The 57,073-nt window shown below is 61.9% G+C and carries 50 protein-coding genes and 1 tRNA gene (1 of these 51 running past the window's edge); 31 read left to right on the plus strand and 20 right to left on the minus strand.

Annotation, left to right across the window (positions count from 1 at the left end; translation table 11 throughout):
- Nucleotides 1-46: 46 nt before the first annotated feature.
- The 6 genes from ACW9UO_RS06290 (at nt 47) to ACW9UO_RS06315 (ending at nt 6,142) form a co-directional block, all read left to right on the plus strand.
- Nucleotides 47-1,252, plus strand: coding sequence for a multidrug effflux MFS transporter (locus ACW9UO_RS06290; protein WP_457088116.1), 1,206 nt, complete (start codon nt 47-49; stop codon nt 1,250-1,252).
- A 215-nt stretch (nt 1,253-1,467) separates the two neighbouring features.
- The gene (locus tag ACW9UO_RS06295) at nt 1,468-2,253 is read left to right on the plus strand and encodes a division plane positioning ATPase MipZ (protein WP_457088117.1); all 786 of its coding nucleotides are present in this window, start codon (nt 1,468-1,470) and stop codon (nt 2,251-2,253) included.
- A gap of 170 nt (nt 2,254-2,423) precedes the next feature.
- On the plus strand, nt 2,424-3,050 hold the full coding sequence (locus ACW9UO_RS06300) for a paraquat-inducible protein A (RefSeq protein ID WP_457088118.1): 627 nt from the start codon (nt 2,424-2,426) through the stop codon (nt 3,048-3,050).
- Nucleotides 3,047-3,652, plus strand: a complete 606-nt coding sequence (locus ACW9UO_RS06305) for a paraquat-inducible protein A (protein ID WP_457088119.1) — start codon at nt 3,047-3,049, stop codon at nt 3,650-3,652. The genes ACW9UO_RS06300 and ACW9UO_RS06305 overlap by 4 nt, the downstream gene beginning before the upstream one ends.
- Entirely contained in the window at nt 3,649-5,526 is a 1,878-nt protein-coding gene (locus ACW9UO_RS06310; protein ID WP_457088120.1) for a PqiB family protein, read from the plus strand. Before ACW9UO_RS06305 ends, ACW9UO_RS06310 begins: the two co-directional genes overlap by 4 nt.
- A gap of 1 nt (nt 5,527) precedes the next feature.
- Complete coding sequence (locus ACW9UO_RS06315; RefSeq protein WP_457088121.1) at nt 5,528-6,142, plus strand: PqiC family protein; 615 nt, start codon at nt 5,528-5,530, stop codon at nt 6,140-6,142.
- A 94-nt stretch (nt 6,143-6,236) separates the two neighbouring features.
- Here the strand turns inward: ACW9UO_RS06315 and ACW9UO_RS06320 are convergent, their stop codons facing one another.
- The 5 genes from ACW9UO_RS06320 to ACW9UO_RS06340 all read right to left on the minus strand — a co-directional run bounded on the left by ACW9UO_RS06320 (nt 6,237) and on the right by ACW9UO_RS06340 (nt 11,774).
- Nucleotides 6,237-6,980: an SDR family NAD(P)-dependent oxidoreductase gene (locus ACW9UO_RS06320; RefSeq protein ID WP_457088122.1), complete on the minus strand. Its 744-nt coding sequence runs from the start codon at nt 6,978-6,980 to the stop codon at nt 6,237-6,239.
- Between the two features lie 144 nt (nt 6,981-7,124).
- Nucleotides 7,125-8,645, minus strand: coding sequence for a type 2 periplasmic-binding domain-containing protein (locus ACW9UO_RS06325; RefSeq protein WP_457088123.1), 1,521 nt, complete (start codon nt 8,643-8,645; stop codon nt 7,125-7,127).
- A gap of 139 nt (nt 8,646-8,784) precedes the next feature.
- Nucleotides 8,785-9,666 (minus strand): carbohydrate ABC transporter permease, encoded by an 882-nt coding sequence (locus ACW9UO_RS06330; protein WP_457085785.1) that lies wholly within the window; start codon nt 9,664-9,666, stop codon nt 8,785-8,787.
- Nucleotides 9,667-9,678: 12 nt separating this feature from the next.
- A complete protein-coding gene (locus ACW9UO_RS06335; RefSeq protein WP_457085786.1) occupies nt 9,679-10,674 on the minus strand; it encodes an ABC transporter permease in 996 nt (331 codons plus the stop codon).
- Nucleotides 10,671-11,774, minus strand: a complete 1,104-nt coding sequence (locus ACW9UO_RS06340; RefSeq protein ID WP_457085787.1) for an ABC transporter ATP-binding protein — start codon at nt 11,772-11,774, stop codon at nt 10,671-10,673. Before ACW9UO_RS06340 ends, ACW9UO_RS06335 begins: the two co-directional genes overlap by 4 nt.
- A gap of 492 nt (nt 11,775-12,266) precedes the next feature.
- On the opposite strand from ACW9UO_RS06340, the gene ACW9UO_RS06345 reads away from it, so the two are divergent.
- The 4 genes from ACW9UO_RS06345 (at nt 12,267) to ACW9UO_RS06360 (ending at nt 18,995) form a co-directional block, all read left to right on the plus strand.
- On the plus strand, nt 12,267-12,920 hold the full coding sequence (locus ACW9UO_RS06345) for a GntR family transcriptional regulator (RefSeq protein ID WP_457088124.1): 654 nt from the start codon (nt 12,267-12,269) through the stop codon (nt 12,918-12,920).
- Nucleotides 12,921-13,048: 128 nt separating this feature from the next.
- Nucleotides 13,049-14,416, plus strand: coding sequence for an MATE family efflux transporter (locus ACW9UO_RS06350; protein WP_457088125.1), 1,368 nt, complete (start codon nt 13,049-13,051; stop codon nt 14,414-14,416).
- A gap of 107 nt (nt 14,417-14,523) precedes the next feature.
- Nucleotides 14,524-15,867, plus strand: a complete 1,344-nt coding sequence (locus ACW9UO_RS06355) for an efflux RND transporter periplasmic adaptor subunit (RefSeq protein WP_457088126.1) — start codon at nt 14,524-14,526, stop codon at nt 15,865-15,867.
- A complete protein-coding gene (locus ACW9UO_RS06360; RefSeq protein WP_457088127.1) occupies nt 15,864-18,995 on the plus strand; it encodes an efflux RND transporter permease subunit in 3,132 nt (1,043 codons plus the stop codon). The genes ACW9UO_RS06355 and ACW9UO_RS06360 overlap by 4 nt, the downstream gene beginning before the upstream one ends.
- Before the next feature lies 1 nt (nt 18,996).
- Here the strand turns inward: ACW9UO_RS06360 and ychF are convergent, their stop codons facing one another.
- Nucleotides 18,997-20,094 carry a redox-regulated ATPase YchF gene (ychF, locus tag ACW9UO_RS06365; RefSeq protein ID WP_457088128.1) on the minus strand — a complete coding sequence of 366 codons (1,098 nt, stop codon included), beginning with the start codon at nt 20,092-20,094 and terminating at the stop codon, nt 18,997-18,999.
- 213 nt (nt 20,095-20,307) lie between these two features.
- Between ychF and trpA the strand changes: the two genes are divergently transcribed.
- The gene (gene trpA, locus ACW9UO_RS06370; protein ID WP_457088129.1) at nt 20,308-21,099 is read left to right on the plus strand and encodes a tryptophan synthase subunit alpha; all 792 of its coding nucleotides are present in this window, start codon (nt 20,308-20,310) and stop codon (nt 21,097-21,099) included.
- 4 nt (nt 21,100-21,103) lie between these two features.
- On the opposite strand, the gene ACW9UO_RS06375 is transcribed toward trpA, so the two are convergent.
- Nucleotides 21,104-22,474, minus strand: coding sequence for an ATP-binding protein (locus ACW9UO_RS06375; protein ID WP_457088130.1), 1,371 nt, complete (start codon nt 22,472-22,474; stop codon nt 21,104-21,106).
- Between the two features lie 4 nt (nt 22,475-22,478).
- The gene (locus ACW9UO_RS06380; RefSeq protein ID WP_457088131.1) at nt 22,479-23,024 is read right to left on the minus strand and encodes a heme NO-binding domain-containing protein; all 546 of its coding nucleotides are present in this window, start codon (nt 23,022-23,024) and stop codon (nt 22,479-22,481) included.
- Nucleotides 23,025-23,160: 136 nt separating this feature from the next.
- On the opposite strand from ACW9UO_RS06380, the gene ACW9UO_RS06385 reads away from it, so the two are divergent.
- Both ACW9UO_RS06385 and ACW9UO_RS06390 read left to right on the plus strand, forming a co-directional pair.
- Nucleotides 23,161-24,339, plus strand: a complete 1,179-nt coding sequence (locus tag ACW9UO_RS06385; RefSeq protein ID WP_457088132.1) for an alpha-hydroxy acid oxidase — start codon at nt 23,161-23,163, stop codon at nt 24,337-24,339.
- Nucleotides 24,340-24,494: 155 nt separating this feature from the next.
- The gene (locus ACW9UO_RS06390) at nt 24,495-26,258 is read left to right on the plus strand and encodes a di-heme-cytochrome C peroxidase (protein WP_457088133.1); all 1,764 of its coding nucleotides are present in this window, start codon (nt 24,495-24,497) and stop codon (nt 26,256-26,258) included.
- A 24-nt stretch (nt 26,259-26,282) separates the two neighbouring features.
- Here the strand turns inward: ACW9UO_RS06390 and ACW9UO_RS06395 are convergent, their stop codons facing one another.
- The gene (locus ACW9UO_RS06395; RefSeq protein WP_457088134.1) at nt 26,283-26,885 is read right to left on the minus strand and encodes a GNAT family N-acetyltransferase; all 603 of its coding nucleotides are present in this window, start codon (nt 26,883-26,885) and stop codon (nt 26,283-26,285) included.
- Nucleotides 26,886-27,219: 334 nt separating this feature from the next.
- Between ACW9UO_RS06395 and ACW9UO_RS06400 the strand changes: the two genes are divergently transcribed.
- The 3 genes from ACW9UO_RS06400 to ACW9UO_RS06410 all read left to right on the plus strand — a co-directional run bounded on the left by ACW9UO_RS06400 (nt 27,220) and on the right by ACW9UO_RS06410 (nt 29,157).
- A complete protein-coding gene (locus tag ACW9UO_RS06400; protein ID WP_457088135.1) occupies nt 27,220-27,864 on the plus strand; it encodes a 50S ribosomal protein L25/general stress protein Ctc in 645 nt (214 codons plus the stop codon).
- 111 nt (nt 27,865-27,975) lie between these two features.
- Nucleotides 27,976-28,737, plus strand: coding sequence for an aminoacyl-tRNA hydrolase (gene pth / locus ACW9UO_RS06405; protein ID WP_457088136.1), 762 nt, complete (start codon nt 27,976-27,978; stop codon nt 28,735-28,737).
- 45 nt (nt 28,738-28,782) lie between these two features.
- Entirely contained in the window at nt 28,783-29,157 is a 375-nt protein-coding gene (locus tag ACW9UO_RS06410; RefSeq protein WP_457088137.1) for a DUF2237 family protein, read from the plus strand.
- A gap of 63 nt (nt 29,158-29,220) precedes the next feature.
- On the opposite strand, the gene ACW9UO_RS06415 is transcribed toward ACW9UO_RS06410, so the two are convergent.
- Nucleotides 29,221-31,104, minus strand: coding sequence for an acyl-CoA synthetase (locus ACW9UO_RS06415; protein WP_457088138.1), 1,884 nt, complete (start codon nt 31,102-31,104; stop codon nt 29,221-29,223).
- Nucleotides 31,105-31,311: 207 nt separating this feature from the next.
- Here ACW9UO_RS06415 and ACW9UO_RS06420 point away from each other — a divergent pair, with 207 nt between their 5' ends.
- Complete coding sequence (locus ACW9UO_RS06420) at nt 31,312-31,632, plus strand: hypothetical protein (protein WP_457088139.1); 321 nt, start codon at nt 31,312-31,314, stop codon at nt 31,630-31,632.
- A 95-nt stretch (nt 31,633-31,727) separates the two neighbouring features.
- A complete protein-coding gene (locus ACW9UO_RS06425; protein ID WP_457088140.1) occupies nt 31,728-33,212 on the plus strand; it encodes a S8 family serine peptidase in 1,485 nt (494 codons plus the stop codon).
- 4 nt (nt 33,213-33,216) lie between these two features.
- Here the strand turns inward: ACW9UO_RS06425 and ACW9UO_RS06430 are convergent, their stop codons facing one another.
- Nucleotides 33,217-35,010, minus strand: coding sequence for an ABC transporter transmembrane domain-containing protein (locus ACW9UO_RS06430; RefSeq protein ID WP_457088141.1), 1,794 nt, complete (start codon nt 35,008-35,010; stop codon nt 33,217-33,219).
- 61 nt (nt 35,011-35,071) lie between these two features.
- A complete protein-coding gene (locus ACW9UO_RS06435; protein ID WP_457088142.1) occupies nt 35,072-37,024 on the minus strand; it encodes a caspase family protein in 1,953 nt (650 codons plus the stop codon).
- Between the two features lie 396 nt (nt 37,025-37,420).
- Between ACW9UO_RS06435 and ACW9UO_RS06440 the strand changes: the two genes are divergently transcribed.
- Nucleotides 37,421-38,992: an ABC transporter substrate-binding protein gene (locus ACW9UO_RS06440; protein ID WP_457088143.1), complete on the plus strand. Its 1,572-nt coding sequence runs from the start codon at nt 37,421-37,423 to the stop codon at nt 38,990-38,992.
- 153 nt (nt 38,993-39,145) lie between these two features.
- Here ACW9UO_RS06440 and ACW9UO_RS06445 read toward each other — a convergent pair.
- A tRNA-Gly gene (locus ACW9UO_RS06445) sits at nt 39,146-39,219 on the minus strand.
- 203 nt (nt 39,220-39,422) lie between these two features.
- Here ACW9UO_RS06445 and ACW9UO_RS06450 point away from each other — a divergent pair.
- Entirely contained in the window at nt 39,423-41,321 is a 1,899-nt protein-coding gene (locus ACW9UO_RS06450) for an alpha-amylase family protein (protein ID WP_457088144.1), read from the plus strand.
- On the opposite strand, the gene ACW9UO_RS06455 is transcribed toward ACW9UO_RS06450, so the two are convergent.
- The 4 genes from ACW9UO_RS06455 to ACW9UO_RS06470 all read right to left on the minus strand — a co-directional run bounded on the left by ACW9UO_RS06455 (nt 41,314) and on the right by ACW9UO_RS06470 (nt 45,273).
- Nucleotides 41,314-42,006: an SOS response-associated peptidase gene (locus ACW9UO_RS06455; RefSeq protein ID WP_457088145.1), complete on the minus strand. Its 693-nt coding sequence runs from the start codon at nt 42,004-42,006 to the stop codon at nt 41,314-41,316. The two genes, ACW9UO_RS06450 and ACW9UO_RS06455, sit on opposite strands and share 8 nt — an antisense overlap.
- 5 nt (nt 42,007-42,011) lie before the next feature.
- Nucleotides 42,012-43,205 carry a class I SAM-dependent methyltransferase gene (locus tag ACW9UO_RS06460; RefSeq protein ID WP_457088146.1) on the minus strand — a complete coding sequence of 398 codons (1,194 nt, stop codon included), beginning with the start codon at nt 43,203-43,205 and terminating at the stop codon, nt 42,012-42,014.
- Between the two features lie 123 nt (nt 43,206-43,328).
- Complete coding sequence (locus tag ACW9UO_RS06465) at nt 43,329-43,634, minus strand: DnaJ family domain-containing protein (protein ID WP_457088147.1); 306 nt, start codon at nt 43,632-43,634, stop codon at nt 43,329-43,331.
- Nucleotides 43,635-43,713: 79 nt separating this feature from the next.
- Nucleotides 43,714-45,273: a bifunctional metallophosphatase/5'-nucleotidase gene (locus tag ACW9UO_RS06470; RefSeq protein ID WP_457088148.1), complete on the minus strand. Its 1,560-nt coding sequence runs from the start codon at nt 45,271-45,273 to the stop codon at nt 43,714-43,716.
- Between the two features lie 184 nt (nt 45,274-45,457).
- Between ACW9UO_RS06470 and ACW9UO_RS06475 the strand changes: the two genes are divergently transcribed.
- The gene (locus ACW9UO_RS06475; protein ID WP_457088149.1) at nt 45,458-45,796 is read left to right on the plus strand and encodes a DUF952 domain-containing protein; all 339 of its coding nucleotides are present in this window, start codon (nt 45,458-45,460) and stop codon (nt 45,794-45,796) included.
- On the plus strand, nt 45,793-46,854 hold the full coding sequence (locus ACW9UO_RS06480; protein ID WP_457088150.1) for a quinone-dependent dihydroorotate dehydrogenase: 1,062 nt from the start codon (nt 45,793-45,795) through the stop codon (nt 46,852-46,854). The genes ACW9UO_RS06475 and ACW9UO_RS06480 overlap by 4 nt, the downstream gene beginning before the upstream one ends.
- 262 nt (nt 46,855-47,116) lie before the next feature.
- On the opposite strand, the gene ACW9UO_RS06485 is transcribed toward ACW9UO_RS06480, so the two are convergent.
- The gene (locus ACW9UO_RS06485; RefSeq protein ID WP_457088151.1) at nt 47,117-48,604 is read right to left on the minus strand and encodes a D-alanyl-D-alanine carboxypeptidase family protein; all 1,488 of its coding nucleotides are present in this window, start codon (nt 48,602-48,604) and stop codon (nt 47,117-47,119) included.
- Nucleotides 48,605-48,949: 345 nt separating this feature from the next.
- Between ACW9UO_RS06485 and clpS the strand changes: the two genes are divergently transcribed.
- The 5 genes from clpS (at nt 48,950) to ACW9UO_RS06510 (ending at nt 53,069) form a co-directional block, all read left to right on the plus strand.
- Complete coding sequence (gene clpS / locus ACW9UO_RS06490) at nt 48,950-49,303, plus strand: ATP-dependent Clp protease adapter ClpS (RefSeq protein ID WP_457088152.1); 354 nt, start codon at nt 48,950-48,952, stop codon at nt 49,301-49,303.
- Nucleotides 49,304-49,324: 21 nt separating this feature from the next.
- Nucleotides 49,325-50,299, plus strand: a complete 975-nt coding sequence (locus tag ACW9UO_RS06495; RefSeq protein WP_457088153.1) for a class I SAM-dependent methyltransferase — start codon at nt 49,325-49,327, stop codon at nt 50,297-50,299.
- A gap of 39 nt (nt 50,300-50,338) precedes the next feature.
- Entirely contained in the window at nt 50,339-51,139 is an 801-nt protein-coding gene (locus ACW9UO_RS06500; protein WP_457088154.1) for an SDR family NAD(P)-dependent oxidoreductase, read from the plus strand.
- Nucleotides 51,140-51,260: 121 nt separating this feature from the next.
- Nucleotides 51,261-52,154 carry an oxygen-dependent coproporphyrinogen oxidase gene (gene hemF, locus ACW9UO_RS06505; RefSeq protein WP_457088155.1) on the plus strand — a complete coding sequence of 298 codons (894 nt, stop codon included), beginning with the start codon at nt 51,261-51,263 and terminating at the stop codon, nt 52,152-52,154.
- A 6-nt stretch (nt 52,155-52,160) separates the two neighbouring features.
- Entirely contained in the window at nt 52,161-53,069 is a 909-nt protein-coding gene (locus ACW9UO_RS06510) for an AEC family transporter (RefSeq protein ID WP_457088156.1), read from the plus strand.
- A 57-nt stretch (nt 53,070-53,126) separates the two neighbouring features.
- On the opposite strand, the gene ACW9UO_RS06515 is transcribed toward ACW9UO_RS06510, so the two are convergent.
- Entirely contained in the window at nt 53,127-53,675 is a 549-nt protein-coding gene (locus ACW9UO_RS06515) for a pseudouridine synthase (protein WP_457088157.1), read from the minus strand.
- Nucleotides 53,672-54,121 carry a nucleoside deaminase gene (locus tag ACW9UO_RS06520; protein ID WP_457088158.1) on the minus strand — a complete coding sequence of 150 codons (450 nt, stop codon included), beginning with the start codon at nt 54,119-54,121 and terminating at the stop codon, nt 53,672-53,674. Before ACW9UO_RS06520 ends, ACW9UO_RS06515 begins: the two co-directional genes overlap by 4 nt.
- Before the next feature lie 226 nt (nt 54,122-54,347).
- On the opposite strand from ACW9UO_RS06520, the gene ACW9UO_RS06525 reads away from it, so the two are divergent.
- The 4 genes from ACW9UO_RS06525 to ACW9UO_RS06540 all read left to right on the plus strand — a co-directional run.
- A complete protein-coding gene (locus ACW9UO_RS06525; protein WP_457088159.1) occupies nt 54,348-55,133 on the plus strand; it encodes a pseudouridine synthase in 786 nt (261 codons plus the stop codon).
- Nucleotides 55,134-55,229: 96 nt separating this feature from the next.
- Nucleotides 55,230-56,048 carry a TerC family protein gene (locus tag ACW9UO_RS06530; protein ID WP_457088160.1) on the plus strand — a complete coding sequence of 273 codons (819 nt, stop codon included), beginning with the start codon at nt 55,230-55,232 and terminating at the stop codon, nt 56,046-56,048.
- Between the two features lie 52 nt (nt 56,049-56,100).
- On the plus strand, nt 56,101-56,289 hold the full coding sequence (locus tag ACW9UO_RS06535) for a hypothetical protein (protein WP_457088161.1): 189 nt from the start codon (nt 56,101-56,103) through the stop codon (nt 56,287-56,289).
- Nucleotides 56,289-57,073: the 5' portion of a 5-bromo-4-chloroindolyl phosphate hydrolysis family protein gene (locus tag ACW9UO_RS06540; RefSeq protein WP_457088162.1), read on the plus strand. Its footprint extends 109 nt past the window's final position; the window shows 785 of its 894 coding nt (coding positions 1-785); its start codon is at nt 56,289-56,291; its stop codon lies off the right edge, out of view. The genes ACW9UO_RS06535 and ACW9UO_RS06540 overlap by 1 nt, the downstream gene beginning before the upstream one ends.

The raw sequence follows: 57,073 nt of genomic DNA on the forward strand, positions 1-57,073 counted from the left end.
TTTTCGTTTTGGCCTCGCCCTGTTTTATTAAGATTGCGAGGACTTTATGTCTGATATTTCCCAAACCCGTTCCCCCTCCCTTTGGCGCGAGGCGCTGATCCTTGGTGCGCTGGTCATTCCCGGCCCCTTTGCGATTGATATGTTCCTGCCTGCGATGCCCGATATGACTCGGGATCTTGGCACCACCATCGCCGCCACCCAGACCACGCTGACCGCCTATTTCATTGCCTTCGGGCTGGCCCAGATGGCCTATGGTCCGTGGTCGGATGCCGCCGGGCGCAAGCCGCCGATGTACGTGGGGCTGGTGGTGTTTTTGCTCGGCACACTGGCCTGCGCCTTCGCCCCCTCAATTGGTGTGCTGATCGCCGCGCGGGTGTTTCAGGCGGTGGGCGCGGCCGTGCTCATGGTGGTGCCGCGTGCGATTATCCGCGACCGTCACACGGGCGAGGCCGCGACGCGGCTGATGGCGCTGTTGATGCTGGTGATTTCGATCTCGCCCATGCTGGCCCCTCTGGCGGGCAGCGTGCTGATGGGGATTGGCGGCTGGCGGTTGATCTTTGGCGTCTTGGCCGTGGCCGGTGCGGTCGCGCTGGTGCTGACCGCGCGCGCCCTGCCCGAGACGCTGGACCCCGCGACGCGGCAGCCGATGAACGGTGCAAATATGCTGCGCGGGATGCGGCAGCTTTCGCGCGACAAGGGCTTTATGGGCCTGACGCTGGTGGGGGGCTTCGGCATGGCGAGCTTTTTCGTCTATATCGCGATGGCGCCGTTTGTGTTTACCGGAGCCTATGGGCTGAGCCCGCAGGGGTTCAGTCTGGCGTTTGCCGTCAATGCGCTGGGCTTCTTCTCGGCGTCGCAACTGGCCGCATCTTTGGGCGCGCGCTACGGTGCGGGGCGGGTTGTGGTGCTGGCGACGGTGGGCTTTGCCGTCTGCGTGTCGATCCTGGCGGCGTATGCCCTGCTGGCGCCCGTGCCGATGCTGGTGCTGATCGGGGGACTTGCGCTGGCCAACGCTTGCCTTGGGCTGGTGGTGCCGACCTCGATGGTGTTGGCGCTGGAAGAGCACGGGCCGATTGCCGGGCTGGCCTCGTCTTATGGCGGCACGTTGCAGATGGTCGTGGGCGGGATGATGATTGGGCTGACGGGGCTGTTCTTTGACGGCTCGCCGGCGCGGTTGGTCTTTGCGATCCTGATCTGTGCGGTGCTGGCGGTTGCGACAGTCGTTGTGACGCGCGAGCGGGTGCAGGACTGAGGGATCAAGGGCTCTGCCTGTTGACATTGGACGCCGTCTAAGTATTCGGGGGCTTTGCCCCCGGACCCCCACGATATTTTTGAACAGAAGAAGCAGGGGGTGGCACTTCACAAGAATCTGGAGTGCGGGGGGCCGCGGGCTCTTGTTTGTTGCGGGGCTTGGTGAGAATAAGCGGGCCTCAAGAGCAGTCAGTGTCTGGGCAGAGAGGCAATCCCATGGCGCATAAGATCGTCGTCGGCAATGAAAAGGGCGGCGCGGGGAAATCCACCGTGTCAATGCATGTGGCCACCGCTTTGGCGCGGATCGGGCATCGCGTGGGCGTTGTCGATCTTGACTTGCGGCAGAAGACCTTTGGCCGCTATATGCACAATCGGCGCAGCCATATGGCCGAGGCCGGGCTGGACCTGCCGACGCCACTGTATCACGATGTTGACCCGAGTGAGGGCGACGACCGGGCCAAAATCGACGTCGCATTGGCGGCGCTTGAGCCACAGTGCGAGTTCATTTTGATCGATTGCCCCGGCTCGCACACCGAGCTGAGCCAGATCGCGCATTCGCTGGCGGATACGCTGGTGACACCGCTGAACGACAGCTTTGTCGATTTCGATCTGCTGGCCCATATCGACACCGAGGGCGACAAGATCACCGGGCCGTCGGTCTATTCCGAGATGGTTTGGAAGGCGCGCCAAGACCGTGCCGCCGCGGGTGCGCGCCCGATTGACTGGGTGGTGCTGCGCAACCGGGTCGGCGCGCAGCAGATGGTCAACAAGCAGAAGATGGAACAGGCGGTGCAAAAGCTGTCCAAACGGATCGGCTTTCGCGTGGCTCCCGGCTTTTCCGAGCGGGTGGTGTTTCGCGAATTGTTCCCGCGTGGGCTTACGCTTTTGGATCTGCGCGATGCCGGGGTGCGCCAGCTTAACATGTCGAATATCGCGGCACGTCAGGAGCTGCGCGATCTGATCAAGGCGCTGAACCTGCCCGGTGTGACGGTGAATTTCTAGCCCAGCCCCGCTTGCGGCCCTCACGCGACGGCATTGCGGCCGGCGCAATGTGGACAGTGCACAGTCAGCACTATATTATCCTTTGGTCCGATAGAGTGATACGAGCCGCACGTGCGACTCGGCGGTTTCGGCAAGGTGTGGGGCAACAGTTTATGGGTGGCAATGTTGTTATGCCCGAAACCTTATCGGGCCAGGTGCTTTTTGCCTGTCCGACCTGTGACACCCTGCACACCGAGCCGGATGTCGACGAAAACAACACCGCCTCTTGTTGCCGCTGTGGCCATGTTCTGGCCTCCCCGCGCACCAATGCGTTTGTGCGTGTCTTGGCGCTGGCGATGACCTCTTCGATCCTGATGGTTGGGGCGATCTTCTTTCCGTTTATCGACCTTGCTGCTGGCGGGCTGCAAAACAAGACTTCGATCCTTGACGCAATCCAGGTGTTCTCTACCGGGCTGATGGTGCCTTTGGCCTTTATCGTGGCGCTGCTGATCGTGCTGATCCCGGCGGCGCGGCTTTTGGCGGTGATCTATACGCTGTGGCCACTGCTGCATGGCAATGTGCCCTATCCCCACGCCACAACGGCGTTTCGGCTGGCCGAACAATTGCGCCCCTGGTCGATGGCCGAGATCTTTGTTGTCGGGGTCGCGGTGGCGCTGGTCAAGGTGGGCGGGCTTGCCACGCTGAGCCTTGGGCCCGCGTTTTGGGCGCTGTCGGCCTTGGTGATTATCACCGCGTTTCAGGACACCTCGATGTGCCGGTATACGATCTGGAAAACCCTCGAGGCAAAGGCCGCATGATTTCTGCACGCCAAGCCGGGCTGCTGGGCTGTGCCCGCTGCGGGCGGGTCAACGCGCCCGAGGCCAACTCCTGTGTGCGTTGCGGCAGCACGCTTCACCCCGGCGGGCGCAGATCGCTGCAATTGGTCTGGGCCTGGCTGATGGCCGGTGTCATCGTCTATATCCCCGCCAATCTGTACCCGATGCTGCGCACCTCGACCCTGCTCGACAAAAGCGAAAGCACCATTGTCGGCGGCGCGATCGAGCTTGTGCATCATGGCTCTTATGCCGTCGCCGCGATTGTCTTTATCGCCAGCATCGTCATCCCCATTGGCAAGTTCATTGCCATCGGCTACCTCGCGGCAAGCCTTGGCCCCGCGCGCGGGGCGCGTATGCACCAACGGCACCGGCTGTACGAGGTGGTGGAATTCATCGGCCGCTGGTCGATGATTGACGTATTCGTGGTGGCGATCCTGTCGGCCCTTGTTCAACTGGGTCAGGTCGCTACCATCAACCCCGGCATTGCGGCGGTCAGCTTTCTGCTGTCTGTCGCCTTTACCATGCTGTCCGCCCAGAGCTTTGATCCAAAGCTGATCTGGGACGCCGACGAGGAGACCCAATGACTGACCACACACCGGCCGACCCAATCGTGCGCCCTGCACGCGGAGGCTCGCGGTTTTCGGCTGTCTGGCTGGTGCCTTTGGTGGCGCTGGGCATCTCGCTCGGCATCGCTTGGAACAGCTATGCCGCGCGGGGCGTTCTGGTCGAAATCGTGTTCGACAGCGCCTCGGGCGTGGCCGCCGACAAGACCGAGCTGAAGTACCGCGATGTTTCGGTTGGCATGGTCGAAGATGTGAGCTTTACCAATGATTTGTCCGAAGTGGTTGTGGCGGTGCGGGTGGATCGCGATCTTGCGCCGTTTCTGGATGCCGATGCGGAATTCTGGGTCGTGCGCCCCGAGGTTTCGGCCCAAGGCATCAGCGGACTGAACACCGTGCTTTCGGGGGTTTACATCGAAGGCCGGTGGGATTCCGAAATTGGCGCGGAAACCAGCCGTTTTGCGGGTCTGGCCCGTGCGCCCCTGGGTGACGCCAGCGGCGAAGGCACCGCGATCATGTTAAGCGCGCGCGACGGCAATTCGATCAGCGCCGGTGCGCCCATCCTCTACAAAGGCATTCCGGTCGGGGCGGTCGAGGCACCGGAACTGTCCGAAAATGGCGATACCGTTATCATTCGTGGCCTGATCAACGCGCCTTATGACCGGATCATCACCGATGACACCCGGTTCTGGGACATCTCCGGCATCTCGCTGTCGCTCGGCTCTGCCGGGGTTTCGCTCGACTTCTCGTCGCTTGCTTCGCTTGTGCAGGGCGGGATCAGCTTTGATACGCTGGTGGCCGGTGGCGACCCGATTGAGCCGGGCCACACCTTCCCGCTCTACGCGGACGAAGAAACCGCGCGCAGCAGCCTGTTCACCGACACCACGGGCGAACGGCTGCGGGTCAACGCGATATTCTCTGGCGCGGTGGGCGGCCTTTCCGAGGGCGCGACTGTCCGGTTTGGCGGCGTTCCGGTGGGCGAAGTTGACGGCGTGTCGATGGTTGCTGTTGATGTTGATGGCCGCAAGGCGGTGCGGATGCAGACCACGCTGGCCATTGTGCCGGGGCGTCTGGGATTGAGCGAAGAAGACGGCAGCGTCGAGGCTCTGGATCTGCTTGATACCTATGTGCTTGAGGGGCTGCGGGTGCGATTGTCGACCGCCAGCCTGCTGTCGAGCGAGCTTGTGGTTGACCTTGTCGAGATCCCCGATGCCGTGCCGGCCGAAGTGATCTATGAGACCGACAAACTGCCGCAACTGCCGACCATCGAGGCCGATGTGACCGATCTTAACGCCACGGCTGAGGGCGTGTTCAAACGGATCAACAACCTGCCGGTCGAAGAGCTTTTGGCCTCGGTCCAGAACTTGGTCAATTCCGCCAACGCGCTGATCACCAACGAAGATACCCTGTCGATTGCACCGGGCATCAACAGTGCGCTGGCCGAAGTCAGCGGACTTGCACCCGGCATCGATGCCACGCTGGCCGAGGTGCGCGGCATCGCGCCCGACATCAGCGCCACACTGGCAGAGGTGCGTGCGCTTGCGCCCGAACTGGTCGCGACCCTCGACCAGACCAAGGCCACGCTTGAGGAATTCCGCCTGATCGGGGAAGGCCTGCGCGAGAGCGGCGCGACCGAGAACGTCAACAACGTCTTTGCCTCGGCGGCCAACGCTGCCGACGCGGTTGAATCCGCCGCGAACGAGCTGCCAAAGCTGGCGGCGCGGCTAAACGCGCTGGCAACGCGCACCGAAAAGGTGCTCGAATCCTACGGCGACAATTCGCGGCTGATCACCGGCGCGGTGTCTACCCTGCGCGATGTCAGCGAAGCGGCGGATGCGATGCGCGCGCTTGCACGCACCATCCAGCGCAATCCCAATTCTCTTATTATAGGCCGATGACATGACCCCTGGAAAACTCCTCGCGCCCCTTGCCCTGCTGGTTCTGACCGCCTGTAGCGCGGGCGATCCGCAGTACCTTGTCGAAACCCGCCCGTCTGAGCTTCGGGTGCGGGCCGCCGTGGGCACCGTGATGGTGCGCCGGGTGTCGCTGCCGATCTATGCCGCCGATCAGAAAATCGCCGTGCAGTCCGAAACCGGCGAGGTCACAGCGAGCGACTTTGGCCTGTGGGCGGACGAGCCGGAGCGCAGCACCACGCTGAGCATCAGCCGCAACCTTAACGCCATGACAACCGCCAAGGTCGCGCCCGAACCCTGGCCCCTGCTTGAAACGCCGCAAGGCGTCGTCGATATCCGGATCGAGACTTTTATCGCCACCAATCAGAACACGTTTCACATGACCGGGCAGTATTTCATCGGCTCGGAAATCCCCGATCCGATCACCTATGATGACCCCGATTTGCCGCCGAAAATCCTGCGCGCACCGTTGAGCGACAAGGCCAAGCTGTTTGATATCGTGGTGCCGATGAGCGCGGTGACCTCTGCGTCGATTGCCATTGCGCAAACCACCGCGCTGACCGCCCTGTCCGAACAGATCGCCCGCGATCTTGCGCGCTAGGCACAGCGCCTAAGACGCGCTTAACAAACGGAAAAAGGGCGTGTGATCGGATATCCCCGGTCACACGCCCTTTCTCGTTTGCACCAGTGGCGCGTCAGCTGAACAGCATACCGCCGTTGATATCGACGCAAGCGCCGGTCATGAAACCGGACTCGTCACTGGCCAGAAACGCCACCAGATTGGCGACATCCTCAGAAGTACCCTGACGTTTGACCGGCGCTGCGGCCTCAAGCGCGCGGCGGGCCTCATCCTTGGTGTGGATGTTGTGGAAATCGGTGTCGATCATGCCGGGGCACAGCGCGTTGACCCGCACCTTCGGCCCCAGTTCCTTTGACAGCCCGCGCGTCAGCGTCATCACCGCGCCTTTTGACGTGGCATAAGCCACTGCCCCGCCGCCGCCGCCGTCCCGGCCCGCCTGGCTGGCAAGGTTCACGATGGCCCCGTTGTCCATATGCGGCAGGCACGCCTTGATCATCAGGAACGTGCTGGTCAGGTTAAGATCCATCACCGCATTCCAATGCTCAAGCGACATTTCGGCAATCGTCTTGCGGGCAATCAGACCGCCGGCGTTGTTGACCAGAATATCAACGCTGCCAAAGGCTTCGACCGTCTTTTCCACCAGCGTATCGACGCCAGATTGCGTGCTGAGATCGCCCTGAAGCGCAAAGGCCTTGCCGCCCGCATCGGTGATCTCTTTCACGGTCTCCTCGGCACCGGTGCTCGACGCGAAGTAGTTGATCACCACATTGGCCCCGCCGCGTGCAAGCGTAACGGCGCAGGCGCGCCCGATGTCCCTGCCCCCGCCGGTGACGATTGCGGTTTTGCCTTTGAACTTCATGGATTTCCCTTCCAGTTATGGGTCTGCCAGGGCTTCCCCCGGCGTCAAATCATGTGTGCGACGGCGCCAAAGCGGCGCCCTTAATCGCAAAAAATGTGGCCGGGAAAACCGGCCACATTTAACGCTAATCAGAGCGTTTCCGCCTTAGCTATACTGGCGTTCGTAAGCCGAGTTCATCACCTCAAGCACCTTTTCCAGCCCCATCTTGTTGAGCGTCGCGATGTAATCGTCCCACTCCTCAGTGATGTCGCCGGTGCCTAGAACCCAGGCCTGTTGACGCTCGAGCATGTAGGTCTTGATCGACGGCCAGAACTTGTCATAGACCGACTGCTCTTCCTCGTTGAACGCGACCCCAAGGAACTGATCTACCAACAGATCTTCGCTGTCGTAGAGCTCGATCCCCTTGCGCGCGGCATCGGCGGTCCACTGCCATTCATAGCGGTAATCCTGCGGATAGCCCTTCTTGATCTGCGCACCAACGGCCCAAAGCTGGGCGTTGACCGCCTGGTCGCTGTTGAGCACCTCATCCTTAAACACCGGCTCGCCATCGACCATGTCCCAAGTCTCGCCCTCGACCCCGAAGTTCGCCAACAGGCTGCCCTGCTCGGAGAACCAGAAATCGAAATACTTGATGGTCTCGATCGGATGCTTGTTGGAAAAGCTGATCGCCCATCCGTCGGGTTTGATCGGGATGCGGCGGTGCTCTTCCATCCGCACGCCGCTGACCGATTTCGGCGGCAGGAACGGGATAAAGTTGAAGCCCTCAACCTTGTCCGCCAGCGCCGCGTTATAGCCCGAGGTCGAGGCAAACCAGTCGTGCGTCATGCCGCCCAGGTTTTCGCCCAGCAGGAAGTCGCGCGACGAGGATCCGCGGGTGAACATTTCCGTGTCGATCAGGCCCTCGTCGTACCATTTGGCGAGGTTCGCCAGGCCGTCGCGATAATTGTCTTGCGCGTAGGGGTGCACCACCTTGCCGGCGTCGCTGACCATGAAGTCATGCGGCGTGTCCGACCCCGAGGAGCGCCCGTCCCAAAGCGTGACCAGCCGGATCGCCTCTTCCCAGTCGCGCACAAAGAACGGCACTTCGTCCTTTTGGCCGTTGCCGTTGGGGTCTTGGTCGCGGAAGGCCACCAGCGTGTCATACAGCTCGTCCACCGTGTCGGGCTGTTCGAGGCCAAGCGCATCAAGCCAGTCCTGACGCACAAACCACGCCCGGCCATATTTGCCGTCGGGCAAATACGGAATGTAGTAATAATTGCCGTCATAGGCCGAGATCGCCTCGACCAGACCGGGGTGTTCCTCCCAGAACTTCTTGATGTTGGGCGCGTGTTCCTCGACCAGATCGTTAAGCGGCACAAAGGCGCCTTCGGGCCCGTATTGGTTGACCGGTTGCAAGATCAACTGGCTGCCCACGATGTCGGGCAGATCGCCCTGCGCCAACAGCAGGTTCATCGCTTCCATCGGATCGGTGCTGTTTTTGCCCGCGGTGGCGTCGTTGAGGTGGATGTTGGTCAGTTCGCGGGCCTTTTGCTCGACGGCATAGTTTTCGTCATAGCCCTGCGACCGATCCCAATGCATGTGGATCGTGAGATCCAGCGGCTCGTCGACAATCGGCAGATGGCCTTCGGCAAAGGCCGGGGCCGTGATCGCTGTGGTCGCCAGCATGGCAAGTGATAACTTAAAGGTTCGCATGGTTCCTCCCAGTTGTTGCGAAGTCTTTGGTGCCGAGGGCCCCGGTTCGGGCCCTGCGGCGGCATGCGCGGCGGCAGCTTTCTGCGAAGCCACCCGCCGCGAATTTCGGTGGCTATTCTTTCACCCCGCCCAGCAGGATCCCTTTGGAGAAGTATTTCTGCAGGAAGGGATAGATGCACAGGATCGGGATGATGGAGCAGACGATGATCGCTGCGCTCACGGTTTCAAAGCTGTAGGCGGCGCTCAGGAGCGATGTGGCGAACTCTTCGTCGTCGGACAGTTCGGCAATCACCTTGCGCAAATAGACCTGCAGCGGGATCTTTTCTTCGTCTTGCAACAACACCATCGCCCAGAAGAAGCCGTTCCAGCGCGACACGATGCAGAACAGCGCCACCGTGGCAATCGCCGGTTTCGACAGCGGCATGTACACCTTCCACAGCACCTGGAATTCATTGGCGCCGTCCATCCGTGCGGCCTCTTCAAAGGACTGCGGAATGCCCTCGAAGAAGTTGCGCAGAAGGATGATGTTAAAGCCGTTGACCGCAAAGCCGATGATAATGCCGATGTAGCTGTCGAGCAGGCCGAGATCGCGCATGTTCAGGAAAAACGGGATCAGGCCGGCGTTGAACCACATGGTAAACGCCACCATCAGGTTCCAGAAGCGCCGCCCGTAAAGCTGGGGGCGCGACAGGGCGTAAGCCCCTGGAATGATGAACACAAGGCTCATCAAGGTGCCGCCGATGGTATAGATGAAGGTGTTAAGATACGAGGTCCAGAACAGCGGCTCAGAGAGCACCTGTTTGTACGCCTCAAGCGTGAAGCCAACCGGGGTCAGGATCACATTACCGGCCCGTGCCTCGAAGCCCGTGCTCATCGACAACGATGCGATGTAGATGAACGGATAGAGCGTCGAAATGGTGAACAGCCCGATCAGCACCATGTTGATGATGACGAAAAGCTTGTCGCCGCGGGAATAGAGATTCATGTTGGTCATGGGGTCAGTCTCCTACCAAAGCGACGTGCGCGAATAGCGCTTCGAGATCGTGTTCGCCGTCATCACCAGCACAAAGGCCACCACCGCGTTGAACAGGCCCGCAGCTGCGGCAAGATCGTATTGCCCGCCCTGGATACCCTGGCGATAGATGTAGGTGTTGACGACGTCGGCGGTCTGATACGTGGCCGGCTGATAGAGCAGGATGATCATCTCGAAGCTGACTTCAAGCATGTTCCCGATCCGGATGATCAGCATGATGATGATGGTCGGAAGGATCGACGGGATGGTGATCTTCCACATCATCTGCCAGCGGCTTGCACCGTCAACCACAGCCGATTCATACAGCGTCGGCGAGACGCCGGCGATGGCCGCAAGGTACACAATCGACTGGAAGCCCGCCTCTTGCCAGATGCCGGTGCCGACGAAAATCGGGCGGAACCACTCTGGTTTGGTCAGGAAGTAGATCGAGTCGACCCCGAACCAGCCCAGCACCGTGTTGACGATGCCCGCCGAGGGGCTGAAGGCTGTGATCACAATCCCGGCGATGATCACCGAGGACACGAAGTGCGGCAGATAGACGATGGTCTGCGCCGTCTTCTTGAACCAATCTTTCAGGATCTCGTTGAACATAAGCGCGATGATGATCGGCATCGGAAAGCCGAAGATCAGGCCGTAAAAGCTTATGATCACTGTGTTTTTAAGCGCGCGCAGGAACTGGTCATTGCCAAACAGCGTCTGGAAATGCTCAAGCCCGATCCAGGGGCTGTTCGCCACGCCGCGGAAGATCGAATAGTCTTTGAAGGCGATCTGCAGGCCGTACATCGGCTTGTACAGGAACACCAAAAGCCACAGAATCGTCGGGATCAGCATGACATACAGCTGCCATTCCCGCTTCAGGTGGTCGCCCACCCGCACGATATTGCTGGGTCTGCGATGACGCTGCGCCTCGCGCGCCTCGATCACAAGCTCTTCCGTCTGCCCGACGGTGGGGTCCGTTTCGTTGCTCATTGTTCCAGCACCTGACCGGGCAATGCCTCGCCGCTCTTGGCGTCAAAGACTTTGATCAGATGCGGCGGAATGGTGAAGCCGGACACGCCGTCGAGCACGTTCATCTGGCCGACGGTGTTGGTGCGGATCACGAAAGGTTCGCCCTGCAGGCTGGCGTGAATAAGCGCCTCGGAGCCGAGCGTTTCCACCAGATCAACCTCAAGCGCGACATGGCCGGGATCGCCCGCCGCCGCCACTTTGACAAACTCGGGGCGGATGCCCAGGATCACCTCGGTGCCGACCGCATTGGCCAGCGCGGGCATCTGTTGCAACTGGATGCGCTCGCCGTTGAATTCGGCCACTGGACCCAGATCACCGGCGGCAATCGTCGCCTTGACCATGTTCATCGGCGGCGAACCAAGGAAGCCAGCGACAAAGGTGTTGGCGGGGTTGAGGAACAGCTCCATCGGCGAGCCGATTTGTTCGATCCGGCCGTCGTGCATCACCACAATCCGGTCGGCCAGCGTCATCGCTTCGACCTGGTCGTGGGTGACGTAAATCGAGGTCACGCCAAGGCGTTTGTGCAGGCGTTTGATCTCGGCCCGCATCTGGGTGCGCAGCTTGGCATCAAGGTTCGACAGCGGCTCGTCAAACAGGAAAACCTTGGGGCGGCGCACGATGGCCCGGCCCATGGCAACCCGCTGGCGCTGCCCGCCCGAGAGGTCGGCGGGGCGGCGTTCAAGGTAAGGAGTAAGGCCCAGGATGCCGCTGACTTCCTCGACGGAGGCGGCGATATGTTCCTTGCTTTCCTTGCGGATCTTAAGGCCAAAGGCGATGTTGTCGGCGACGTTAAGGTGCGGATAAAGCGCGTAGTTCTGGAACACCATCGCGACATCGCGGTCTTTGGGAGCAACCCGGTTGACGTGGCGGCCATCGATGGTCAGATCGCCATCGCTGATTTCCTCAAGCCCGGCAATCATCCGCAGCGTCGTGGATTTGCCACAGCCCGACGGGCCCACGAGCACGACAAATTCCTGCTCCTGCACCTCAAGATCGATGCCATGCACAACCTGCACCGCCCCGTAAGCCTTGACGATGCCTTCCAAACGAACTCCAGACATAACCTCTCCCTTTGATAAAATCCAAGCGCCAGACAATCACCTGTGGCCTGTGCCCGTTCCGGCCCCAATCCCGCGCGCATCGGACCCCGGCCACAACACGACGATTCGCCGTTGAATTAAAACTGGTATACTAGTAAAATATCTGGAATACTAGTAGTATTGATAAACTCACGGCCTCGCATCCTTGCCACCACACGGCGGCCAGGACTGTGAGAGACCCGACATCAGAGATGACTTCGGCCGCAAAAACGGCTTCGCCAAAACAGCCGAATGGGAGGGATTGGAAACCAGATAGAAACGAAATTTCCTTATTTTCGAACGCGGCAGTGGTCCGAAGGGCCAAGAAAGACGCAAGTCCCTCCTTTCGGGTTGGTCTCGGGCGCGCTTTGCACTGCGTGGCTGGCGTTTCGGATGAACCGCGGCTAACTAGTCGCCATGCTGAAGGACAATTGAGTGATGCAACCAAGCCCGGCCCGTGATCGCAGAACAACTGTGGACGAAATCTTCGACCATTTGCATGGCGAGATTGCGTCTTTGCGACTGCTGCCTGGCGACAAGATTTCCGAGGCCGAGATTGCCTCGCAATTCGGTGTGTCACGCCAACCGGTGCGCGATGCTTTTTCGCGTCTGGCCAGTCTGGACCTGTTGTTGATCCGGCCCCAGCGCGCCACCGAGGTCAAGCGGTTTTCGCTGCGCGAGATCGAGAAATCGCGCTTTGTGCGGGCCGCTGTCGAGGCGGAAGTGCTGCGGCGCGTGGTGGACCGGTTTGATGCCGCCGCAGAGGCCGAGATTGAGGCCTGCCTTGAGCGGCAGCGCGCCGCGATCAGCGCCGGTGATGTCGCGCAATTCGGCGAGCTTGACTACGAATTCCACCGAACGCTGTGTGAAATTGCCGGCGTCGATTATGCCTTCGAGGTCATCTCGATCGAAAAGGCCAAGGTCGACCGGCTGTGCACTTTGGGTCTGGCCAAGGAAGACCGGATGCCCCAGCTTCTGGACGATCACGAGAATATTGTGGCGGCGATCAAAGATGGCGATGCGCCGCGCGCGGTCGAGATTGGCATGCTGCACCTGCACCGGCTTGACGCCACGATTGAGGCGATTTCGGCCACCAACGCGAGTTATTTCGAACCCGCAAGCGACTGATGCTGGCCGCTGCGCGCGGCCCGTACGACCCTTATGCGCCAGACAAGACGCCTCATGGACCGGTCGCCACCCGGTGCCATTGCGACGGCTCGCGCTTTTTGTAACCCGCTGTGGCACGACTGTATGTAATGACCGACGCTCCCCTATCCGCCGCCCCTTCCGCAACCACCCGCGCTGTGTTCAATCTTGCCTGGCCGATGACGATCAAGGCGGTGATGCTGCATGGCATTGTGGTGATCGACGCTTGGCTTGTCTCGTCCTTGGGCGAACCGGCGGTGGCGGTGCTGGGCCTGTCGGCGTCGATTGCCGGGCTGTTGCTGGGCATCATCATAGCGTTTTCCACCGCGACCCAAATCCGCATCGCGCAGGCCTTTGGCTCTGGCGAGGCGGTGTTCCTGAAATCCGCGCTGCTGACCGGGCTGACGCTGAACGTTGTGGTCGTCGGCATCGGGCTTGTCGCGCTTGGCTTTGCCGCCGGGCCGATCATTGACACGCTGGCGCATACCGACTGGATCGCCGATCAGGCGCGGGCCTATCTGGCGGTGTTTGCGCTGGTGATTGTCGCCGAAAGCGTCGGCCAATGCCTTACCAGCTTTTTCAACGGCTGTGGCGAAACCCGCATGCCGCTGCTCAGCTATCTTTTCGCCGTGCCGATCAATATCGTGGTCAGCGTCATCCTCATCCACGGGCTGTTTGGTGCGCCCGAAATGGGGGTTGTGGGGGCCGCGATGGGCAGCGCGCTGGCCTCATTCCTGCAAGCCGGATTCCTGTTGTGGCGGCTGTTGGTCACCCGCCGCGACCTGCTGCGCGTGCCGGGTTGGCGCAATGGCACCTTCGTCGCCTCGCTGCGCCGGCACTTCGTCTTTGCCCTGCCCATCGCCGTGACCTTTGCCAGCGCCACCATCGCCACCCATCTATGCGGGTTGCTCTATGCCAATCTGGCGGTCAACCAGTTCGCCGCGATGACGATCATCATGCCGTGGGTGCAATTGGCTGGCACGTTTGGCATCACCTGGGCGCAGGCCACCGGCATCATCGTGGCGCAATTGCTGGGCCGCAAGGAAACGCCCGAACGGCTGGACACCTTCCTGTCGGGGGCGTGGCGGGCCTCGTTTGTGGCCTCGGCTGTGGTGGCGATTGTCTACCTCGGGGTGATCCTCGCCTCGCCGTGGATCTATGCCGAGCTGCACGCCGAAACCCGCGCGACGCTGATGTCATTCCTGCCGCTTTTGTTGATCCTGCCGTTCCCCAAAGGCTCGAACGCGATCTGTGGCAACACCCTGCGCGCGGGCGGCGACACGGTTTACGTCATGCATGTTTTCATCTGGTCGCAGTGGCTGTTTAAGGTGCCCGCCACGGCGCTTCTGGTGCTGTATTTCGAGGTTTCGGTGATCTGGATCATGGCGCTGCTCGTGGCCGAAGAGTTCCTGAAATTCGCGCCGTTTCACCTGCGGATGCGCAAGGGCAAATGGAAGGACGGCGAGCTCGAACCCTGACGCGCGCGCTGAGGAAAGGTTTATTTCTGACATTGCGATTTTTTCGCGACGGAACTCAGATAGCCCTGCGTAAAACGATGGTACGAGCGGACAGGGACCCCTCCACCATGCGCAATCTCATCACCGTGGTTTTTGCGGCCGGCATTCTGGCCGCCGCCTATTTTATGACCTTCGGCACCCCGCCTTGGCTGACAGAGTTGACAGGCGAGACCGGTCAGCCTGCGGCCACCACCGCGGGCAATGCGGGGGGCGCGCGTGGGCCGGGGGGTGGCGGGCGCGGCGGACGTGCCGGCGCGACAAGCGTTGTCACCACCGCGCTTGAATTGCGCCCTTATGACAGTGTGTTGACCGCTATCGGCACCGCGCGCGCCCTGCGCAGCGTCACCGTGGTGTCGGAAAGCGCGGGCACCGTGACCGAGACCCATCTTGATGCCAATCGCGATGTGGCCGAGGGCGATGTCCTGCTGCGCTTTGATGCGCGGGCCGAGGCGTTGAACCTCGAGATTGCCACTGCCGAGCTTGAGCAGGCAAAGGAAACCACCGCGCGCTATGAACGTCTGCACGCCAATGGCAGCTCGACCGTCACCGACGTCAGCCTGTCCGAGGCCCGCATGGCGCAGCGTCTGGCCGAGGCCGCCGTCGGCCTTGCGGAACTGGCGTTGGAGAAAAAGACCGTGCGCGCGCCGATCTCGGGGCGGCTCGGTCTGTCAGAGATTGGTGTCGGGGATGCGCTAAGCGCCAACGCCGAAATCGCCACCATCGATCAGGCCGAGACGCTGGTGGTGGAGTTCGAACTCCCCGAACGCGCGATTGGCATGCTGGCACCCGGCAAAGAGGTCAGCGCCATGACGACGACGCTGACCGGCCGGATCTTTACTGCCACCGTCACCTCGTTTGACAGCCGGATTGACGACGTCACCCGCAGCGTGACCGTCAAGGCGCGGATCGACAATTCTGAGGGGCTGCTATGGCCCGGCATGACCTTTGGTGTGCGTCTGACTGAGGAAAGCGCGCCGATGGCCGCCCTGCCCTCGACCGCAATCACATGGTCGCGCAGCGGGTCGAGCGTCTGGATTGATGAGGGCGGCAAGGCCAAAGCGGTGCCGGTCACGATCCTCTATCGGCAGGACGATACCGTTTGGCTCGACGCCAAGATTGCGGAGGGCACGCTGGTTGTGACCGAAGGCGCGCAGAAATTGCGCGATGGGGCGCAGATTGCCAGCGCCGGTGCGCGGACCGAAGGGGGCGACAGACCAGAGGGTGCCGGACGTGGCGAAGGCGCTGATCGGCCGACAGGCTCCGAGCGTCCGGAACGGGGTGCCCGTCCCGAAGGGGGTGCCCGTCCCGAAGGGGGGGCCCGTCCCGAAGGCACCGAGCGCCCCGAAGGCACAGGCCGCGTGCAGCCCTCGGCAGAACTGACCCAAGGCCAACCCGCGCAGGAACCGTCATGAGCACGCAAATCGCAAAACGCTCCGGGCTGACCGACCTTTTCGTCGCCCGCCCGATCCTTGCCATCGTGCTTAACCTGTTGATCCTGATCGCAGGTTTGGCCGCCTTGGCCTCTGTCGACGTGCGCGAAATGCCCGACGTGGACCGCCCGGTTCTGTCGGTCCGCACCAGCTATGCCGGCGCGGTGCCCGCCACGGTAGACCGTGAGGTCACACAGGTGCTCGAGGATGCGCTGAGCGCGCTCGACGGGCTGTCGTATATGGAATCCACCTCCTCGACCGGCTCGAGCCGCATCACCATCGACCTCTCCGAAGGCACCGACGTCGATGTCGCCGCCAATGAGGCGCGCGAGATCGTGTCGTCGACCCTGCGGCAATTGCCCGATGACATCGACGACGATCCCGCCGTGTCAAAAAGCGACAGCAATGCCGACGCCATCATCCGCCTCGCGCTTTTGGGCGATGCCACCCTCGACGAGCTGACCGCTCTGGCCGAAGGCGCGGTCTATGACCGGCTGTCGGTGATTGATGGCATCGCCGAGGTCACCGTGCGTGGCGACCGCTCGAACGAGTTTCGTGTGACGCTCGACATGCCGGCACTCGCCAGCCGGGGCATGACGATCTTTGACGTCTCGACGGCGCTCTCCGCCCTGCGCGATGACACACCTTTGGGCCAGCTTGAGACCAACAGCCAGACCCTCGCCCTGCGCGTCGGCAACGCCGATGCAACCGTCGAAACCGTCGGCCAAGTGCCGATTGACGCCAACACCCGCGTGTCGGACGTGGCCTTTGTACGGCTGATGCCCGAAGACGGATCGGTGCTCTCGCGGGTCAACGGGCAGACCGCCATCGGCCTCGACATCACCCGCCAATCGGTCGGCAACACCCTGTCGATCTCGCAGGATGTCGCCGTCGCGGTGGCGGAACTTAAGACGGCGTTGCCCGAGGGCGTGCAGCTTGTGGTGACCTCGGACGACGGCACCTTTATCGAAGGCTCGATCAACGAGGTGGTGAAATCCATCGGCATGGCGACGGTGATCGTGATCGCGGTGATCTTTGCCTTTTTGCGCTCGCCCCGCGCCACGATCATCCCCGCCGTGACCATCCCGGTGGCGCTGGTTGGCACGCTGGCCGCGATCTGGATCACCGGCTTTTCTGTCAATACCATCAGCCTGTTGGCGCTGGTTCTGGCGACCGGCATGGTGGTCGATGACGCCATTGTGGTGATCGAAAACATCGTGCGCAAACGCAAACAGGGCATGGGGGCCTTTGCCGCCGCCGCCGCAGGCACGCATGAGGTGTTCTTTGCCGTGATCTCGACCACGGCGACGCTGGCGGCGGTGTTTATCCCGATTTCTTTCCTGCCCGGACAGGCCGGCGGCGTGTTCTCCGAGTTCGGCTTTGTGCTCGCCTTCGCCGTCACCCTGTCGTCGATCACTGCGCTGACGCTGGCCCCGGTGCTCGCGGCCTTCCTAGATCCCGGCAAATCACAGGCCCCTAGCCCCGACGCATCGGCCCCGGCGAAACCCGGCGTTGCCATGCGCCTGTTCGACACGGTGATGGACCGCGCGATCCGCATGCCGCTCATCGTGTTGGCGGTGGCGGGCGGTTTTGCTATCGTCGCGGCGGGTGCGGCGGGCACGCTGTCATCCTCGATCACCCCGACCGAAGACCGCGGCTTCTTTCTGGTGCAGGCGCGCGGGGCGTCGGACACCACCGTCGACTATCTCGACACGCAAGTTGAGATGATCGAAGAGATCCTCGCCCCCTACCGCGAGACCGGCGAAGTCGCAGCGGTGCAAAGCATCATCGGCGTCGGCGGCGGCACCAGCGCATTTATCATCGTGCGCCTGCCCGACTGGGCCGAGCGCGACCGGTCGCAATCCGACATCGTGGCCGAGATCGGCACAAAGCTGGCACGGGTGCCGGGCGTGCAGGCCAGCGCGCGTTCGACCAACAGCCTTAACATTCGCGGTGCAGGACGTGGGCTGCAATTTGCAGTCACCGGCAAGGACATCGACGCGATGACCGAAGCGACCGCCGCGCTGGTCGCCGCGATGGCGCAAGACGAGACATTCGTGAGCCCGCAACTGTCCAACGACAGCGTGCAGGCGCAATACGAGGTGCGGGTTGATCCCGACATGGCCAGCGTCTTTGGCCTCACCGAGGCCGAAATCACCCAGACGGTTGGCGCAATGATCCAGGGGCGCATGGCGGTGACGGTCTTTGCCGACAACACCGAGACGGACGTGAACCTCGTGCCCGGCGGCCCGCCGATCAACGACCCCTCCGACCTCGACAATATCCAGCTTCGCTTGCCCGGCGGCGGCTATGTGCCGCTCTCGGCGGCGGCCTCGCTGGAACCGGTGGTGAGCCAATCGACCCTGGTGCGCCAAGGCGGCGCGCTGGCGGTGTCGGCGCAGGCCAACCTTGGCCCCGGCGTCGACCTTGGCACCGCGATGGACCGGCTGTCAGAGCTGGCCCCCGAGGTGCTGCCCGATGGCATGGGGCTGATCTTTACCGGCGAAGCGGCTAGCCTCGATGACGGGCAAGCGGCGATGTATATGGTGTTCGGCGTGGCGTTCCTTGTGGTGTTCCTCGTGCTTGCGGCGCAGTTCGAAAGCATCGCGAGCGCTGTGGTGATCATGCTGACGGTGCCCTTTGGCCTTGCTGCCGCGTTGTTGGCAATTTCGCTCAGCGGCGGGTCGCTGAACTATTACAGCCAGATCGGGCTGGTGATGCTGATCGGGGTGATGGCCAAAAACGGCATCCTGATTGTCGAATTTGCCAACCAGCTGCGCGAAGCCGGACAGGACATCGACAGCGCCATCCGCGACGCGATGCGCCTGCGGATTCGGCCGGTGATGATGACGATGGTCTCGACGGTGTTTGGCGGGCTGCCGCTGATCCTGACCTCCGGTGCCGGAGCCGAGGCGCGCATTGCAGTGGGCTGGGTCATCGTCGGCGGCTTGGGCTTTGCCACCGTGTTTACCCTGTTCCTGACGCCGGTGTTTTATCGCTGGATCACGGTCTGGGGGGCCGCGCCGGGCATGGCGGCCAAACGGCTGGCGCGCGAACAGGACAGCGCCACTGAGGGCAACGGAGGCTTCGCAGTGGAAGCCTCCGGCTAAGTCAATTGTTGAACAGGAAGTGCATGACGTCGCCGTCCTGCACGATATAGGATTTGCCCTCGGCGCGCATCTTGCCCGCCTCTTTGGCCCCCTGTTCACCATTGCAGGCGATATAATCGTCATAGGCAATGGTTTCGGCCCGGATAAAGCCCTTTTCAAAGTCGCCGTGGATCACCCCGGCGGCTTTGGGCCCCGAGGTGCCTTCGCGGATCGTCCAGGCGCGGGCTTCCTTGGGACCAACGGTGAAATAGGTCTCAAGGTGCAAAAGGTCGTAGCCGGCGCGGATCAACCGGTCGAGGCCGGCCTCGTCGAGCCCCATCTCGGTGAGGAACATGCCGGCTTCTTCAGCGTCAAGCTGGCTGATTTCTTCCTCGATCTGGGCGGAAATGATCACATGACCGGCGCCCTCAGCGGCGGCCATCTCAGCCACTTTGGCGGAATGTTCGTTGCCCTCAGACGCGCTGCCTTCGTCAACATTGCAAACGTAAAGGATCTTTTTCGAGGTCAGAAGCTGGAGCAATTTCCACGCCCGGAGATCCTCTTCGTCCACATCCACAGTGCGCGCAGGCTTGCCCTCTTCGAGCACGGCTTGCGCTGCTCCAAGCAGCCGATCCTGCTGAGCCGCGTCTTTGTCGCCGCCTTTCAGCTTGCGCACCAGACCGGCGCGGCGCTTTTCGATGCTTTCGAGATCGGCAAGCATCAGCTCGGTTTCGATCACCTCGGCATCGGCCACCGGGTCAACGCGGCCTTCGACATGGGTCACATCGCCGTCTTCAAAACAGCGCAGCACATGCGCGATGGCGTCAACCTCACGGATGTTGGCCAGGAACTGGTTGCCCAGACCTTCGCCCTTGGAGGCGCCTTTGACCAGGCCCGCGATGTCAACAAAGGTCATCCGCGCCGGAATGATCTGTTTCGACTTTGCAATCGCCGCCAGTTTGTCTAGCCGCGCATCCGGCACCGCCACGTCGCCCACATTGGGTTCGATGGTGCAGAAGGGAAAGTTTGCGGCCTGTGCCGCCGCCGTGCGCGTCAGCGCGTTGAATAGTGTCGATTTGCCCACGTTGGGCAGCCCGACAATCCCCATCTTGAAGCCCATGGGAGCCGCTCCTATCAATGTACCGGGCGCTTCTATTTGTCCGCAGGCGCAAGCGCAAGTGCGCGCGCCGCTGGTTGTCGCGCGGGTCGTGCCGCAATGCGATGCCACGTTTCCCGGCAAAGACGGGGCCTATGGCGTGCGCGCGCCACTGAGCCATTGCCAAGAGCGCGTAAATTCGGCACACGGCTACGGAGGATTTCGAAGGACAGGCCCATGACCCGCATCGACGCCAAATTCGCAGCGCTGAAAGCCCGGAACCGCAAGGCATTCGTCACCTATGTGATGGCCGGCGACCCGAATTTCGACCGCTCGCTTGAGTTGGTCAAGGGGCTGCCGGGGGCCGGTGTCGACATCATCGAGCTGGGCCTGCCCTTCACCGATCCGATGGCCGACGGCCCGACGATCCAGCTTGCCGGTCAGCGCGCGTTGGACGGCGGCATGACGCTGGACCGGACGCTCGAACTCGCGCGGCGGTTTCGCGAAGACGATGACACCACGCCGATTGTCCTGATGGGCTATTACAATCCGATCTATTCGCGCGGCGTCGATACCTTTCTCGAACAGGCCAAAGCGGCCGGGATTGATGGGTTGATCGTAGTCGACTTGCCGCCCGAAGAGGACGAAGAGCTGTGTATCCCGGCCCAGAAAGCCGGGCTGAATTTCATCCGTCTCGCGACCCCGACAACCGATGACAAGCGCCTGCCAAAGGTGCTGACCAACACGTCGGGCTTTGTCTATTACGTTTCGATCACCGGGATCACCGGGGCCGCCGAAGCACAGGCGGGCGACGTTGGGCCAGAGGTCGCGCGGATCAAAGCCGCCAGCGATCTGCCTGTTATCGTTGGATTTGGCGTGAATTCGCCGCAAAAAGCCCAGGACGTGGCCGCGGTTGCCGATGGCTGTGTTGTCGGCTCGGCCATCGTCAAGAAAATCGGCGACGGCGAAAGCACCGCCGATGTTCTGGCTTTTGTGGCGACTTTGGCCGAGGGCGCGCACCGCGCCTGAGGCGCTAACGGGAGGCACCGCTGACCAGCAGATCGGCCATGCGCTGCGCCAACACATCGCGCTTCACCGGCTTGGCGACATGGGCATCGATTCCGCGTCGCAAATACTCCTCAACTTGATGGGTCATCGCATTGGCCGTTAATGCGATAACCGGGCAATGCGGCATACCCTCGGCCTGTTCATAGGCGCGAATCACCGAAGTCGCCTCTAATCCGCCCATCACCGGCATGTTGACGTCCATCAGAACGAGGTCATAGGCCCCGCTGCGATAGGCCGTCACCGCCTCGGCCCCGTTTTCCACCATCGTCAGCACAATCGGATAGCGTTTCAGCAGGTGGTGCAGCACGAGGCGGTTGGTCTTGTTGTCCTCGGCGGCGAGGATCTGCCAACTGCGCGCCCGCAGCACCGCCTCGGCATCAAGCGGTGCGTCCCGTTCGGACACCCCCGCAGCGCTGGTGGCCGTGACCCCGAAAGTGGCGGTGAAAATCGCGCCGCCGCGCGGGGCCATCACATAGGTCAAATCGCCGTCCATCAGCGCGCAAATCCGCCGCGCGATCCACAGCCCCAACCCGGTGCCGCCATAGCGGCGCGTGACGGTGGCATCGGCCTGGGAAAACGGCTTGAACAGCCGCGCGCGCTTGTCCTCGGGGATGCCCGGCCCGGTATCGGTCACCTTGACCACAAGACAGGCTTGGCCGTCGGGGCCTTGCGCCTCCATCTTTGCGGTCAGACCAACACCGCCGCGCGTGGTGAACTTGACCGCGTTGGACACGAGATTCGCCACCACCTGCCGCATCCTTGTGGGATCAGACCGAACCCGGCAATTTGGCGGAAAATCAAAGCTTTGCTCGAAACTCAGCCCCTGTTCCTCGGCCTTGATGGCGTAGAGCTTTCCCACCCCGTCAAGCAAGGCGTGCAGGTCGAAACTGATGTCTTCGATGTCCATCAGCTCGGCCTCGATCTTGGACAGGTCAAGCACATCGTTGACGATGGCCAGCAAGGCCTGACCCGAGGCCGCCATCACCTCGATCATGTCTTTCTGATCAAGCGCCAAGTCCGTGTCACACAGCGCCTCGGCCATGCCCAAGACGCCGTTCAGCGGCGTTCGGATTTCGTGGCTGATCATCGCCAGAAACGCCGTTTTCGCGGCATTGGCCCGCTCGGCCTCGGACATGGCATCGGCCAACGCGGCGGTGCGGGCGCGCACCTGATCCTCGAGCGTGGCGGCCTGGCGTTTCAGGGCGCAATTGGCATCAAACAAGTCGCGGCTTTTCTGATCAAGCAGGGCCTCGGCCTCGGCCCGCGCGCGGCGTTCGCGCCGATACCGCCGCCGCGAAACCGGGCCCTCCGCTATCCGAGGTGCGTCGCCGTCCATCGCCCTACCCCGTCAACCTGACATGAAAATGCGCCGCCTTGCCCGCCGCCCCGGCAATGTCTTGCACCTCAATCTCGGCCGGGTCGCCAAAGTGGGCAACGCAGGCTTCGATCATGCCATGGCAAAACGGCACCAGCGGGCGGTCGGACCGATAGGTCATCACCAGAGAGCGCGGGTTTCTCCACTCGGTGTCAAAGGTCGGCAATTCGGCGTCGGGATAGAGTTTGCGCACCTCGACATGAACCTCATTCTCAATCGCATCGAGCATCACCAAAGCATTGCGCTTGTCCTTGAAAAAATTCGGATAAGTCTTGACGAAACGGCCATGCACCCAGCGGCCAAACTGGCGCTGAAGCGCCGGTACGGGGATGTCGGTGCGATCGCTGATCGCCGCCACGATGCGCATCAATTCCGAACAGGGGTAATTGCCAACCGCGCTATACGCCCCGTCGCCCTCAAGGTGCAGCGCATCAAGGATCTCATCGACAGCCGCCTCGCCAATTTCATTCTCAGCCATGCTCAAAAGCTCGGTAAACACCATGCCCTTCATCCGCAAACTCCTTAGCTGCGCCCCAGTTTAGCGCAAATTGGTAAACCAGCGCTTAAACACCGCAGGCCGTGGCGCTTGCAGCAAAACCGCAAAACCGGTAAGGAAAAGTTACCAATTTCAACAAAAAGAGTCGCCCATGCCCGTCATCACCAATATTGACGACCTCAAACGTCTCTATAAGGCGCGTGCGCCAAAGATGTTTTACGACTATTGCGAATCCGGAAGCTGGACCGAACAGACCTTCCGCGAGAACACCTCGGATTTCGATAAAATCCGCCTTCGCCAACGGGTTGCGGTGGATATGTCCAACCGCAGCACCGCCACGCAGATGATCGGCGAAGACGTGGCGATGCCCGTCGCCCTGGCCCCCGTGGGCATGACCGGGATGCAGCACGCCGACGGCGAAATCCTGGCTGCCAAGGCGGCCGAGAAATTCGGCGTGCCCTTCACCCTGTCGACCATGTCGATCTGCTCGATCGAGGATGTGGCCGAGAACACCACCAAACCGTTCTGGTTTCAGCTCTACACCATGAAAGACGAGGATTACGTTCGCCGTTTGGTCGAGCGTGCCCGCGCGGCCAAGTGCTCGGCTTTGGTGATCACACTCGATCTGCAAATCCTCGGGCAGCGGCACAAAGACCTGAAAAACGGCCTGTCCGCCCCGCCCAAGATGACCCCCGCCGTGATCGCCGATTTGGCGACCCGCTGGCGCTGGGGCCTTGGCATGCTGGGCACAAAGCGGCGGGAGTTCCGCAATATTGTCGGCCACGTCAGCAATATCTCCGACCCGGCTTCGCTGATGGCCTGGACGCATGAAAACTTTGACCTGACGCTTGATTGGAACAAGATCGCCAAGCTCAAGGAAATGTGGGGCGGCAAGGTGATCCTTAAGGGTATTCTTGATGCCGAGGACGCCAAAATGGCGCTTAAAGTCGGGGCCGATGCTATCATCGTTTCCAACCACGGTGGGCGTCAGCTGGACGGCGCTTTGTCGTCGATCCGGGTGCTGCCCGAGATCATGGATGCGGTCGGTGACGAGATCGAAGTGCATCTTGATAGCGGCATTCGCTCGGGTCAGGACGTGCTCAAGGCTGTCGCGATGGGGGCCAAGGGCACCTATATCGGGCGCGCCTTTATCTATGGGCTCGGCGCGATGGGCGAGGCCGGTGTGACGCGGGCGCTTGAGGTGATCCACAAAGAGTTGGACGTGTCGATGGCGCTGTGTGGCAAGCGCGATATCAAAGATGTCGACCGGGATGTTCTGTTGGTGCCAGAGGAGTTTGGCGGCCGCTGGAAGGGCGCGGCACAGGCTTAAGTTCGGGCCTTAACACGGTCATGGCGGGGGCATGGCGGGGGCATGGCGGGGGCATGGCGGGGGCAAACCACACCCTTAGGTGAGAAACCTCACAGTAAACTCTCCTTTTGGGTGTATCCTGACGGCTCCTGTCCCGGATCCTGAAGGTGCCCGCCATGTCGCTACCCCGCCTCGCCCCGCTTGCCCTCACCGCCTGTCTGGCCACGCAACTGGCCGTGCCTTTGGCCGCGCAAACCGTCTATGTCGACCAAGGCAAGGACTGGACGCAAAGCCTGCGCGACCAGTTCTATACCCAGGATCAAGGCTCGCGGATCATGCCGCTGACCTGGATGCGGGCGTTGACGCAACCCGACGGCGACGCCTTTCTTGAAGACGCATTGGGGCGCTATGGCTACCTGCCCCTGCCCGATCAGGGCGAGGCGGATCTGCCCGTCGGTTTCACCACCAACGGCAGCGGCGCGGATATGGCGGTGGGCATGACATGCGCCGCCTGCCACACCCGCCAGATCAATGTGAACGGCACGCGCTATCGGCTCGACGGCGGGCCGGGGATCGTGGACTTTCAGAGCTTTCTCAAAGATCTGGACGACGCTGTGCTGTCGGTTCTGACCAGTGACGCCGAGTTCAACACCTTTGCGACCAAGGTGCTCGGGACCGATACGCCCGCTACCAAGGTTCAGGCGCTCAAGGCCGAGGTTGTGATCTGGTCGAACCGGTTCCACACCCTGATCGACCGGTCGCTGCCCGACCCGGCCTGGGGGCCATCGCGGCTTGATGCGGTGTCGATGATCTTTAACCGGCTCGCGGGCCTCGATCTTGGCCCCGAAGCCGACGATTACATCATTGCCGACAACATCGCCGTGGCCGATGCCCCGGCCCGCTATCCCTTTCTGTGGAATGCCGCGCGGCAGGATTATACCCAATGGCCGGGGTTCTCGATGAACGGCAATTCATTCTTTGGGCTGACCCGCAATCTGGGCGAAGTGTATGGCGTGTTTGGCGAATTCTACCCCACCAAGACCGATGGCGTGATTTCCGGCCACGATTACCTGACCCGCAATTCCGCCAATTGGGAGGGTTTGAAATCGCTCGAAGACTGGATCTGGGACATTGGCGCGCCGAAATGGCCTTGGACGTTGAACCAGTCGCTGGCCGATCAAGGCGAAGGGATCTTTAATCTCGCCACTGCGGACGGCGGCTGTGTCGACTGTCACGGCATCACCACCGGCGAATTCCGCTCGCTGACCCACCGCACATGGGCCACGCCGATACTGGATGCGGGCACCGACACCCGCGAATGTCAGGTCCTGACGCGGACGGTGCAAACCGGGGTGCTGGCCACCGCGATCAACCCGACCAGCTTTTCCGAACTGGGCGCAGAGGCCACCGCCTTTGATGTGCTGGGCACCAGCGTGGTCTGGGCCATCGCCCAACATGTGGCCGACAGCCTGCTTGGCGGCAAGATTGAGGAAGACGTGAGCCGCGCACTCCAGTCCGCCGAAACCTCGGACGACAAGGAAATCCTCAAGCTTCTGGGCAATATCGAAGGCGCCTTCCCGATGACCGGCAGCGACAATGCCGCGCGGGCGATGGACACCGCTGCCCCGGCCTGCAAATACGAAAGCCGGGTGCTTGAGGGCATCTGGGCCGCCGCGCCCTACCTTCACAATGGATCGGTGCCGACGCTGACGGACCTGTTGAAAGCGCCCGCAGATCGGCCCAAAAGCTTTGTCCCCGGCCCGAATTACGACATCGATGCCGTGGGCATGGCAGTGGCGCAGACCAAATTCGACCACGTGATCGAAACCACGGGCTGTGACGATCTCAACTCCGGCAATTCAAACTGCGGCCACACCTATGGCACCGATCTCGACGCCGCTCAAAAGACCGCGCTGCTGGAATATCTGAAATCGCTGTAAGTCCTGCCGCGTCTGTGCCCGCCTTTACCGGTCGGTGAACACGGGCACATGCGCGCCGGCATCGGCGGGCAAATCGCCGGTCAGGCGCGGATCGGGTGCGATCTCGATCTGTTGCCGGATCGGCACAAACCCGGCACGGCGGTAAAAGCCCAACGCCTGCGGGCTGTCGAGCGTGCAGGTGTGGACGTGGAAACGGGTGATATCACGGGCAAAGGCGCGCTCGGTGGCAAAGGTCATCAAGGCGCGCCCAACGCCCGTGCCGATCAGCTGTGAGGTCAGCCCGAAATAGGCCAGTTCACATTCGCCGTCCGTGGCGAAGTCCAGTTCCAACAGCCCCTCGGCCCGGCCCGCAACCTCCACCGCAAACACCTCGGTGCCGGGATGGCTCAGCGTGGCGTGCAAATCGTCCGGGGCCAAGCGCAACCGCGAAAACCACAGCCAGTCCTGCCCGCCAACCCGCACAAACAGATCGCGATACCACGCGGGATCGGGGGCCTCGACCCGGCGGATCTTGATCCCCTCGGGCAGCTTTACCGCCGACAGATCGGGGCGCGCGCGCATCTCTAGATGTGTGACGACCGCCGCCACTTTGCCCTTCGGCACGTCGTGAAATCCATCAGCCAGCATGGGCTCTCCTTTGCCGCCCCGCCAAAAGTGGCGCGCACAGACGTTGCGATCAACTGCATGATCCCCCCGGTCAATTACACCGTCTAGAACGGCGGCTACAGGCGCGCGCGTGGCGCACAAAGTGGCCCAGATACTGACACGCCTCTTAGCGCGGGACATCCTGCTTAATTCATGCCAAATCCGTGCCACGCAGCGCGCCCGGTGGCAATCGGCAAAACGCCGGGCGGCGCGGGCGACAAAAGCCTTTCAAATCTGGCGAATCCGGTCTATAGCGCGCCTTCACGCGGGGATACAGCCTTGGAGGATTCCCGCCTTATATTTAGGAGAATACAACATGGCTGCAGAGATCCCAGATCTTCACGCTTTGGAACGGACGGGGACAGGCAAGGGCGCCGCTCGTCAGGCACGCCGCGACGGCATGGTTCCGGGCATCGTTTTTGGTGGCGATACTGATCCGCTTCCGATTCAGATCCCCTTCAACACGCTGTTCAAACAGCTGAAAGCAGGCCGCTTCAAGTCGACCCTGTTCAACCTCAAGGTTGACGGTCAGGATGACGTGCGCGTGATCTGCCGCGACGTGCAACGCGATGTGGTCAAAGACCTGCCGACGCACCTCGACCTGATGCGCCTGCGCCGCACCACCAAAATCAACCTGTTCATTCACGTTGATTTCACCAACGAAGAGGCCTCCCCCGGTCTCAAAAAAGGTGGTGTTTTGACGGTTGTGCGCCCTGAGGTGGAACTGGTTGTGACCGCCGGCGATATCCCTGAGAGCATCACGGTTGATCTGTCGGGCCTCGACATTGGCGACATCGTTCACATCTCTGATGTGACCCTGCCCGCCGGTGCCAAGCCGACCACCGAACGCGACTTCGTGATCTGCAACGTTTCGGCACCTTCTGGTCTGAAATCTGCTGGCGAAGACGAAGACGACGCCGATGCGGACGACGTACCAGCAACCGAGCAATCGGCAGACTGAGGTCAGTCCATCGTTTGATTGGAAAGCCCCGAGCCGCGCGCTCGGGGCTTTTTGCGTTGTAGCGCCCCCCCGATTGCAGGCAAAAGGGGCAGGAGCAAAGGAGCGGACGAGATGCAGATTTTCGTGGGATTGGGAAATCCCGGCGGGCAATACGCGGGAAACCGGCACAATATCGGCTTTATGGCACTGGACCGGATCGCCGATGATCATGGATTTGGGCCGTGGAAGGCCAAGTTTCTGGGGCAGATCGCCGAGGGGCGTTTAGGCCGCGAGAAAGTGCTGCTGCTCAAGCCCGAAACCTTTATGAACCGCTCTGGCCAATCGGTCGGCGAGGCGATGCGGTTTTACAAGCTCGACGCTGGCGACATCACCGTGTTTCACGACGAGCTTGATCTGGCGCCGGGCAAATGCCGGGTCAAAACCGGCGGCGGCCATGCGGGCCACAACGGTTTGCGCTCGATCCATGACCATATCGGTGCGGCCTATCATCGGGTGCGGCTGGGCATCGGGCATCCGGGGCACAAGGACCGGGTGTCGGGCTATGTGCTGCACGATTTTGCCAAAGCGGATGGCGACTGGCTTGAGCCGCTGCTGACCGGTATTGGCAATGGCGCGCCGCATCTGGCCGACGGCGATGCGCCGAAGTTTCTCAATGCCGTGGCGCTGCAAGTGGCGCCGCCGCGCAGTTCCAAATCGCCAGATGGCAAGGGCGCGGAAAACCCCAAGGCGCGTGCAAAGGCACAGGCACAGGGACAGGGACAGCCGCAGCCGGCTCAAAAGCCCGCCGCCCCCCCCGTGCCAAAGGAGGCGCAAAAAGCCGCGCCAGAGGACAGCCGGTCAGCGATGCAGAAACTTGTCGACAAGTTTCGCTAGGCCCGCGCAACAAGCCCGACCGACCACACACCGAAAGGACAGTCGATGAAAAAAGACCCTTCCGTCAACGTATTGGGCGACGATCTCCAGCCCTGCTCGACCGAACCGATGACCGGGTATTTCCGCGACGGCCATTGCAACACCTGCCTTGAGGATCGCGGCAGCCACACGGTCTGTGCGGTGATGACCGCCGAATTCCTCGCGTTTTCCAAGTATGTCGGCAACGATCTGTCGACCCCGCGCCCCGAGTTCGGCTTTGCCGGATTGCGGCCCGGCGACCACTGGTGCCTTTGCGCCGGGCGCTTTCTGCAAGCGCATGACGAAGGCTGTGCGCCCAAGGTGAACCTTGCCGCCACCCACAGCCGCGCGCTTGAGATTGTCTCGCTTGAGGTGCTGCGCGATCACGCCCACCTAAACTGACCCAACGGCGCGCACGTCACGCAAAAGGGCGGGGTTATCCCCCGCCCTTTGCAGTTTCGGCTGTTACTCTGCCCATTCCCATGGCCGGGTAAAGGCACCCAGAACGTGGCTGACATCCTCTTCGCGGGCCACGCCAGACTTGGCGATACGCGCCACCAATCCACGCTTTTTATCGTCGATCACCTCGGCCACATGGGCGTTCACCCCTCGTTCGGCCAGCGCGGCGTTATAGACCCGCGTGATCGCCTGCTTGCGCAGCTCAGGCTTGAACACCTTGCCCACCGCCGTCTTGGGCAGCTCATCCAGAATGGTCATATGCTTGGGGTGTGCGGCGCGCTCATGCACATGGGTCTTGCAATGCTCCATCAGCTCGGCCTCGGTCACCGAGGCCCCGGCCACCAGCTCAACAAAGGCGCAAGGCAGCTCGCCGGAATGCGCGTCAGGCTGGCCAATCGCCCCGGCAAATCCAACCGCCGGATGCGACAGCAGCGCCTCTTCAATCTCGGCCGGATCGATATTGTGGCCGCCGCGAATGATAAGGTCCTTGGCGCGTCCGGTAATCCAGAGATAGCCATCCTCATCAATCCGCCCCAGATCGCCGGTGCGCAGATAGCGGTCTTCGTGGAACAGATCGTGGTTCTTGTCTTCCTCGGTGTAGGTCGAGCCGGCATAGACGCCGGGGTTGGCCACACAAATCTCGCCAATCTCGTTCATCGGGCATTCTTCGGGGCCATTGCCCACCCGCTTGATAATCTTGACGTGGCTGTAGGGCAATGGAATGCCCACCGAGCCAACCTTTTTCTCGCCCTCGGTCGGGTTCACCGACACCAGACAGGTCGCTTCGGTCAAGCCATAGCCTTCGATGATCTCCACCCCGCAGGAGGATTCAAACCGCTTGAACAGCTCCATCGGCATCGGGGCCGAGCCGGAAAACGCGGTTTTGACCGAGGAAATATCGGCATCCACCGGGCGCTGCATCAGCGCCGAAACGGCAGTGGGCACGGTGATGATAAAGGTGATCTGCCAGCGTTCGATCAGCTTCCAGAAGTTGTCAAACACGCCCTCGCCGCGATAGCCCTGCGGCGTGGGAAAGACCACATGCGCGCCCGAACTGACTGCCGCCATCAGGATCACATGCACGGCAAAGACGTGGAACATCGGCAGTGGGCACATGATGTTCGAGGTCTCATCAAACAGCAGCCGATTGCCCAGCCAACCGTTGTAAATCATGCCGGAATAAAGGTGCTGTGCGACCTTGGGCATGCCCGTGGTGCCGCCGGTGTGGAAATAGGCGCCAACGCGGTCTTTCTGAATGTCCTCGAACGCCAGCGTCGTCTTTTGACGTGCCATTTCGGTGACGAAATTCTTGACGGTGGCGTTGTGGCTTACCGGGTTCTTGGGCCGGATCAACGGCACGATCCAGCTTTTGGGCGGCGTCAGATAGGCGTTGAGATCGATCTCAAGCACGGTGGTCACGCCGGGCGCATCCACCACCGCCTCGGCCACTTTTTGCGCCACGTCGGTCTTGGGAAAGGCTTTCAGCGTCACCACAACCTTGGCCTTGGTTTCACGCAGGATCGCCGAGATCTGTTCGGGCTCGAGCAGCGGGTTGATCGGATTGACGATCCCCGCAACCATGCCGCCAAACAGCGCATAGGAGGTCTCAAGGCAGTTGGGCAGGACAAACGCAACGACATCATCTTCCTTGATGCCGAGGCTGCGAAACAGGTTGGCCGCCTGACAGACCTTGGCGTGCAACTCTGACCATGTGATCGTCTGCGCCGGGTCCTTGGCCCCGGACATCAACTGATAGCTGATCGCAGGCCGGTTGGGGAAACGGGTCTTTACCCGGTCCAGAAACCCGTAGATCGTAACCGGCAAGTCCCGGTTTTCCCACGGCATTTCGTTTTCGATGGCGTCGCGGTCCGCGAGCGATGCAAATCCCATATCTTTCTCTCCCTGGCCCGTCTCAGCAGGCTTGTCCCTGGCACCACGATGCGAGGGATCAGTATCGCACGCAAGTGTGACGCATGGTAGGCACCCCCGCGACGTTACGTAGAATACACCCGAAATCGCCGCCTGCCCCTTGAAATTTGCCCTTTGCGCCCGAGACTCAAAGGGACAGGGCCGCGCATCGGCCAGGAGGGCACTGCCATGGTTAAGTTTGTCATCGGACTGACAACGGACGGCACATCAGACACGGCGCGTGATCGGATCACCGATTTCCTGTCCCGCTACGGGGTGGAGCCGACAACCTCGGGTCTGGTCACTCTGTCCTTTACCGCCAGCGCGGAGGCCTTTGACGAGGTGTTCCAAAGCGCGACGCAGGACCAGCCCCTGCCCCGCACGGCTGACGCGGTTGGGGCCAGCGGCCCCGAGACAGAGCCGCCAATCTCGATCCCAGACGAAATCGCGCCGTTTGTCGATTACGTCTCGGTTGCCCCCACAGCCCGGCACTTTCGCGGCAGTGTTTGACTGAAATCCCGTTTGGATGCACAATCATTGCGTGTATTTAGCACGCTTTAATTGATTCTTTTTAGTGCATCTATTTATTAACGGGAGAAACCGCGATGTCGGAGTCCGTCGAAAAATCATTCACCCGTCGCAAGGCATCTGACACGGTGCGCGTGGCGATCACTTTGCCGGGCAAGGAAATCGCCCAAGGGCCTGTGGCCTTTTCCGGCGCAATTTCCACCACCACGCTGGCGCAGATGCGCCCCGATCAAAACCATGTCGAGGACACCAAGGCCAAGCTGGCGCGCATGGGGTTTGAGATCACCGGCACCGGTGAATTCTCGATCAACGCCCGCTGCACCCGCAAGCAATACGAAGAGATCTTTGGCACCCAGCTCGAACGTAAGAAGCTGCCGTTTTCCGAGGGCGAAAAGCGGCAGGCCAATGCGTTTTATTTCCCCGGTGACGGGGCCGACTGGAACCCGCGCGAAGACCTCTCCTCGATGATCGACGACGCCTATATCCAGTGGCCCCACATCTACATGAACTCGCGGTTTCCCGGTCCGACTTCGGCGCTGCCGCCGGATGTGAGCTATCATCATCTGCGGGTGCCCGGCGATGTCACCATGCTGCTGAACGCCGACACCGCGCACCGGGGCGGCATCACCGGCAAAGGCGTGCGGGTGGCGATGATCGACAGCGGCTTTGCCCAGAGCCACGCCTATTTCAAGGAACGCGGCTACCTGACGAAATCGGTGCTCGCCCCCGGTGCGACGGATGTCGAGATGGACGGCAACGGCCACGGCACGGCGGAATCCGCCAATCTTTTGGCGATGGCGCCGGATGTGGAATTCACCGGCATCAAGCTTGATAACGAGAATTTCCCCGCCGAAGGTGCGACCATCCTTGAGGGGCTGCAAACCGCGATGCTGCACAATCCGCAGGTGATCTCGATCAGCCTTGGCTTTGACCTGACACAGCCGGGGTCGCGCAACCATCTTGACCGCTTGCCCAATTCGCTGCGCGCGATGGAGGCCGAGATCAAGGCAATCACCCAAGGCGGCACCATCGTGGTGTTTTCGGCGGGCAACGGCCATGTCGCCTTTCCCGGCATGATGCCCGAGGTGATCTCGGCGGGCGGGGTGTATGTGGCGCAGAACGGTGCGATGCAGGCCTCGGATTACGCCAGCGCCTTTACCTCGCGGATCTATCCGGGGCGGCATGTGCCCGATGCCAGCGGGCTGGTGGGGATGGCGGCCAATGGGGCCAATTACATCATGCTGCCGGTGCAGCCCGAGTGTGAGACCGACCGGCAAAACGCCGACGGCACCGGCCGCGCCGATGGCTGGGCGGTGATCAGCGGCACCTCGGCCGCCGCGCCGCAACTGGCCGGGGCCATCGCGCTTCTGTTGCAGAAAAATCCGGGGTTAAGCGCGGAGGACATCAAGCAGGTGTTTAACAAGACATCGCGCGATGTGGTTGATGGCCATGCCAGCCCGGCCAGCAATCAATCGGATGGCGGCGTGCCGGCCAGCGCGGGCAAGGATGGGGCGACCGGCGCGGGGCTGATCGATATTTCCGCCGCGCTGGCCGAGGTTTAGGAGGCTACTCCGCCGCGATCCCGTCGGTGAACTGCATCCGTGCAAGACGGGCATACAGCCCGTCTTGCGCCACCAATTCATCATGCGGACCCACGGCAACAATGCGCCCCTGGTCCATCACCACGATGCGGTCGGCCTTTTTCACCGTCGCAAGGCGGTGCGCCACAATGATCGTTGTGCGATCGCGTGACAGCGCATCGACCGCACTTTGCACCGCGCGTTCGCTTTCGGCATCAAGCGCGCTTGTCGCCTCGTCCAACAGCAGCACCGGCGCGTCGCGCAGGATGGCGCGGGCAATCGCCACGCGCTGTTTCTGACCACCCGAGAGCATCACGCCGCGTTCGCCCAAGCCGCTGTCATAGCCCTCTGGCAGCGCGCTGATAAAGTCATGCGCGGCGGCGGCGCGGGCGGCGGCTTCGATCTCGGCGTCACTGGCCTCGGGTCGGCCAAAGCGGATGTTTTCGCGCGCCGTGGCGGCAAAGATCACCGGGTCTTGTGGCACCAGCGCAATCGCGCGGCGAAATGCATCGCGGCGCATCCCGGCAATGTCGACGCCGTCCAAGGTGATCCGCCCCGAAGCCGGATCATAGAACCGCAGCAGCATCTGGATGATCGTGGTCTTGCCCGCCCCAGACGGACCGACAAGCGCCACAGTTTCCCCCGGCGCGATAGTCAGTGAAACGTGGTCAAGCGCCGAGACATTCGGGCGCTGCGGATAGGTAAAGGTGACGTCCTCAAAGGCAATCGCCCCGGTGACATTGGCCGGCAGCGGCAGCGGCGTATCGGGGTCGTTCACCGCATCCTCGGCGTGCAGCAGTTCGACCAGCCGTTCGGTGGCCCCGGCGGCGCGTTGCAGCTCGCCAAAAATCTCGGACAGGGCGGCAACAGAACCCGCCACCATCACCGAATAGATCACAAATTGCACAAGGCTCCCGGCGCTCATGCCGCCTGCCCGCACATCGCGCGCGCCAATCCACAGCACACCGACCACGCCAGTGAACACGAGGAAAATCACGATGGCCGTCATCAGCGCCCGCGTGGTGATCCGCCGCTTGGCGGCATCCAGCGATTTGTCGGTGATGTCGGAAAAGGCGCGGCGCGTCAGGATTTCGTGGGTAAAGGCCTGCACGGTTTGCACGGCTGTCAGGCTCTCAGAGGCGCTGCCCGACGAGGCCGCGATCCAATCCTGATTTTCGCGCGACAGCACCCGCAGCCGGCGCCCCAGCGTCAGGATCGGCACCACCACGGCAGGCACCAGCAAAAGCACCAGCCCGGTCAGCTTGGGCGAGGTTAAAAGCATCAGCCCCATGCCGCCGATAAAGATCAACACGTTGCGCAGCGCGATGGAAATCGACGAGCCGATCACTGACAGGATCAGCGTGGTGTCGGTGGTGATCCGGCTGACCACCTCGCCGGTCATGATGTTCTCGTAAAACGCGGGCGACAGGCCCATCACCCGGTCAAACACCGCCTTGCGAATGTCGGTCACGACCTGTTCGCCCAGCCGCGTGACAAGCGCATAGCGCAGCGCCGTGCCCACCGCCAAAAGCGCGGCAATCCCCAGCGCGGCACTGAAATAGAGATCAAGCAAAGCGCCGTCTTCCGCGCCGAAATTATCCACCACCCGGCGCACGGCCAAGGGCAAAGTCAGCGAAATGCCCGCCGTCAGCACCAGCGCCAAAATTGAAGCCAGAACAAGCAGCCGATAGGGTTGCAAAAACGGCCACAATGCGCCCAGCGCGCCGATCCGTTTTGATTTGTCCCGCTCTTCTTGCGGCTGACCCATTCCTCGCGGCATATGCCTCTCCTACACGTCTGTGTGCGGGGTGTACGGAATGCGGCCCAAAGGGGCAAGCTGGCTATTTCGCCGCGCCCTCCTCTGGGATGGTGCCATCGGCCCCGGTGGCAAACAACATCACCATATCCGGCCGCGCGCGGCTTGCCCCGCGCAAGTTGAACCGAAGCATATTGAACACCGTCCCACCATCGCTGAAATGGGCACCGATGTTGGGGCTGATCATCCGGCGCTCGGGCGCTTTCAATTGCGATCGGTGCAACAAAACGTGTGATTTGGCATCAAAGGTCAGAAGCTCCAGATCGGGTGCGTCAAACTTCGTCATCAGCACCGATATCATTGCCCCACCGTCGGACAACACAGCCGAGGGAAAGCTGGTATCGCGCACGTGCCGGACCAGAACAGAGTGCAGTTCTCCGGCCCAGGTGGTGAAGTGCAGCCAGTAGTTAATGCCTCTGGCAAGGAAAAACACTTCGGCCCAAATGTCGAATACCGGCTCCGTCCATCCCAACGCAACCTGGCCATATGCGGTCACGCCAATCGAAGACTTTTCAGTCACGGCGATAAGCCGCAAAAGTGTGCCGTCGGGGCCATAAATCCCATCGTTTTCCAGCGGTTTATACGGGTCTTCCGCCGCACGGGTCGGCACCACCGCCAGAAAGTGACCGGTTTGCGCAATCCGCACGCTATCGTGATACAAATCCTCTGTTGGCGCGAACACCGGGTCCGAGATCAGGCCGGTTTCGGTGTCGATGTCAAACACCCGGTCCTCCATCCTCTCGTCGCCCTGTCGGATTTCGCCATACGCCCGCAGCGTGGTCGGGCCGATCAGCTTCATTTGCGACACATGCGCCGCCTTGCCGTCCCTGAAGCGCAAAACCTCAACCACGCGCCCGCCACGATCCAGCCATTGCAGGCCGTCCTCGCCGAGGGCAAGCATGCGGTCGCCTTGAAAGGTCAACTTGGCGGCACCAAGGCTCACCAGCTTGGCCGTCCATAAAGCTGAGCCATCGCGCCCGAAATACAGGATTTCGGCCTCGCGGTCCGAACTCTCATCGCCGGACCTCGACAGCAGTACCGCCACTTCGTCATGCACGGGATGCACGGCGATATCGCGCACCTGGCCTCGCGTGCCGTGGGCAAACTCAATCCGATGGGTCCACCCTTGGCGCGGCCCGGTGTGCGGAGCAGGCACCGCGACCGGCGCAAACTCGGGCACAGGCCGTTGGCCACAGCGCGCCTTGAGGCAGGTCTTGCCCAGCTTTTGCCGGTACACCGCAGGAATTTGCAGATGGTCCTGGCTGCGCGCATCCTGGGCCGTGCGCTCCTGCGCCTCAAACACCGCATCCTCAAGATACATATCCGAGGTCAGCAATGGCAGAAAGTTGCGCGTGAACACCGAGAACCGCTGCTCCGGCCCATCCGCAAGCAACCCATCCAGCGCGGTCTGCCCCTCGCCCGCGGAATAAATCACAAACGACCCCTGCACCGGCTCTATGCGCGCCAGTCCCCGGCTGGCCCCCGCGCTTCGGGTGCCGGGGCTGGCAAAGGGGTTGTCGCGGCAGGCATCTATGATGGCAAGGCTCAGCGCCGCCCCCTGCGCCGCAATGTCATCAAGCACACCATTAGCGCCGTTCTTGAGCGGCAGTGACCGGCGCGACAGCAGCCGAACCGAGCCATTTGCCGGGGCATCGGTGGGGATCAGGTAGTTCACGCCATCCGCGCTCCACCCGTGGCCAGCATAGACAAAGGCCACCTCATCCCCCGGGGCAATGCCATCCACGAACCCCACAACCGCCGCTTCCAGCGCCACCTCATCAAGGTCACTCAGAAAGGTGACATCAAACCCCAGATCCCGGAACGCCCCGGCATATCCTTCGGCGTCGCCAATCGTGTTGCGCAGGGTATCAAGTTCAAGATACGCGGCATTGCCAATCACCAGCGCCCGCTTTGCAGCCAAGGCAGGCACCGCCGCGATAAGAAGAACGCAAACCCCAAGCCAAGACAAAAGACGCATCCGGCACTCTCCTGAAACAAGACCACGAGTATTGCGCAGAAACCGGTTTTCTCAAAGCCAGCTGTCAAAACGGCGCAAATCTGGCGCGGGCGGCGGCCAACCGAGGCGCTGCCGCGCCCGCCGCGCCCCGTCAATGCCAAGGCGCCAGAGCCTCCTCTTGTGCCGCCCCCCACGCCGGCCCGTTTCATCAAACTGCGGCGCATCCGGCCGCATCGGCTTGATCGCCCCGCAAAAACGCAGCACTGTGGGCGCAAGGACGGTCTGGCCCGCAAGGGCCAGTCCGATCCGTGCACGTCCGCACGACGCTCCGAAAGGGGGCAGCCTGTGCCCACATAAGCGGAGCGTTCAGGTGCGGCCACTGCGCCAAAATCACGAAAACAGGGAGGCTTAGGCCAAATGACAAAAACAAATCGACCCGGCGGACCAACACGCCGTTCATTCATCGGCTCAACCGCGGCTGTTGCCGGGCTTGCCGCGACCGGCACGCTTTGGGGCCTTACCCCGGCGCGCGCGCAACAGAAACGCGGCGGTTCGCTGCGGGTGGCCAAGGGCCACGGCCAATCCGGTGACACGCTTGACCCCGCAACATGGACCAACGGCTTTTCCATCGCGCTGTCGCTGGGCATGAACGGCTACCTGACCAAAGTCGCTGTCGACGGCTCGGCCGAACCGGATGTCGCCGAAAGCTGGGAGGCCACCCCGGACGCCAAAACCTGGCGCTTCAAGATCCGCCAGGGCATGACCTTCCACTCCGGCAAGCCGGTCACGCTCGATGATGTGATCGACTCGGTCAACTATCACCGCGGCGACGATTCGACCTCGGCGGCCAAACCGCTTGTTGCGCCCGTCTCCTCGATCACCAAAGAGGGTGACGATACGGTGGTGTTCGAGCTGGAATCCGGCAGCGCCGACTTCCCCTTCATCTTCACCGATTACCACCTTGCGATCTGTCCGTCGGATGGCGCTGGCGGCATTGACTGGCGCTCGGGCGACGGCTGTGGCCCCTATCGCATGACCGAGTATAATCCCGGTGTCGTCGCCAAGCTTGAGCGGTTCGACAACGACTGGAACCAGGATCGCGGCTTTGTTCAGTCGGTCGAGATGCTGTCCATCGTCGACGTAAACGCCCGCACCACCGCTCTTGCGGCGGGCGAAGTGGATGCGATCGACAAGCTTGATCTCAAGACCGTGGCGCTGCTTGGCCGCAATCCCAACATCTCGATCCACTCCATCGCCGGTCCGCAATACTACAGCTTTGCCGCCCGCGCCGATGTTGCGCCGTTTGATGATCTCAACGTGCGCCTGGCGCTGAAGCACGCGATCAATCGCGAGGAGCTGGTCGAGAAGATCCTGTTTGGCCACGGCACCGTCGGCAATGACCAACCCATCGGCCCAAGCTATCGCTTCCACAATGCCGATCTTGCCCAAACGCCGTATGACCCCGACAAGGCCAAGTTTTACCTTAAAGAGGCCGGTCTTGACGGGCTGAGCATACGGCTGTCGGCAGCGGATGCCGCCTTCCCCGGTGCCGTCGATGCCGCCACCCTGTACCAGAACTCGGCAGCCGACGCGGGCATCACCATCGACACCAATCGGGTGCCCAACGATGGCTACTGGGCTGATGTCTGGATGAAGCACGAATTCTCGGCGGTGTACTGGGGCGGGCGTCCGACCGAGGACCAGATCTTTACCACCGCGTATGGCGGCGGTGCGGCGTGGAACGACAGCTTCTGGAAAAGCGACCGGTTCGACGAATTGCTGGTTATGGCCCGTGCTGAACTCGACGAGGCCAAGCGCCGCGAGATGTACGGCGAGATGCAGCAGATCGTGTCGCAAGATGGCGGTACGGTGCTGCCGATGTTCGCCAACTGGGCCTTCGCCACTTCTAGCCGCGTTGTGCATGGCGAGTTCGCGTCGAACTTTGACCAAGACGGCGAACGCTGGATGGAGCGCTGGTCGGTCGCCTAAACCGCAAGCTAAACCTTGGCGTCGCCACCCAACACGGGTGGCGGCGTCTTTCCCTGGCAAGATTGCAGGCGCCGCTTTGACAGCGCGAGACGCTATTACAGCACGCTGTCCGCAAAGCGATGCGGTCGTGCCGTTGCTAAATCAGGGAAGTTTTGGAGCGGGCGGCGGGAATCGAACCCGCATCATCAGCTTGGAAGGCTGAGGTCTTACCATTACACAACGCCCGCTCGGCAAAAACGGTGAGTAATTCAACCCCGCCGACAGGTCAACAGGATCATGCGAGTTTATTGAAACCCAATTCACCGGTGCAGGGTCTCGGACAGAGCCGCGCGCATATTGTGTAACCTACCAAAGCGCTTTGATATTGAGAAACCACCGCAACTAGGGCACAGTCAAAGCCAAGAAGCGCATTCGGGACTTGGGGGACAGCATGAGCGACAATTTTTCCGACACAGCGATCAACGATTCCCAAGTCTTTGATCTGCGCTATGCCCGCAGCTATGATGACCTTTGGTCGATGCTGACCCGGCTGTACGGCACCCACCCCGATTTCGACCGCTTCACCAAGACGCTGAACGACACGCTGCGGCGCTGCGCGATGGAGCGGCCTGCCGCGCTCAAACGGCTCGACATGATCCGCGATCTCGAGCCGGACTGGTTCCAGCGGCCCGCGATGAACGGCTATGTGTTTTACGTCGACCGGTTTGCCGGTGATTTTCGCGGTGTGATCGACAAGCTCGACTACCTCGCAGAACTCGGCATCACCTATGTCCACTTCATGCCCTGCCTCAAGCCGCGCCCCGGCGACAATGACGGCGGCTATTCGGTGATGGACTACCGCGCGATCAATCCCAGCCTTGGTGACATGGCCGATTTCGAGGCCGTCACCGCCGCTTGCCGCGCCCGAGGCATAAGCGTTTGCGTCGATATGGTGGTCAATCACACCGCCAAGGAACACGACTGGGCGCAAAAGGCGCGTGCCGATGATCCGGCCTACCGCGACTATTATCTGATGTTCGAAGACGACACCCTGCCGCGGCAATACGAGCGCAACCTGATCGAGATTTTCCCCGACACCGCCCCCGGCAGCTTTACCTGGTACGACGATATCGAGCGCTGGGTCTGGACCACGTTCAACGAACACCAGTGGGATCTCAACTGGGCCAACCCGCAGATTTTCATCGAGATCCTCGAGATCATGCTGTTTCTTGCCAACAAAGGCGTCGATGTGCTTCGGCTGGATGCCGTGGCCTTTATGTGGAAGCGGATGGGCACGAAATGCCAGTCCGAACCCGAGGTGCACATGCTGTTGCAGGCCCTGCGCGCCGCCACCCGCATTGCCGCGCCTGCGGTGATCCACCTCGAAGAGGCCATCGTCAGCCCCGGCGAAATGCTGCCCTATCTGGGCCGGGGCGAACATGACGGCAAAGAGGGCAACCTCGCCTATCACAATTCGCTGATGGTGCAGTTCTGGTCGGCTTTGGCGGCGCGCGATACCCGGCTGATGCGCCATGTGATGGCCACGCATTTCCCGCCGTCGCTGACCAATGCGACCTATGCCACCTATCTGCGCTGTCACGATGATATCGGCTGGGCCGTCACCGACGAAGACGCCGCCACCATCGGCGCAAATGGCTTTCTGCACCGGCAGTTTCTGGCGGATTTCTACCAGGGCACCTTTCCCGGCTCTTTCGCCGTGGGCGAACTGTTTCAGCACAACCCCGACACCGGCGACAAACGCAACAGCGGCACCACTGCCTCGCTTTGTGGGCTGGAACGCGGCGGCGACAGTGGCGATCCGCAGGACCTCGCGCTGGGGGTAGAGCGGATGCTGATGGGCCACGCGCTGATTGCGGCCTATGGCGGCGTGCCGCTGATCTATATGGGCGATGAGATCGCGCTGTTGAACGATTATGGCTATCACGACGTCCCGGCCCACGCCCAAGACAGCCGCTGGCTGCATCGCCCGGTGATGGACTGGGACCGGGTCGAGGTGTCGCGCACCGCCCCCGAAAGCGCGGCGGGACGGGTGTTTGCCGGGATCAAGCATATCCTGAGCCGCCGCGCCGACACGCCCGAACTGCACGCAGGCTTTGCCACCGATGTTCTGCACCCCGGCCAATCGGCGCTGTTTGCCTTTGCCCGCCGCGCGCCCACGGGCAGCCTAGTGTGCCTGTTCAACTTCACCGAAGCTTGGCAATCTGTTCCGACAGGCTGGGTGGTGGATCAGGGCGCAACGCAGCTGTTTGACACGCTCAGCCAGTCGCAGGTGGGCGATGGCCACGGCACCATCCCCCTGCCCCCCTACGCCCGCGTCTGGATCAGGTAGCGGCGCTGTCGTCGCGGCCAAGCGGCGCGATCAACGCGTCGCCCTGCGCCCGGTTGGAATTGACCTCGGGATCGACGCGGTAAAATTCCAGCACCTCGTCGTCCGCCGCCTGCATCAGGCTGGCCGCGCCCTTGCCCGCTTCGCCAAGCCAGAGCGGTAGGTCGTCAGACTCTAAGATCACCGGCATGCGGTGGTGAATCTCTTGCATCCGTGTGTTGGCCCCGGTGGTGACAATCGCGCAGGTGCGCAGGGCCTCGCCGTCCCGCTCCCAATCCTGCCAGATCCCGGCAAACAGCAGCGGCGCACCGTCGGCGCGGCGAATGTACCACGGCAGGCGCTTGCCCTCGGGGTCTTTGGTCCATTCGTAAAAGCCACTGGCGGGGATCAAACAGCGCCGCGCCCGACAGGCCGCGCGAAACGCCGGCTTCTCGGCAAGCGTTTCAGCGCGGGCGTTGATCAACAGCGGGCCGTCGCTGGGCGTCTTGTACCAATGCGGCACAAACCCCCAGCGCATCGGCACAAGCTGCCGCCCCATATCCTCCGTATCGCCTGTACGCACTGTGGCGATCAGGGTCGTTGGGCAGACGTTATAGTTGGGCACCACGGGCAAATCATTCGCGGGCGTCGCTGCGAACAGCTGCGCCATAGCGTCGGGCGGAAGGGTGACTGCAAATCGGCCGCACATGGGCGCTAGCGTAAAAAGCCAGAATAAAGAAGCAAGCCCCAAGCGCTGAGTTTCTCGGCCCCGCGCGGCCAGAGCTTGGTAAACCGGGCCTGCTCGATGCCTGCCGCTTTCGCAATCTCGCCCAAGCTGCGCCTGCCGTTCACCAGCGCCAGCGGCCCGGCCAACTCACGCGGCAGCTTCAGGGCAATCCGCTCGCCGCCCATCTTCACCGGCACCTCACGCCCCTCAGCCACCGCTTTGGCCAAAGCGGCAGGCGCCACGCCGATCAGATGCGGCACCAAACCGGGCGAGATGCCATCAGCCAAATGCCCCGCGTCGCCTTCAGCCACCGCATAGGCGGTGTGCAGCCGCATCGATCCGCACAGCTTTTCCGCCAGCGCCATTCGTGAAACGGCGTCCATCCCCTTGGGAACAGACGCAAACCGCGCAGGGTCATACGCGCCGGGCGTGGTGAAAGAGCGCAACGCCCAGCCGGTGCGCCCAAGCGTGCCTACCAAAGCGGCCACGTCATACGCCCGGTCCTGCCCATGCAAAAGCAGATCGTAGAACCCGGCGTCCGACGCCCGGTGATCGCTCAGATGCGGGTTGCATTTGAACGGATGGCCCGCAGGCAAAGCATCAAACGCCGCCTTCGCCGCCTTCAGGCGTTTCTTCGGCGGCAGATCGGCAAACAGTGCGCCAAACGCCTCTTGCAGCGGATAAACCCCGGAGCGGCCATAGGGTGCGTAAACCATGAAGCCCATGCCACCACCGGGGGCCAAAGCCGCCCGCAGCGCGCGAAAGCCGGCATCCGGATCGGGCAAATGGTGCAGCACGCCACAGCAATCGATGTAATCGAACTGGCCGTAATTGGCCGCATCCAACAGACTGCCGGTGTGGAAGGTGACAGAGGTGATGCCGCGCACCTTGGCCCGCGCCTCGGCCACAGCGCGCGAGGCTGTCGAGAGATCGACATAAGTGATCTCATGCGGATGCCCCGCCAGTTTGAGATAATGCGCCAGTTGGATCAGCCCGTCGCCGGTGCCGCCCCCGGCCACGAGCACCCGCAAAGGGCGGCTCCAGTCGCGCGTGCCGGCAAAAAGGTAGTGATCAAGCTCGACCGGATGCGACGGCGATCCGGTGATCAGCCGCCTGCGCTCGTCCTCGGGGTCGCGTTCGGGATAGGGATAGGCTTCGTAATGTTCCTTGACCGTGACCATATCCCTGCCCTGTGCCGCCGTTGCCCCGCAGGTTTGCCCTGTCAGTCAAGGTTTCTCAACCCCGGCCTGGCGCGACGGAAATTCCATCAATGGAATTTGCAAATTCCATCAATGGAATTTCCCCTACCGATAGGCCTGACGTGCCATTTCAATCCGGGCATCCATCAACGACATCTCTTTCAGAATTTCCTGCCGCCGGGTCCGATCGCCGGTCTCCCGCAGCTCTTCGCGCAACCGCGCAAGCTCGCGCGACAGGCTGACAAACTCCGGCACCCCGCCACTCTCTTTCACCAGCCGGTTCAGCAGCGCATTCTCGGGATCGTCACAGGCGGGCAAAGGCTTGCCCGCGCCAGGCAGGTTGTCAAACGCGCCCTCCGCCTCGGCTTCGCGAATACGCGCGGTGATCAGATCAATCAAAGGATGGTCCATCGCCGCAGTTTCGCCGAAACAAAACACCCCCGCAAGAGGGGGGCAAGGAGCGGCACCCCAACAGCGCCGCCCCCATCGCTTATTTCGCCATGATGCGCCCGTCGGTGTAGGGCATGAACGGGCCTTGCGCGGCCAGGAATTCCGCCGTCACATCCGCCAGATCGGGGCCGTAATCATAGGCGTTCATCGCGTCGCGGAACATCTTATAGCCGTCGCCGCCATTGCGCACATAGTTGTTGGACACCACGCCATAGACCGTCTCGGCCTCAATCGGCGCGCCGCCGACCATGACGTCTGACACCCGTTCGCCCGCCGGTTTCGACGCGTCAAACGCAAAGGTCATCCCCGCCACCTGCGGAAAGCGTCCGCCGCCCTCTTCCACTTCGCTTACGCCGTTTTCCAGCGCCGCCACCATCGTGGCCCCGGTCACCTGAAAGGTCGACAAAGTGTTCTGGAACGGCAGCACCGTCAGCACCTCGCCCATCGTCACCTCACCCGCGTCAATCGAGGCACGAATGCCGCCGCCGTTCTGAATGGCAATCTGCACGCCCTGATCGGCCACCCGGTCCAGCATCGCATCGGCAATCAGGTTGCCCATCGGGCATTCCATCGCACGACACACCGAGCGGTCGCCCTCAATCGGCTCAGCCGCTTGGGCCACCACCTTCGAGCGGATTTCCTCCAACGGAGCCGCCGCTTCGGCAATGCGCGCCGCAACCGCTTCGTCGGCCATGACAGAGGCGTCCATCACAATCGGATTGCCCGAGGCTTCGGTGACATTGCCGGCGTCGTCAAAGGTGACGTTCAGCTCGCCAAGATACTTGCCATAGGCATAGGCCTGCACGATCTGCACGCCATTCACCACGGTCGGATACGGACCATCGGCATTCTCATCGCCATTGGCGAGGTAGGTGTTCGAGTGCCCGCCAACAATCACGTCAACGCCAGTGGTATTGGCCGCAACCGTCTGATCCACGCCATAGCCCGAGTGGCTGAGCACGATGATCTTGGTCACGCCCATCTCGGTCAGCTTGTCGACCTCGCCCTGCACCGCATCCGACGGATCGGTGAAAACGATGTTCGGGCCGGGGCTGGCAAGCTCATCGGTGTTTTGCGGCGTCAGGCCGATTAAGCCGATCTTTTCGCCGCCCTGCTCGACCACCGTCGATTTCATCAGCGCATCCGCGAGAAGCGGCTCGCCCGACACATCGGCGTTCGACATCAGAATCGGGAAATCAATCGCATCCATAAAGCCGCGAAGCACTTCGGGTCCGTCGTCAAACTCGTGGTTGCCCACGGTCATCGCGGTATAGCCCATCTGGTTCATCATTTCGGCGGCGAGCTTGCCTTTGTAATAGGTGTAAAACAGCGTGCCCTGAAATTGATCGCCGCCATCCACCAGCACCCAATTGTTGCTGCGCGCCTTGGCGTCATTGATCGCGGTCATCAACCGGGCCGACCCGCCAAAGCATTTGCCCTCGCCGTCATCCTCGACAGAACAGCCGCTGTCATATTTGCTGATCGGCTCGAACCGCGCGTGAAAATCGTTGGTGTGCAAGATAGTTAGCGAATAATCGGCACTGGCGACACCGGCGCTCAGCGCGAGCGCGGCGGCACTTGTCAAAAGTCGAAGCGACATGGGGAAACCCTCTCTGTTGTATTTATAATGGCGATGCTGCATCGGGACCGAAGACTTGTCAAAGCTTACCCTGAGGGAGGCCCGATCCCGGCAACGACAGGCGCATCCATCGCCGCAATTCACGACAGGCGTGTGACGCAGACGGCCCCTTGACGCAGCGGCGCGCGCGCGGGATACGGCGGACATGCTGATCTATAAAATTTTCCGGGCCGAGGAATGGGCCACCCTGCGCCGTGACGGCGAAACCGCTGGCGCGCCGGTCGATCTGGCCGATGGCTATGTGCATTTTTCCACCGCCGCACAGGCGCGCGAAACCGCCGCCAAGCATTTTGCCGGCGCGACCGGCCTTGTCCTGCTGGCCTGCGAGTCTGATGCGATGGAAGATGCCTTGACGTGGGAGCCGTCCCGAGGCGGTGCGCTTTTCCCGCACCTTTACAGAGCGTTACGGATGACAGACGTGCTTTGGCACCGTGACCTGCCGCTGGTTGAGGATCACCATGTTTTCCCCGAGGATTTCGCATGACATTGCTGGAACAGATCGGCCTCAAGGCGCTTTATCGTTGTGATCCCGAAACCGCGCATGGTTTGGCGATCAAGGCGTTGCAAATGGGCCTCGCCCCCGCCCCCGGACGGCTCACCTCGGACCGGTTGCGCACCGAAATGGCTGGGCTGACGCTGCCAAATCCGGTCGGCCTTGCCGCCGGATTCGACAAGAACGCCACCGCGCTGGCCGGGCTGTCCAAGGCGGGTTTTGGCTTTGTCGAAGTCGGCGCCGCCACCCCCCTGCCGCAAGCTGGCAATGCCCGCCCGCGGCTGTTTCGTCTGACCGAAGACAGGGCGGCAATCAACCGGTTCGGCTTTAACAACGACGGCATGCAAGCCATTGGCGCACGGTTGAAAACCCGGCCTCAGGGGCCGGTGATCGGCCTCAATCTCGGGGCCAACAAGACCTCGGAAGACCGCGCCGCAGATTTCGCCAAAGTGCTGGCACATTGCGGGCCTTACGTCGACTTTGCGACCGTGAACGTCAGCTCGCCCAACACCGAACGCCTGCGCGATTTGCAGGGGCGCGAGGCGCTGATGGCGCTGCTCGGCGGTGTGATGATGGCGCGCTCGGATTTGGCCGCGCCGATCCCGGTTTTCCTCAAGATTGCCCCCGACCTCGACGATGCCGCACTGGCCGAGATCGCGGATGTGGCCCGGCTGTCCGGCCTCGATGGAATCATCGCCACCAACACCACCCTGTCGCGCGAGGGCCTGCACTCAAAGCACCGCGAGGAACAAGGCGGCCTGTCAGGCGCGCCGTTGTTCGAGAAATCCACCCGCGTTTTGGCGAAATTGTACGATCTGACCGAGGGAAGCGTGCCGTTGATCGGCGTTGGCGGGATTTCCTCTGCCGAAGACGCCTATGAAAAGATCAAAGCCGGGGCGTCGGTTGTGCAGCTCTACACCGCCTTGGTGTACGGTGGGCTGTCGCTGGTGCAGGACATCGTGAATGGGCTGGATCAACGGCTAGAGGCTGACGGCTTCGCAACCGTATCAGATGCTGTCGGCAGCGACGTCCAGAAGTGGCTTGCCTGATAGAGGCGAGACTTTGCCCGTTACCACCACGTCACTGCGTGGATAGAACCAGCCGAATATGATATTTGCAACTTAAACCCGGTGCCCCTGGGGGTAATCGCGCAATTTATGTTCGATTATGTAAACTCGTCAGACGGCATAGCGTTGAATATCACTCTTCGCCTGCCATCCTTCGCGTGTCAGCTCAGCATTGGACAGTATCATATTGAGCACGCAAGAGTAACTGAGTTACCCCCACGGTTATCCACAGGGCAGCCAGCCGTCAGGACGGCCCAATCATAAAGCACGAGATATTGCGCGATTGCAGGCGACGGCAGGCGAGATCGGCGGTTTCCCGGTTCAGCCCCATGAAATTCGCATCATAGCCGGACGAGCGCCTTACCACCTTGCGCAGCGCGCCATCCAGTGTGGACATCTCGGTCAGCGCAGTTTTCAAAAGCACCTTTTCCGCAGCGAATTGAGAGCCATACCGGCCAATGTTGATGCCCCAATGCCGCCCACCCGAGGTGGAGACACGCGTGATGATTTCTTGCACCTGCTCACGGACAACCGGGTCCGGCGCAGAAGGCTTGACCGCTCCGGCGCTCGCCAGCAGCAGCCCCTTGGGCCGCGCTTCGGGGCGGACCGCCGGGTTGTCGACCTCGGTTTGCTCCACCAGCGACGCACGCGCCACTTTCTCGGCCGTGGCCTCGGCGACGGCTTCAAGCACACCCTCTTGCACAGCGGCCAGAATGCTTTCTTCCGGCATTTTCGCTGTTACACCGGGGCGCTGTTTGGGCCGGATGCTGCTGGACACCGCGAGCAACACAGCGACGGTTTTTCCTGCGGCCGGACGCTCATCCAACGCATCGGCAAGAGCGACAGCGACGCTGGCCCCATCATTGCCTTGATACCGTGGCCGTTTTGGCAACGCGAGCGCCACATGAGTCGGCGAACGAGAGAAGCCCAGATCGAGCAATTCCGCCACCCGCGCGTTACGGGTCGTGGTTGAACGGCCCCCAAAAACGGTTGCGATAACCCGCTCTTGCCCCTGTTCGGCCGAGGCAACGAGGTTGAACCCGGCGGCGCGCGTATAGCCTGTCTTGATCCCGTCAGCGCCTTTGTAGCTGCTCAAAAGGCGCGAGTTCGTGTGGCTGACATTGCGCACGCCGGCGTCTGCCGTTTTGCGCGAGAACAGATTGTAATACATCGGAAAATCATAGATCACGTGACGCCCCAGAATGGTCATGTCGCGGGCGGTGCTCAGGTGGCCGGCCTCGGTCAGACCGTGCGCGTTCTTGAACGTCGTCCGGGTCATGCCCATCGCCTTGGCGGTGCGATTCATCCGGCGCGCAAAGGCCGCCTCGGAGCCTGAGATCGCCTCGCCCAATGCCGTGGCCGCGTCATTGGCGGATTTGACCGCCGCGGCCCGTACCAGATAGCGCAATTGGATCTGCTGCCCGGCCCTAAGCCCCAGTTTCGAGGGCGGTTCAGAGGCGGCCTTGGCCGAAATCTGGACCATCGAATCCATGCTGATCTCGCCGTTTTGCACGGCCTCGAACACCACATACAGCGTCATCATCTTGGTCAATGATGCAGGATGCAGCCGGGTGTTGGCATTTTCGGAATGTAACACTTTTCCAGATCGCGCATCCATGACCATCGCGGCATAGGGGGCCGCCGCCACGCTGAGCGGGAGCACCACACACAGCCAGAACAATGCGATAATGAGCACGCCCAACCGGGCGGATTCCAGGTTACGAACCTTCACGATAAACTGCCTTCTGCCTCGTGCCGCCAGTTTTCTGGTCAGCTTATTATTGCGAATAGCGTAGCATATGAACTTCGCTCTTCAAACCCTTAATCCAGAAGGTATTTCCAGAATCATGAGTCGCGTCTTAACCACATATTGCGCGCCATGACCGCCCCACCGCAAGACTGTCGATTGTGGCGGCAATGTGGCAGACGACTCGCCCTTGATATTTCACCGCCCACCGCCCCCTAGTAAGGCCCCGATGACCATAAAGGCGCAGAGACCTCTTTTCTCGGCCGCGCGCTGCGTTATATAGAGTGGTCCGGAATGGACCTGCACTTTAGCTGGACGCGATAGATTTATATGACCTTATCGACCCTTTCGGCGGCGCGGCCCGTCGTGTCCCAAGACAAAGAAGGCGGCCCCGACAGTGGCGTCGTGGTGCAAACCCGTCCGAAAACAAAGCGCCCGCCGCTGTATAAGGTGTTGTTGTTGAACGACGATTATACGCCGATGGAATTTGTGGTGCATGTGCTTGAGCGGTTCTTTGGCCTCAATCACGCGCAGGCGTTTGAGATCATGCTCACCGTGCACAAAAAGGGCATCGCCGTGGTTGGCGTGTTCAGCCATGAAATCGCGGAAACCAAAGTGGCGCAGGTCATGGATTTCGCCCGCAGGCATCAGCATCCGCTGCAATGCACGATGGAAAAGGAATAGGCGCCCGCGCGCCGCACTGTCATGGCCCCTTCCCGATTGACCCAAGCGCTGGCCGAGGCCGAGCTGCCCGCTGATGGCCGGATCGCCGTCTTTGCCCCCACCCCCGACACTGATCTGAGCGCCCTGCCCCGTGACCGGGTGCAGATCATCAGCCGCGATGCCGCGATGCATGCCGCGCTCGCGCAATTCGAGTGCACCACCAAGGCCGACGGCCCGCTTGCCGCCGCCATCGTGATCACCCCGCGCGCCAAGGCCGAGGCCCGCGCGCTTATCGCGGATGCGGTCAAGGCCTGCCCGGATGGGATGATTCTGGTGGACGGGCAAAAGACGGATGGCGTGGATAGCCTGTTCAAAGCCTGCCGCAGCCGTGTTGATATCATTGGACAAATGGCCAAAGCGCATGGGCGCGCCTTTTGGTTCGCCTCGGCCCCTGCCTTTGCGGACTGGCACGCAGACGCTAATGAGGTTGAGGGCTTCCGCACACTGCCCGGCGTGTTTTCCGCCGATGGGATCGACCCGGCCTCAGCACTGCTCGCGGCGGAATTTCCGGTCAAACCGGGCAAACTGGTCGCGGATCTGGGGGCTGGTTGGGGTTATCTTGCTGCGCGCGCGCTTGAAAACGCGGCGATCGAAGAGCTGCATCTGGTCGAGAGCGACGCAGGCGCGCTGGACTGTGCGCGCCATAATGTGACCGATCCACGGGCGCGATTCCACTGGGCCGATGTCACGCGCTGGCAGCCCAAGCTGGCGTTCGACACGGTGATCAGCAACCCGCCCTTTCATCAAGGGCGCAAGGCGGTGCCGGAACTTGGGCAGGCCTTTATCGCCACGGCCCGGCGCATCCTGCGCCCTGGCGGCACCTTTGTCATGGTGGCCAACCGCCATCTGCCGTATGAGGCCACGCTCGCAGCCGGCTTCGGCAAGGTCGAGGAAATTGCAGGCGACACGCGCTTTAAGATCCTGAAGGCGACACGTCCCACTCGCAGCAAACCGTAAGACTGGCTAGTCTCACAGACAGAGAATCAGGAGCAACACATGGGTTTCTCGATCGAAGGTAAGACTGCGATTGTGACCGGCGCCGCCAATGGGATTGGGCTGGCGATCGGGCGGCACTTTGCCGACAAGGGTGCCAACGTGATGTTTGCCGATATTGATGAGGCGCGGCTCAAGGATGAGATCGGCGAAGCCTCGGACGACAGCACAAGACGGTATTTTGCCGGCGATCTGCGCGAAAGGCTGACCTTGGCCAACCTGCTGTCGGCCACCATCGACGCCTTTGACCGGGTTGATATTCTGGTGAACGCCAGCCGTCAGATCCTTACGTCTGACCCGCTTGATATCGACGACACATCGGTTGAAACCCTTTTGCAACAGAACCTTATGGCGTCTTTGCGGCTGTCACAGCTGGTGGCGCGCCGGATGATCAAACAGGGTGAAGACCAGCCCGAAGGCCAGCTTGGCTCTATCGTTAATGTCTCGTCCATCGCGGCGCGGCGCACCCACCCTGAGCTTTTGGCTTATTCCGTGTCGACGGCAGCGCTCGATCAGATGACCCGCTCGCTGGCGGTGGCACTGGCCCCCAGCCGAATCCGGGTGAACGCCGTGGCCTTCGGCTCGGTGATGTCGGCCAGTTTGAAAGGCGCGTTGAAGGACAACCGCGAGTTTCGCGCGGAAATCGAGGATCACACCCCGATGGGCCGGATCGCGGCCCCCGGGGAGCTGGCAGAAGCGGCGCAGTTTCTGGCGTCTGAGGGAGCTGGTTTCGTAACCGGCCAGATCATGACCGTTGACGGCGGCCGCACCTTGCTTGACCCCGTGGCCTCGCCAGCGCATTGAGCGGGCGTACGTGAAATCGGCCAGCGGGTGAAGGGGGCTGTCAGCCCCCTCGGCCAAGGCCTCACCCCCGAAGGTATTTCTAAACAGAAGAAGTGACCGGGACCGCGCAGGAGGACAGGCCATGTCGACAGAATTCAGCGATCAAAAGGCACAGGCAGCGGCGTGGTTCCGCGATCTGCGCGATGGCATTGTTGCGGCCTTTGACGCCTTGGAGCAAAGCCACGACAGCGGGCCGTTTTCCGACATGGCACCGGGCGCGTTCGAGGTAAAAGAAACCCAGCGCGCCTCGGAGGACGGGTCGGATGCCGGGGGCGGGCTGATGAGCGTGATGCGCGGCGGCCGGGTGTTTGAGAAAGTCGGCGTCAATATCTCGACCGTCTATGGCCAGTTGGGCGAGGCGGCGCAAAATGCGATGGCGGCGCGCAAAGGCCTGCCGGGCATGAAGGAAGACCCGCGGTTCTGGGCTTCTGGCATCAGCCTTGTGGCGCATATGCGCAATCCGCATGCGCCGGCGGTGCATATGAACACACGGATGTTCTGGACGCCGCACGCCTGGTGGTTTGGCGGCGGTTCGGATCTTAATCCCTGTCTTGAGTATGATGAAGACACGGCGCATTTTCACGCTGTGCAGAAGGCGCATCTCGATCCGCATGGGGTGGAGGAATACCCGCGCCTGAAGGCCTGGGCGGATGAGTATTTCTATATCCCACATCGCAATCGCGCGCGCGGCGTCGGCGGCATTTTCATGGATGACCGCAACACCGGTGACTGGGCGGCGGATTTCCGCATGACACAGGACATCGGGCGTGCCTTTATTCCGGCCTATCTGCCTTTGGTGGAAAAGCGTCGGGGGATGGCGTTCACCGATGCGGACAAGGACGCGCAACTGATCCATCGCGGGCTGTATGCCGAATACAACCTTGTTTACGACCGTGGCACCAAGTTTGGACTGACCACCGGGCATGACGCTGACGCGGTGCTTATGTCACTGCCGCCGTTGGCGAAGTGGGTCTAGCGGGGCGTGGACACGCTCGCGGTTTTGCAGGATCCGATCCTACCGGTTTTTGCGATCATGGCGCTTGGGTTTGTCATGGGCCGGTTCGGCGTTGTGGGGGCTGCGGAAGCGCGGCTAGTGAACCGGATCGCGATGACGGTGTTCTTGCCGCTCATGCTGTTTGGCGTGATTGCCAATGCCCCGATCCGCGCGTTTGCGCCGGTGCCGACACTGGTTTACCTCGCGGCGGAGCTGCTGATCTATGCTGTCGGCTTCTGGCTGGCGTACCGGGTGTTCAAGCGGGGCGCACGGGAGTCGGTGCTGTTGGCGTTTTCCGGCATCTTCGGCAATAACGCGCTGTATGTGCTGCCAATTTCGGTGCTGCTTTATGGCCGCGAAAACGTGTTGCCGGTCACGACCCTGATTACGCTGGATGCAACCGTGACCTTTGGTGGCGCGATGATTGCGTTGCAATTGATGGAGCAAGGCCGGGTGTCGCCGGGCACCGTTCTGCGCACGATTGCGCGCACGCCGATGCTGGTGGCGATCATTCTGGGGATGGGCGTTGGGCTGGCTGATGTCTCGATCCCCGGCCCGGTGCAGACCTTTGTCGATTTCAATGGTGCGGTGGCCGCCCCGCTGGCTCTGTTTGCGTTGGGGGTGGCCCTGTCGGGCACGCCGTTCAAGCTGGACCGGGCGGCGGCGAGTTTCACCCTGATCAAGCTGGTGGTCTTTCCCGCGACGGTTGGCCTTGGGCTGTGGCTGTTGACCGGCAATGATCCGGCGCATGCGCTGTTTTTGTTGGGCGCGGCGGCACCCGCCGGTGCCATGGCCTTTTCGCTGGCGCTGTTGCACGGGGTACGGTCGGATGCCATTGCGCAAGTGATGATCTACACCTGCGTTCTGACGCTGTTTTCGCTGGCTTGGTTGGCTTAGCTGGGGGCTGTCGGGCTGAAACTTGCCCCACATCCCGGACCCTTCGGCGCGCGGGGGTCAGGCGTCGCGCCACTCGCCGGGGCGCAATCCGCCCAGATGCCAGTCGCCGATCTGTGCCCGGATCAGCCGCAGCGTCGGGTGGCCGACATGGGCGGTCATCCGGCGGACCTGACGGTTCTTGCCTTCGGTGATCGTCAGCTCCAGCCAGCAGTCGGGCACTGATTTGCGAAACCGCACCGGCGGATCGCGGGGGAACAGCGGGCTTGGCGCATTGATCAGCCGCGCCTTTGCAGGCCTTGTGCGCCCGTCCTTGAGCGTCACGCCCTTGCGCAGAGCGTCGAGGGCGGCGTCGTCTGGCAGGCCTTCGACCTGCACCCAATATGTCTTGGCCATCTTGGCGTTGGGATGGGCAATGCGGTGTTGCAGGGGGCCATCATCGGTGAGCAACAAGAGCCCTTCGCTGTCACGATCCAGCCGCCCGGCGGGATAGACCGCGGGCACATCAACATAAGCCGACAGCGTGGGCCGGGTGGAGCCTTCGGTGCCTTTGTCGGTGAACTGGCTGAGCACGCCGAAGGGTTTGTGAAGCAGGATCAGACGGGTCATCGGCGTCCCTTGAAAAACGATTTGAGCAAGGATTCGGCCTCGGCGGCGGCGATGCCGTCATAGACCTCGGGGGTGTGGTGGGCCTGCGGATGGGCAAACACCCGCGCGCCATGGGCGGTGCCGCCGGATTTGGGATCGGCCGCGCCGTAGTACAGCCGGGCGATGCGGGCGGCGGCGATGGTGCCAGCGCAGATCGCGCAGGGCTCTAGCGTGACATAGAGATCATGCCCGATCAGCCGCTCTGTTCCCAGCGCGGCACAAGCGGCGCGGATCGCCAGAACCTCGGCATGGGCGGTGGGATCGTGCAATTCGCGCGTGCGGTTGCCGGCCTGGGCCACGATCATGCCAGAGGGGGCCACCACGACAGCGCCCACCGGCACCTCGCCGCGGGCGGCGGCGGCGCGGGCCTCGGCCAATGCGACCGTCATATGGGAACGAAACCTCATGCAGGGGTCATCGCGCCTTCGCATCGTTTGCGCAAGAGGCGAGCGCCGGTTCGCGCGCAGAGCGATTTTGTCAACAAAATCGTCCCGATCTGTTGACAGATCGGTCTTTCCCCGCGTCGCGGCCCACTGGGCCAAGACCGATCCATCAATGGATCGGCACCGAATTGTTGACAATTCGGCCCCCGTCCGCTTCCCAAACCTGCGCAAAATGGCTATGCGCAGCGTTATGGTTCAGAAAACTCCCGAAGGCGACCGGATCGCCAAAGTCCTTGCGCGGGCCGGCATCGCCTCGCGCCGTGAAGCCGAACGTATGATTGAAGCCGGGCGAGTGCGCGTCAACGGCGAGATCATCGCGCGCGCCGCGCTTAACGTCACCGATGCCGACAAGATCGAGGTCGACGGCAAGGCGCTTAACGCCCCCGAGCCCGAACGGCTGTGGCTGTATCACAAGCCCAGCGGTCTTGTGACCACCCACAAGGACGAGCAAGGCCGCCCGACGATCTTTGACGAGCTGCCCGAAGACATGCCACGGGTGGTGAGTGTCGGCCGCCTCGATCTCAATTCCGAGGGGCTTTTGCTGCTGACCAACGATGGCGGCATCAAACGCCGGCTCGAGCTGCCCTCGACCGGCTGGCTGCGCAAATACCGCGTTCGCATCAAGGGCCGCCCGTCGGAAGCCCTGCTCGACCCGCTGCGCAAGGGCATGCGCGTTGATGGCACTGATTATCTGCCGATGATCGTGTCAATCGACCGCCAGCAAGGCGCCAACGCCTGGCTCACCATCGGGTTGCGCGAAGGCAAAAACCGCGAGATCCGGCGCGCGATGGAAAGCGTCGGCCTGAGCGTGAACCGCCTGATCCGCGTGTCTTATGGTCCGTTCCAATTGGGCGAACTCAAAGCCGGGGCCGTCGAAGAAATCCGTGCCAAGATCATCCGCGATCAACTTGGCCTCGACGGGGCCAAGCCCGACCGCCCAAAACCTCAGCGCACCCGGAGAAAACGTAACGGTTGAGCTTATCTGAAACTTTTTCCCCCTGCCCGTCGTTGTGCTTTCATGAAACTCTGCGCTATGCAGAAACAACGGTATTTTTAAGGGGATTTCAGCAACATGGCCGACCTTCTTACGATCGAAAATCTGGGCAATCTCCTGATGCTCTGCTTTCTGCAAGCGGTCTTGGGCTTTGACAATCTGCTCTATATCTCGATCGAGAGCCAGCGCGCCCCGGTGGCGCATCAGAAAGCCGTGCGTTTCTGGGGCATCATCATTGCCGTCGCGCTTCGGGTGGTGCTGTTGTTCGTGATGATCCGCCTGATCGATGGGCTGAGCGAGCCTTTCGTGATCCTGAACTGGGAGGGTATCCTGACCGGCGGCGTGAACTTTGCCACTTTGGTGTTCATCATCGGCGGTATTTTCATCATCTACACCGCGGTCAAGGAAATCGGCCACATGCTGTCGATTGAGAAGCTGCACACAGATATTGACGGCAAACCCGGCAAATCGGCCGGTCAGGTGATTACGCTGATCGTGATGATGAACCTGATCTTCTCCTTCGACTCCGTGCTCTCGGCGATTGCGATCACCGATGTCTTTCCGATCCTGGCCGCCGCGATCTTGCTGTCGGGGCTAGCCATGTTGGTGCTGGCCGACGGCGTCACGCGTTTCCTTGAGAAAAACCGGATGTATGAGGTGCTTGGCCTGTTTATCCTGCTGATCGTCGGTGTCGTCCTTCTGGGCGAGGCCGGTCAAGCGGCGGCCCACGCGATGCATGATGAGGCGCTGGCGCTGCGGGTCTTTGGCTACGAAGTCATTCCGATGTCGAAAACCACCTTCTACTTCAGCGTTCTGGTGCTTTTTGCCGTCGAGATCCTGCAATCGGGCTACACGCGCAAGCTGAATGCGGAACGACGCACTGCAGCACGGCACTAGCGATGGCGCGGTTGATCGCCTATCTTGGTTGTGAAGTTGAGGGGTATTTCCGATGATCCGGATTGTCACGCTGCTGTTATTGGCTGCGGTGATCGTTGCGGTGGGTGCCGTGGCAGTGGCCATCTGGTCCACCGGCAACGCCGCCCGCAAGGGCAAGCTGAACGGGGTGCAAAAAGTGGCCTACGCCTGTCTGTTTTTGGTGATGTCGGGCGTGGCGACCGGCTGGTTGGGGGCGGAGTAATGGCACAACGATACGGTGGCACCTACAGCCCCAAAGGCGAGGCCGACGGCGATCCGGTTCAGGGTGGCTATGACGCTGTTCCGCTCAAAATCACGGTAAGCCCCACGGGCGCGCGCTCGAATCTGTTATTCATCCCCGGCGCACTTTTGGCCTTTACCTCGTTTGGTGCGGGCCCCGAGTCGCTGGCGCTGGGTCTGGCCGGGGCTGGCACCTGGACGGTGGCGGCCTGGCTCACCCGCGAAGGGCTTAAGGCCGAAGCCGCCTACCATGCCCGCAAGGTCGCGCGCCGCCCGGCCATCCCGCGCAAGATTTTCGGCACGTTGCTGATTGGCGCCGGCACGGTGCTGGCCGGTCTCAGCCACGACATCGGCCTCACTGGCAGCGCGCTGTACGGCGTGATTGCGGGGGCGTTGCATGTCACCGCCTTCGGCCTCGACCCGCTGAAAAACAAATCGCTCGAGGGCATCGACGATTTCCAACAGGACCGTGTGGCGCGCGTGGTTGATGAAGCCGAAGCGCATCTGAGCGCGATGATGGGCGCCATCCGCCGCGCGCAGGACCCCCGCCTAGAGGCCCGCGTTGAACGGTTTCAGCAATCGGTGCGCGACATGCTGCGCACGGTCGAGGAAGACCCGCGCGACCTCACCGCCTCGCGCAAGTTTCTCGGTGTTTATCTGATGGGGGCACGCGACGCGACGATCAAGTTTGCCGATATCTATGCCCGCAATCGCGATGCCGGGGCGAAATCGGATTATCTGATGTTGCTGACCGATCTAGAAGAGAA

Source organism: Marinovum sedimenti (genome assembly GCF_054052205.1).

Coding starts and splice junctions, on each gene's coding strand:
- ACW9UO_RS06465 (WP_457088147.1), bottom strand. CDS start 43,634: ATGGACCATCCTTTGATTGATCTGATCACCGCGCGTATTCGCGAAGCC.
- ACW9UO_RS06360 (WP_457088127.1), top strand. CDS start 15,864: ATGAGCACGCAAATCGCAAAACGCTCCGGGCTGACCGACCTTTTCGTC.
- ACW9UO_RS06455 (WP_457088145.1), bottom strand. CDS start 42,006: ATGTGCGGCCGATTTGCAGTCACCCTTCCGCCCGACGCTATGGCGCAG.
- ACW9UO_RS06390 (WP_457088133.1), top strand. CDS start 24,495: ATGTCGCTACCCCGCCTCGCCCCGCTTGCCCTCACCGCCTGTCTGGCC.
- ACW9UO_RS06480 (WP_457088150.1), top strand. CDS start 45,793: ATGACATTGCTGGAACAGATCGGCCTCAAGGCGCTTTATCGTTGTGAT.
- ACW9UO_RS06295 (WP_457088117.1), top strand. CDS start 1,468: ATGGCGCATAAGATCGTCGTCGGCAATGAAAAGGGCGGCGCGGGGAAA.
- ACW9UO_RS06495 (WP_457088153.1), top strand. CDS start 49,325: ATGGCCCCTTCCCGATTGACCCAAGCGCTGGCCGAGGCCGAGCTGCCC.
- ACW9UO_RS06420 (WP_457088139.1), top strand. CDS start 31,312: ATGGTTAAGTTTGTCATCGGACTGACAACGGACGGCACATCAGACACG.
- ACW9UO_RS06325 (WP_457088123.1), bottom strand. CDS start 8,645: ATGCTGGCGACCACAGCGATCACGGCCCCGGCCTTTGCCGAAGGCCAT.
- ACW9UO_RS06400 (WP_457088135.1), top strand. CDS start 27,220: ATGGCTGCAGAGATCCCAGATCTTCACGCTTTGGAACGGACGGGGACA.
- ACW9UO_RS06410 (WP_457088137.1), top strand. CDS start 28,783: ATGAAAAAAGACCCTTCCGTCAACGTATTGGGCGACGATCTCCAGCCC.
- ACW9UO_RS06515 (WP_457088157.1), bottom strand. CDS start 53,675: ATGACCCGTCTGATCCTGCTTCACAAACCCTTCGGCGTGCTCAGCCAG.
- ACW9UO_RS06315 (WP_457088121.1), top strand. CDS start 5,528: ATGACCCCTGGAAAACTCCTCGCGCCCCTTGCCCTGCTGGTTCTGACC.
- ACW9UO_RS06330 (WP_457085785.1), bottom strand. CDS start 9,666: ATGACCAACATGAATCTCTATTCCCGCGGCGACAAGCTTTTCGTCATC.
- ACW9UO_RS06355 (WP_457088126.1), top strand. CDS start 14,524: ATGCGCAATCTCATCACCGTGGTTTTTGCGGCCGGCATTCTGGCCGCC.
- ACW9UO_RS06380 (WP_457088131.1), bottom strand. CDS start 23,024: ATGAAGGGCATGGTGTTTACCGAGCTTTTGAGCATGGCTGAGAATGAA.
- ACW9UO_RS06450 (WP_457088144.1), top strand. CDS start 39,423: ATGAGCGACAATTTTTCCGACACAGCGATCAACGATTCCCAAGTCTTT.
- ACW9UO_RS06520 (WP_457088158.1), bottom strand. CDS start 54,121: ATGAGGTTTCGTTCCCATATGACGGTCGCATTGGCCGAGGCCCGCGCC.
- ACW9UO_RS06460 (WP_457088146.1), bottom strand. CDS start 43,205: ATGGTCACGGTCAAGGAACATTACGAAGCCTATCCCTATCCCGAACGC.
- hemF (WP_457088155.1), top strand. CDS start 51,261: ATGTCGACAGAATTCAGCGATCAAAAGGCACAGGCAGCGGCGTGGTTC.
- ACW9UO_RS06425 (WP_457088140.1), top strand. CDS start 31,728: ATGTCGGAGTCCGTCGAAAAATCATTCACCCGTCGCAAGGCATCTGAC.
- ACW9UO_RS06395 (WP_457088134.1), bottom strand. CDS start 26,885: ATGCTGGCTGATGGATTTCACGACGTGCCGAAGGGCAAAGTGGCGGCG.
- ACW9UO_RS06300 (WP_457088118.1), top strand. CDS start 2,424: ATGCCCGAAACCTTATCGGGCCAGGTGCTTTTTGCCTGTCCGACCTGT.
- ACW9UO_RS06475 (WP_457088149.1), top strand. CDS start 45,458: ATGCTGATCTATAAAATTTTCCGGGCCGAGGAATGGGCCACCCTGCGC.
- ACW9UO_RS06335 (WP_457085786.1), bottom strand. CDS start 10,674: ATGAGCAACGAAACGGACCCCACCGTCGGGCAGACGGAAGAGCTTGTG.
- ACW9UO_RS06525 (WP_457088159.1), top strand. CDS start 54,348: ATGGTTCAGAAAACTCCCGAAGGCGACCGGATCGCCAAAGTCCTTGCG.
- ACW9UO_RS06290 (WP_457088116.1), top strand. CDS start 47: ATGTCTGATATTTCCCAAACCCGTTCCCCCTCCCTTTGGCGCGAGGCG.
- ACW9UO_RS06440 (WP_457088143.1), top strand. CDS start 37,421: ATGACAAAAACAAATCGACCCGGCGGACCAACACGCCGTTCATTCATC.
- ACW9UO_RS06350 (WP_457088125.1), top strand. CDS start 13,049: ATGACCGACGCTCCCCTATCCGCCGCCCCTTCCGCAACCACCCGCGCT.
- ACW9UO_RS06535 (WP_457088161.1), top strand. CDS start 56,101: ATGATCCGGATTGTCACGCTGCTGTTATTGGCTGCGGTGATCGTTGCG.
- ACW9UO_RS06530 (WP_457088160.1), top strand. CDS start 55,230: ATGGCCGACCTTCTTACGATCGAAAATCTGGGCAATCTCCTGATGCTC.
- clpS (WP_457088152.1), top strand. CDS start 48,950: ATGACCTTATCGACCCTTTCGGCGGCGCGGCCCGTCGTGTCCCAAGAC.
- ACW9UO_RS06310 (WP_457088120.1), top strand. CDS start 3,649: ATGACTGACCACACACCGGCCGACCCAATCGTGCGCCCTGCACGCGGA.
- ychF (WP_457088128.1), bottom strand. CDS start 20,094: ATGGGCTTCAAGATGGGGATTGTCGGGCTGCCCAACGTGGGCAAATCG.
- ACW9UO_RS06430 (WP_457088141.1), bottom strand. CDS start 35,010: ATGCCGCGAGGAATGGGTCAGCCGCAAGAAGAGCGGGACAAATCAAAA.
- trpA (WP_457088129.1), top strand. CDS start 20,308: ATGACCCGCATCGACGCCAAATTCGCAGCGCTGAAAGCCCGGAACCGC.
- pth (WP_457088136.1), top strand. CDS start 27,976: ATGCAGATTTTCGTGGGATTGGGAAATCCCGGCGGGCAATACGCGGGA.
- ACW9UO_RS06500 (WP_457088154.1), top strand. CDS start 50,339: ATGGGTTTCTCGATCGAAGGTAAGACTGCGATTGTGACCGGCGCCGCC.
- ACW9UO_RS06340 (WP_457085787.1), bottom strand. CDS start 11,774: ATGTCTGGAGTTCGTTTGGAAGGCATCGTCAAGGCTTACGGGGCGGTG.
- ACW9UO_RS06375 (WP_457088130.1), bottom strand. CDS start 22,474: ATGGACGGCGACGCACCTCGGATAGCGGAGGGCCCGGTTTCGCGGCGG.
- ACW9UO_RS06415 (WP_457088138.1), bottom strand. CDS start 31,104: ATGGGATTTGCATCGCTCGCGGACCGCGACGCCATCGAAAACGAAATG.
- ACW9UO_RS06385 (WP_457088132.1), top strand. CDS start 23,161: ATGCCCGTCATCACCAATATTGACGACCTCAAACGTCTCTATAAGGCG.
- ACW9UO_RS06305 (WP_457088119.1), top strand. CDS start 3,047: ATGATTTCTGCACGCCAAGCCGGGCTGCTGGGCTGTGCCCGCTGCGGG.
- ACW9UO_RS06320 (WP_457088122.1), bottom strand. CDS start 6,980: ATGAAGTTCAAAGGCAAAACCGCAATCGTCACCGGCGGGGGCAGGGAC.
- ACW9UO_RS06435 (WP_457088142.1), bottom strand. CDS start 37,024: ATGCGTCTTTTGTCTTGGCTTGGGGTTTGCGTTCTTCTTATCGCGGCG.
- ACW9UO_RS06470 (WP_457088148.1), bottom strand. CDS start 45,273: ATGTCGCTTCGACTTTTGACAAGTGCCGCCGCGCTCGCGCTGAGCGCC.